General features: G+C 41.4%; 61 protein-coding genes and 1 pseudogene (2 of these 62 running past the window's edge). 22 read left to right on the forward strand and 40 right to left on the reverse strand.

Annotated elements, in window-relative coordinates:
- Positions 1 to 399 carry the beginning of a nickel pincer cofactor biosynthesis protein LarC gene (gene larC, locus L6E24_RS00965; protein WP_257742870.1) on the reverse strand. The gene continues 756 nt to the left of window position 1, outside the view, so 399 of the gene's 1155 nt are visible here — the first part of the coding sequence; the start codon lies at positions 397 to 399; the stop codon falls past the left edge of the window.
- 96 nt (positions 400 to 495) lie between these two features.
- Between larC and L6E24_RS00970 the strand changes: the two genes are divergently transcribed.
- The 3 genes from L6E24_RS00970 to L6E24_RS00980 all read left to right on the forward strand — a co-directional run bounded on the left by L6E24_RS00970 (position 496) and on the right by L6E24_RS00980 (position 5370).
- Positions 496 to 3036 carry a CDC48 family AAA ATPase gene (locus L6E24_RS00970; RefSeq protein ID WP_257742871.1) on the forward strand — a complete coding sequence of 847 codons (2541 nt, stop codon included), beginning with the start codon at positions 496 to 498 and terminating at the stop codon, positions 3034 to 3036.
- A 121-nt stretch (positions 3037 to 3157) separates the two neighbouring features.
- On the forward strand, positions 3158 to 4759 hold the full coding sequence (locus L6E24_RS00975; protein ID WP_257742872.1) for a class I adenylate-forming enzyme family protein: 1602 nt from the start codon (positions 3158 to 3160) through the stop codon (positions 4757 to 4759).
- The gene (locus L6E24_RS00980; protein WP_257742873.1) at positions 4759 to 5370 is read left to right on the forward strand and encodes an RAD55 family ATPase; all 612 of its coding nucleotides are present in this window, start codon (positions 4759 to 4761) and stop codon (positions 5368 to 5370) included. Before L6E24_RS00975 ends, L6E24_RS00980 begins: the two co-directional genes overlap by 1 nt.
- Before the next feature lie 95 nt (positions 5371 to 5465).
- Here L6E24_RS00980 and L6E24_RS00985 read toward each other — a convergent pair whose 3' ends face one another.
- Genes L6E24_RS00985 through aspS form a run of 3 tightly spaced genes read right to left on the reverse strand, consistent with a single transcriptional unit; the run spans position 5466 to position 8635 of the window.
- Entirely contained in the window at positions 5466 to 6440 is a 975-nt protein-coding gene (locus L6E24_RS00985) for an acyltransferase family protein (protein ID WP_257742874.1), read from the reverse strand.
- A 12-nt stretch (positions 6441 to 6452) separates the two neighbouring features.
- Positions 6453 to 7349 carry a methionine synthase gene (locus L6E24_RS00990; RefSeq protein WP_257742875.1) on the reverse strand — a complete coding sequence of 299 codons (897 nt, stop codon included), beginning with the start codon at positions 7347 to 7349 and terminating at the stop codon, positions 6453 to 6455.
- Positions 7346 to 8635: an aspartate--tRNA(Asn) ligase gene (aspS, locus tag L6E24_RS00995; RefSeq protein WP_257742876.1), complete on the reverse strand. Its 1290-nt coding sequence runs from the start codon at positions 8633 to 8635 to the stop codon at positions 7346 to 7348. The genes L6E24_RS00990 and aspS overlap by 4 nt, the downstream gene beginning before the upstream one ends.
- A 302-nt stretch (positions 8636 to 8937) precedes the next feature.
- Between aspS and L6E24_RS01000 the strand changes: the two genes are divergently transcribed.
- Together L6E24_RS01000 and L6E24_RS01005 are read left to right on the forward strand one after the other, a co-directional pair.
- Positions 8938 to 9405, forward strand: coding sequence for a universal stress protein (locus L6E24_RS01000; protein WP_257742877.1), 468 nt, complete (start codon positions 8938 to 8940; stop codon positions 9403 to 9405).
- A gap of 39 nt (positions 9406 to 9444) precedes the next feature.
- The gene (locus tag L6E24_RS01005) at positions 9445 to 10644 is read left to right on the forward strand and encodes a hypothetical protein (protein WP_257742878.1); all 1200 of its coding nucleotides are present in this window, start codon (positions 9445 to 9447) and stop codon (positions 10642 to 10644) included.
- Here L6E24_RS01005 and L6E24_RS01010 read toward each other — a convergent pair.
- From L6E24_RS01010 to cofD, 3 genes are all read right to left on the reverse strand, one after another.
- Positions 10609 to 11511: a 2-phospho-L-lactate transferase CofD family protein gene (locus L6E24_RS01010; protein WP_257742879.1), complete on the reverse strand. Its 903-nt coding sequence runs from the start codon at positions 11509 to 11511 to the stop codon at positions 10609 to 10611. The two genes, L6E24_RS01005 and L6E24_RS01010, sit on opposite strands and share 36 nt — an antisense overlap.
- Before the next feature lie 87 nt (positions 11512 to 11598).
- A complete protein-coding gene (locus L6E24_RS01015) occupies positions 11599 to 12627 on the reverse strand; it encodes a DUF7544 domain-containing protein (RefSeq protein ID WP_257742880.1) in 1029 nt (342 codons plus the stop codon).
- A gap of 41 nt (positions 12628 to 12668) precedes the next feature.
- The gene (gene cofD, locus L6E24_RS01020; protein ID WP_257742881.1) at positions 12669 to 13607 is read right to left on the reverse strand and encodes a 2-phospho-L-lactate transferase; all 939 of its coding nucleotides are present in this window, start codon (positions 13605 to 13607) and stop codon (positions 12669 to 12671) included.
- A 285-nt stretch (positions 13608 to 13892) separates the two neighbouring features.
- Between cofD and L6E24_RS01025 the strand changes: the two genes are divergently transcribed.
- The 4 genes from L6E24_RS01025 to L6E24_RS01040 all read left to right on the forward strand — a co-directional run bounded on the left by L6E24_RS01025 (position 13893) and on the right by L6E24_RS01040 (position 18214).
- Positions 13893 to 15098, forward strand: a complete 1206-nt coding sequence (locus tag L6E24_RS01025) for an HD domain-containing protein (RefSeq protein ID WP_257742882.1) — start codon at positions 13893 to 13895, stop codon at positions 15096 to 15098.
- 161 nt (positions 15099 to 15259) lie between these two features.
- The gene (locus L6E24_RS01030) at positions 15260 to 15805 is read left to right on the forward strand and encodes a UbiX family flavin prenyltransferase (protein ID WP_257742883.1); all 546 of its coding nucleotides are present in this window, start codon (positions 15260 to 15262) and stop codon (positions 15803 to 15805) included.
- A complete protein-coding gene (locus L6E24_RS01035; protein WP_257742884.1) occupies positions 15805 to 17046 on the forward strand; it encodes a UbiD family decarboxylase in 1242 nt (413 codons plus the stop codon). Before L6E24_RS01030 ends, L6E24_RS01035 begins: the two co-directional genes overlap by 1 nt.
- A gap of 4 nt (positions 17047 to 17050) precedes the next feature.
- Complete coding sequence (locus L6E24_RS01040) at positions 17051 to 18214, forward strand: aconitase X (RefSeq protein WP_257742885.1); 1164 nt, start codon at positions 17051 to 17053, stop codon at positions 18212 to 18214.
- 3 nt (positions 18215 to 18217) lie between these two features.
- Here L6E24_RS01040 and L6E24_RS01045 read toward each other — a convergent pair whose 3' ends face one another.
- Together L6E24_RS01045 and L6E24_RS01050 are read right to left on the reverse strand one after the other, a co-directional pair.
- Positions 18218 to 19132, reverse strand: a complete 915-nt coding sequence (locus tag L6E24_RS01045) for a DUF2156 domain-containing protein (RefSeq protein ID WP_257742886.1) — start codon at positions 19130 to 19132, stop codon at positions 18218 to 18220.
- Positions 19133 to 19137: 5 nt separating this feature from the next.
- Positions 19138 to 19563, reverse strand: coding sequence for a GNAT family N-acetyltransferase (locus L6E24_RS01050; RefSeq protein WP_257742887.1), 426 nt, complete (start codon positions 19561 to 19563; stop codon positions 19138 to 19140).
- Between the two features lie 111 nt (positions 19564 to 19674).
- Here L6E24_RS01050 and L6E24_RS01055 point away from each other — a divergent pair, with 111 nt between their 5' ends.
- From L6E24_RS01055 to L6E24_RS01070, 4 genes are all read left to right on the forward strand, one after another.
- The gene (locus tag L6E24_RS01055; RefSeq protein ID WP_257742888.1) at positions 19675 to 20145 is read left to right on the forward strand and encodes a DUF1890 domain-containing protein; all 471 of its coding nucleotides are present in this window, start codon (positions 19675 to 19677) and stop codon (positions 20143 to 20145) included.
- The gene (locus tag L6E24_RS01060) at positions 20133 to 20405 is read left to right on the forward strand and encodes a DUF1894 domain-containing protein (RefSeq protein ID WP_257742889.1); all 273 of its coding nucleotides are present in this window, start codon (positions 20133 to 20135) and stop codon (positions 20403 to 20405) included. Before L6E24_RS01055 ends, L6E24_RS01060 begins: the two co-directional genes overlap by 13 nt.
- 18 nt (positions 20406 to 20423) lie before the next feature.
- A complete protein-coding gene (locus L6E24_RS01065; RefSeq protein WP_257742890.1) occupies positions 20424 to 20984 on the forward strand; it encodes a manganese efflux pump MntP in 561 nt (186 codons plus the stop codon).
- A gap of 195 nt (positions 20985 to 21179) precedes the next feature.
- Positions 21180 to 22058 (forward strand): DNA-3-methyladenine glycosylase family protein, encoded by an 879-nt coding sequence (locus tag L6E24_RS01070; RefSeq protein ID WP_257742891.1) that lies wholly within the window; start codon positions 21180 to 21182, stop codon positions 22056 to 22058.
- Here L6E24_RS01070 and glmM read toward each other — a convergent pair.
- From glmM to xerA, 3 genes are all read right to left on the reverse strand, one after another.
- On the reverse strand, positions 22055 to 23407 hold the full coding sequence (gene glmM / locus L6E24_RS01075) for a phosphoglucosamine mutase (RefSeq protein ID WP_257742892.1): 1353 nt from the start codon (positions 23405 to 23407) through the stop codon (positions 22055 to 22057). The two genes, L6E24_RS01070 and glmM, sit on opposite strands and share 4 nt — an antisense overlap.
- 279 nt (positions 23408 to 23686) lie before the next feature.
- Positions 23687 to 24847: a DUF5806 family protein gene (locus tag L6E24_RS01080; protein WP_257742893.1), complete on the reverse strand. Its 1161-nt coding sequence runs from the start codon at positions 24845 to 24847 to the stop codon at positions 23687 to 23689.
- 549 nt (positions 24848 to 25396) lie between these two features.
- Entirely contained in the window at positions 25397 to 26305 is a 909-nt protein-coding gene (gene xerA / locus L6E24_RS01085; protein WP_257742894.1) for a site-specific tyrosine recombinase/integron integrase, read from the reverse strand.
- Positions 26306 to 28264: 1959 nt separating this feature from the next.
- Between xerA and mutS the strand changes: the two genes are divergently transcribed.
- Both mutS and mutL read left to right on the forward strand, forming a co-directional pair.
- Complete coding sequence (mutS, locus tag L6E24_RS01090) at positions 28265 to 30910, forward strand: DNA mismatch repair protein MutS (protein ID WP_257742895.1); 2646 nt, start codon at positions 28265 to 28267, stop codon at positions 30908 to 30910.
- Positions 30907 to 33027, forward strand: a complete 2121-nt coding sequence (gene mutL, locus L6E24_RS01095) for a DNA mismatch repair endonuclease MutL (RefSeq protein WP_257742896.1) — start codon at positions 30907 to 30909, stop codon at positions 33025 to 33027. Before mutS ends, mutL begins: the two co-directional genes overlap by 4 nt.
- 10 nt (positions 33028 to 33037) lie before the next feature.
- Here the strand turns inward: mutL and L6E24_RS01100 are convergent, their stop codons facing one another.
- From L6E24_RS01100 to L6E24_RS01215, 24 genes are all read right to left on the reverse strand, one after another.
- Positions 33038 to 33601 (reverse strand): HdeD family acid-resistance protein, encoded by a 564-nt coding sequence (locus L6E24_RS01100; protein ID WP_257742897.1) that lies wholly within the window; start codon positions 33599 to 33601, stop codon positions 33038 to 33040.
- A 182-nt stretch (positions 33602 to 33783) separates the two neighbouring features.
- Positions 33784 to 34371 carry a HemK2/MTQ2 family protein methyltransferase gene (locus tag L6E24_RS01105; RefSeq protein ID WP_257742898.1) on the reverse strand — a complete coding sequence of 196 codons (588 nt, stop codon included), beginning with the start codon at positions 34369 to 34371 and terminating at the stop codon, positions 33784 to 33786.
- Between the two features lie 146 nt (positions 34372 to 34517).
- Positions 34518 to 35291, reverse strand: coding sequence for a 16S rRNA (adenine(1518)-N(6)/adenine(1519)-N(6))-dimethyltransferase RsmA (gene rsmA / locus L6E24_RS01110; protein ID WP_257742899.1), 774 nt, complete (start codon positions 35289 to 35291; stop codon positions 34518 to 34520).
- Complete coding sequence (locus tag L6E24_RS01115) at positions 35288 to 35848, reverse strand: DUF655 domain-containing protein (protein ID WP_257742900.1); 561 nt, start codon at positions 35846 to 35848, stop codon at positions 35288 to 35290. Before L6E24_RS01115 ends, rsmA begins: the two co-directional genes overlap by 4 nt.
- A 24-nt stretch (positions 35849 to 35872) precedes the next feature.
- Positions 35873 to 36223, reverse strand: coding sequence for an RNA polymerase Rpb4 family protein (locus tag L6E24_RS01120; protein ID WP_257742901.1), 351 nt, complete (start codon positions 36221 to 36223; stop codon positions 35873 to 35875).
- Positions 36224 to 36247: 24 nt separating this feature from the next.
- Positions 36248 to 36541 (reverse strand): 50S ribosomal protein L21e, encoded by a 294-nt coding sequence (locus L6E24_RS01125; RefSeq protein ID WP_257742902.1) that lies wholly within the window; start codon positions 36539 to 36541, stop codon positions 36248 to 36250.
- Positions 36542 to 36573: 32 nt separating this feature from the next.
- A complete protein-coding gene (locus tag L6E24_RS01130; protein ID WP_257742903.1) occupies positions 36574 to 37821 on the reverse strand; it encodes a tRNA pseudouridine(54/55) synthase Pus10 in 1248 nt (415 codons plus the stop codon).
- On the reverse strand, positions 37821 to 38387 hold the full coding sequence (gene trmY, locus L6E24_RS01135) for a tRNA (pseudouridine(54)-N(1))-methyltransferase TrmY (protein WP_257742904.1): 567 nt from the start codon (positions 38385 to 38387) through the stop codon (positions 37821 to 37823). Before trmY ends, L6E24_RS01130 begins: the two co-directional genes overlap by 1 nt.
- Positions 38388 to 38391: 4 nt before the next feature.
- Positions 38392 to 39711, reverse strand: coding sequence for a signal recognition particle protein Srp54 (locus L6E24_RS01140; RefSeq protein ID WP_257742905.1), 1320 nt, complete (start codon positions 39709 to 39711; stop codon positions 38392 to 38394).
- A 6-nt stretch (positions 39712 to 39717) separates the two neighbouring features.
- Positions 39718 to 40869 (reverse strand): signal recognition particle-docking protein FtsY, encoded by a 1152-nt coding sequence (gene ftsY, locus L6E24_RS01145; protein WP_257742906.1) that lies wholly within the window; start codon positions 40867 to 40869, stop codon positions 39718 to 39720.
- Positions 40870 to 40875: 6 nt separating this feature from the next.
- Positions 40876 to 41322 carry a prefoldin subunit alpha gene (gene pfdA / locus L6E24_RS01150; protein WP_257742907.1) on the reverse strand — a complete coding sequence of 149 codons (447 nt, stop codon included), beginning with the start codon at positions 41320 to 41322 and terminating at the stop codon, positions 40876 to 40878.
- Entirely contained in the window at positions 41315 to 41506 is a 192-nt protein-coding gene (rpl18a, locus tag L6E24_RS01155; RefSeq protein WP_257742908.1) for a 50S ribosomal protein L18Ae, read from the reverse strand. The genes pfdA and rpl18a overlap by 8 nt, the downstream gene beginning before the upstream one ends.
- A 16-nt stretch (positions 41507 to 41522) precedes the next feature.
- Positions 41523 to 42179 carry a translation initiation factor IF-6 gene (locus L6E24_RS01160; protein ID WP_257742909.1) on the reverse strand — a complete coding sequence of 219 codons (657 nt, stop codon included), beginning with the start codon at positions 42177 to 42179 and terminating at the stop codon, positions 41523 to 41525.
- 2 nt (positions 42180 to 42181) lie between these two features.
- Positions 42182 to 42445, reverse strand: coding sequence for a 50S ribosomal protein L31e (locus L6E24_RS01165; protein ID WP_257742910.1), 264 nt, complete (start codon positions 42443 to 42445; stop codon positions 42182 to 42184).
- A gap of 5 nt (positions 42446 to 42450) precedes the next feature.
- A complete protein-coding gene (locus L6E24_RS01170) occupies positions 42451 to 42603 on the reverse strand; it encodes a 50S ribosomal protein L39e (protein WP_257742911.1) in 153 nt (50 codons plus the stop codon).
- Positions 42600 to 43211, reverse strand: coding sequence for a DUF7411 family protein (locus tag L6E24_RS01175; protein ID WP_257742912.1), 612 nt, complete (start codon positions 43209 to 43211; stop codon positions 42600 to 42602). The genes L6E24_RS01170 and L6E24_RS01175 overlap by 4 nt, the downstream gene beginning before the upstream one ends.
- Positions 43211 to 43549 (reverse strand): DNA-binding protein, encoded by a 339-nt coding sequence (locus L6E24_RS01180; protein ID WP_257742913.1) that lies wholly within the window; start codon positions 43547 to 43549, stop codon positions 43211 to 43213. Before L6E24_RS01180 ends, L6E24_RS01175 begins: the two co-directional genes overlap by 1 nt.
- A 13-nt stretch (positions 43550 to 43562) precedes the next feature.
- On the reverse strand, positions 43563 to 44012 hold the full coding sequence (locus tag L6E24_RS01185; protein WP_257742914.1) for a 30S ribosomal protein S19e: 450 nt from the start codon (positions 44010 to 44012) through the stop codon (positions 43563 to 43565).
- Positions 44013 to 44184: 172 nt separating this feature from the next.
- Positions 44185 to 44427, reverse strand: a complete 243-nt coding sequence (locus L6E24_RS01190) for a YhbY family RNA-binding protein (RefSeq protein WP_257742915.1) — start codon at positions 44425 to 44427, stop codon at positions 44185 to 44187.
- Positions 44424 to 44747 carry a ribonuclease P protein component 4 gene (locus L6E24_RS01195; RefSeq protein WP_257742916.1) on the reverse strand — a complete coding sequence of 108 codons (324 nt, stop codon included), beginning with the start codon at positions 44745 to 44747 and terminating at the stop codon, positions 44424 to 44426. The genes L6E24_RS01190 and L6E24_RS01195 overlap by 4 nt, the downstream gene beginning before the upstream one ends.
- A 77-nt stretch (positions 44748 to 44824) precedes the next feature.
- A complete protein-coding gene (purN, locus tag L6E24_RS01200) occupies positions 44825 to 45433 on the reverse strand; it encodes a phosphoribosylglycinamide formyltransferase (RefSeq protein WP_257742917.1) in 609 nt (202 codons plus the stop codon).
- Positions 45434 to 45471: 38 nt separating this feature from the next.
- On the reverse strand, positions 45472 to 46740 hold the full coding sequence (locus L6E24_RS01205) for a hemolysin family protein (RefSeq protein WP_257742918.1): 1269 nt from the start codon (positions 46738 to 46740) through the stop codon (positions 45472 to 45474).
- 101 nt (positions 46741 to 46841) lie between these two features.
- On the reverse strand, positions 46842 to 47639 hold the full coding sequence (locus L6E24_RS01210) for a sugar phosphate isomerase/epimerase family protein (RefSeq protein WP_257742919.1): 798 nt from the start codon (positions 47637 to 47639) through the stop codon (positions 46842 to 46844).
- 136 nt (positions 47640 to 47775) lie between these two features.
- Positions 47776 to 48276 carry a zinc ribbon domain-containing protein gene (locus L6E24_RS01215; protein ID WP_257742920.1) on the reverse strand — a complete coding sequence of 167 codons (501 nt, stop codon included), beginning with the start codon at positions 48274 to 48276 and terminating at the stop codon, positions 47776 to 47778.
- 166 nt (positions 48277 to 48442) lie between these two features.
- On the opposite strand from L6E24_RS01215, the gene xseA reads away from it, so the two are divergent.
- Together xseA and xseB are read left to right on the forward strand one after the other, a co-directional pair.
- Entirely contained in the window at positions 48443 to 49768 is a 1326-nt protein-coding gene (xseA, locus tag L6E24_RS01220) for an exodeoxyribonuclease VII large subunit (RefSeq protein ID WP_257742921.1), read from the forward strand.
- A pseudogene (xseB, locus tag L6E24_RS14690) lies at positions 49752 to 49865 on the forward strand (exodeoxyribonuclease VII small subunit); the annotation flags it as partial. The gene xseA and the pseudogene xseB, both read left to right, overlap by 17 nt.
- On the opposite strand, the gene L6E24_RS01230 reads toward xseB, so the two are convergent.
- Positions 49840 to 50352 carry a DUF371 domain-containing protein gene (locus L6E24_RS01230; RefSeq protein WP_308219133.1) on the reverse strand — a complete coding sequence of 171 codons (513 nt, stop codon included), beginning with the start codon at positions 50350 to 50352 and terminating at the stop codon, positions 49840 to 49842. The pseudogene xseB and the gene L6E24_RS01230 sit on opposite strands and share 26 nt — an antisense overlap.
- A 136-nt stretch (positions 50353 to 50488) precedes the next feature.
- On the opposite strand from L6E24_RS01230, the gene L6E24_RS01235 reads away from it, so the two are divergent.
- Positions 50489 to 51064, forward strand: coding sequence for an HVO_0476 family zinc finger protein (locus L6E24_RS01235; protein WP_257742923.1), 576 nt, complete (start codon positions 50489 to 50491; stop codon positions 51062 to 51064).
- 2 nt (positions 51065 to 51066) lie between these two features.
- Here the strand turns inward: L6E24_RS01235 and L6E24_RS01240 are convergent, their stop codons facing one another.
- Complete coding sequence (locus tag L6E24_RS01240; protein WP_257742924.1) at positions 51067 to 51744, reverse strand: hypothetical protein; 678 nt, start codon at positions 51742 to 51744, stop codon at positions 51067 to 51069.
- A gap of 149 nt (positions 51745 to 51893) precedes the next feature.
- On the opposite strand from L6E24_RS01240, the gene L6E24_RS01245 reads away from it, so the two are divergent.
- Both L6E24_RS01245 and L6E24_RS01250 read left to right on the forward strand, forming a co-directional pair.
- Positions 51894 to 52361 (forward strand): Hsp20/alpha crystallin family protein, encoded by a 468-nt coding sequence (locus L6E24_RS01245; protein ID WP_257742925.1) that lies wholly within the window; start codon positions 51894 to 51896, stop codon positions 52359 to 52361.
- Between the two features lie 157 nt (positions 52362 to 52518).
- Positions 52519 to 53304, forward strand: coding sequence for a CBS domain-containing ParB/RepB/Spo0J family partition protein (locus tag L6E24_RS01250; RefSeq protein ID WP_257742926.1), 786 nt, complete (start codon positions 52519 to 52521; stop codon positions 53302 to 53304).
- A gap of 79 nt (positions 53305 to 53383) precedes the next feature.
- Here L6E24_RS01250 and L6E24_RS01255 read toward each other — a convergent pair whose 3' ends face one another.
- Positions 53384 to 54562, reverse strand: coding sequence for a nucleotidyltransferase family protein (locus L6E24_RS01255; RefSeq protein ID WP_257742927.1), 1179 nt, complete (start codon positions 54560 to 54562; stop codon positions 53384 to 53386).
- A 292-nt stretch (positions 54563 to 54854) separates the two neighbouring features.
- On the opposite strand from L6E24_RS01255, the gene L6E24_RS01260 reads away from it, so the two are divergent.
- Both L6E24_RS01260 and L6E24_RS01265 read left to right on the forward strand, forming a co-directional pair.
- Positions 54855 to 55334 (forward strand): YkgJ family cysteine cluster protein, encoded by a 480-nt coding sequence (locus tag L6E24_RS01260; protein ID WP_257742928.1) that lies wholly within the window; start codon positions 54855 to 54857, stop codon positions 55332 to 55334.
- Entirely contained in the window at positions 55327 to 55593 is a 267-nt protein-coding gene (locus L6E24_RS01265; protein ID WP_257742929.1) for a hypothetical protein, read from the forward strand. The genes L6E24_RS01260 and L6E24_RS01265 overlap by 8 nt, the downstream gene beginning before the upstream one ends.
- Before the next feature lie 4 nt (positions 55594 to 55597).
- Here the strand turns inward: L6E24_RS01265 and L6E24_RS01270 are convergent, their stop codons facing one another.
- Positions 55598 to 56953, reverse strand: the 3' portion of a protein-coding gene (locus L6E24_RS01270) for a cobyric acid synthase (RefSeq protein WP_257742930.1). It continues 117 nt past the right edge of the window; the window shows 1356 of its 1473 coding nt (coding positions 118-1473); its start codon lies off the right edge, out of view; its stop codon occupies positions 55598 to 55600.

A 56953-nucleotide genomic window follows, 5' to 3' on the forward strand; every position in this document is an offset into this window, starting at 1 on the left:
TACAAATCCTGTTCCTGCCTTTACCGGCATTATAAAGACCTTATCGGGGTTAACTGAAAAGAATGCGGTGCATGCGCCAATAACATCTGCAATGGCATCATCCGCGCCTACTTCATGAAAATGAGGACAGTGACCGTGTATCGTCTCTTCAGCGTCTGCAATTCTTCCAAAAACGGACAATGCCATCTCTATCACATTTTTGGGCGCTGATGCGGTTTTAACGATCGAATAGACTTCTTCAGGCGTTCTGGAGATCTTCTCTGCATGGGTATTGATATATAAAGCTGATATTCCACACTTATTCACCCGTTTAAGAGACGGTTTCGCCACAACAGACTCCATTGCGGCCATAACATCCCTTTCATCTGCACCAAGATCAAGCAGAGAGGATATTATCATATCTCCTGCGGCACCATGGAATGGATCAAATACAATAGTGAGCATATATGAGAAGTACTTATATCCATTAGCATATATTTGTCTTAAGGTGTCATCATGATAAATCTCAGAACTGATAGTGCTTATCCTGAAGATCAGGGAAGCGGAAGGGCAAGACTTGATCCTGAAACGATGCTTCAGCTTCGTATCTCCCCCGGAGATCTTGTCTTTCTTGAAGGAAAAAGAAAGACTGTTGCAAAAGTCTGGAGGATGATGGTCAATGACTGGAATCAGGAAAAAATTAAGATCGATAATTTTACCAGGATGAACGCCGGAATCAGCATTGGTGACCGGGTTTCAGTAACGCCTATAAAAGAAGTTATACCTGCTAAAAGAGTTGTTCTGGCCCCGCCTGAGGATCTCCCCCGGCAGCTGCCGATAAATTACAACAGTGCAATGTCAAGGCTCATTGATTATCCGGTACTGCTCGATGACAGTGTACCGGTTCTCGCCGGGATGCCGTTTGTTCAGCCTCAGCCAGTAGCATTCAAGGTTATTTATCTTGAGCCTGAAAATGCAGTGATTATTTCCAGAGATACAGAAATAGAATTTTCAGATAAGCCCGCAGCAGGTTTTGAAGGTCTGAAGCTGATCTCTTATGAGGATATCGGCGGGCTGAAAACTGAACTTCAGAATGTCAGGGAAACCATTGAACTTCCAATGCGGCATCCGGAATTATTCAGTAAACTTGGAATCGATCCCCCAAAGGGTGTTTTACTGTACGGCCCGCCGGGAACAGGAAAGACCCTGATTGCTAAAGCAGTGGCAAATGAGAGCGGCGCACATTTTATCTCAATAGCAGGGCCTGAAATAATCTCAAAATACTACGGTGAGAGCGAGCAGAGGTTAAGGGAAATCTTTGACGAGGCTGAAGAGAATGCTCCTTCGATCATATTTATAGATGAACTGGACTCCATCGCGCCCAAAAGGGAGGATGTAACCGGTGAAGTTGAGAGAAGGGTTGTTGCTCAGCTTCTGACTATGATGGACGGTCTTGACGAAAGAGGGCAGGTCGTTGTAATTGGTGCTACAAACCGGCTTGATGCCATTGATCAGGCACTCAGAAGGCCGGGCCGCTTTGACCGTGAGATTGAGATTGGAGTGCCGGGAGAAGAGGATCGTATGGAGATCCTACGCATCCATACCCGTGGTATGCCAATTGAAGGGGAAAACAGAATTATAGCCAAGAAAAAAGAGTTAAAGGCCACAGAATCCAGTGACAGAGGAGAACTTGAAGAAGAACTCCGGATGATAAAGGATGAAATAGGCAGAACAAGGGAGATGCTCTTAAAAGAGCTTGCAGGTAAGACAACCGGTTTTGTCGGTGCTGATCTTGCATCACTTGGCCGAGAGGCAGCAATGAGAGCACTCAGAAGATATCTCCCGCATATTGATCTGGAGTCTGATGAGATATCTCCGGAAATTCTTGAATCCATTGAGATATTAATAAAGGACTTCAGGCTGGCTTTAAGGGAGATCAGTCCCAGTGCAATGCGTGAAGTATTCCTTGAAGTTTCCCATATCAACTGGCGGGATGTCGGCGGCCTTGATTCTGAGAAAGAAGAGGTTCGCGAGACTGTTGAATATCCACTCACCAAAAGGGACAGTTTTGAAGAACTCGGTATTGAACCACCAAAAGGTGTTCTGCTCTATGGCCCTCCGGGAACAGGAAAAACCCTGATTGCAAAGGCAGTGGCAAATGAGAGCGGGGCAAATTTCATTCCTGTCAGAGGGCCGCAGCTGCTTTCCAAATGGGTTGGTGAGAGTGAAAAGGCTGTCAGGGAAGTATTCAGAAAAGCACGTCAGGTAGCACCGGCAATAATATTTTTTGATGAGCTTGATGCCCTTGCACCTGCAAGGGGGCGTGGATCGGAGTCCCACGTCATTGAAAGCGTGTTAAATCAGATTCTGACTGAATTTGACGGTCTTGAAGACCTTACCGGTGTTTCAGTGCTTGCCGCAACCAACAGGCCCGACATCATTGACCAGGCGCTCCTGCGTGCCGGAAGGTTTGATCGGCTGGTCTATATCGGAGAGCCGGATGAGAAGTCACGTGAAAAGATACTGCATATTCATTCCAGATTTTTGCCGATAGAGAATTCTGTCATAGAGAATATTCTTGAGATTACCAAAGATTTTGATGAAGTAATGTTTGAGGAGATCTTTGTTGATATCCGTAAGAAGCGTGATATAATGCCCAACAGGATTATCACTGTGGATGAAATGAAAAAGGCGTGTGAGTCATGCAGTAAAAAGGCTGAAAAGAGACTTCCCTCAGGCAAAAGAAGAAAGATTATAATTGAACTTCTGAGCAAGAATGCACTCAGGCTTGATGATCCGGCGAGGGATGCTCTGATTGTTAAGATAGCAGGGAAAACAGAAGGCTATGTCGGTTCAGATCTTGAACTGCTCTGCCGGGAATCTGCAATGTTTGCTATGAGAGACGGAAGAAATATTGTTGGTGAGAGTGATTTTAAAAAGGCGCTTGCCAAAGTGCATCCTATGATGAATGAAAATCTAAGGGAGCAGTACAAAAATATGAAGAGCCATTTTAAAGGCGGGCGGCCTAAAGACATTCAGCCTGTAGAATATCAGTGATTATCAAAATATATCCGTTTGCTGCCTAATATAGGTAGATTCCGGATAAAAAAGCCTGATTTTCATCTCCTTTTTTTCTTCTTCCCAAGTTAATATTTAAACAGTCTTTTAAAAATCAGAGATGAATATATATGCAGAAGATAAACCGGAATTTACCGGAGGACTACAATTGCCAAACTGCACAACTTTTATTGACAATAATGCCAGGCTTACTGAAAAACAGGCGTTATATTTCCCTGCAAAGGATTACGGTTATACATACAGGGAACTTTTTGATAAGGTAAATACCTGGTCTGGTATTTTAACAGAACTGGGTGTCTCAAAAGGGGACAGAGTAGGTATATATCTCCCTTCAAATCCTGAATATGTAATATTATATTTTGCAGTATGGCGGATCGGTGCGGTTGCAGTGCCGATGAATATTGTCTTAAAGCCTGCTGAAATCAGATATCTTCTGGAAGATTCCGGTGCAAAACTCCTTGTAACCAATTCTTCAGGCGAGCAGAATGCAAAAAAAGGGGCAATGTCCTGCCCTGATATATTGCCTGTCAGTTACATCTCCATAGACAGTGAAGAATGGAAAATTTCTGAAGAAAAATCGGGGAAATTTTTCAGACCGGCTGACTGCCGCATGGATGATCTCTGCCAGCTCCAGTACACTTCCGGAACAACAGGGAGGCAGAAGGGTGCAATGCTCACACATGGCAACTGGATTGCTGCACTGGATACTGAAAGGGAGGTTTTGGGTCTTACAGGTGATGATGTATTTCTCGGCATATACCCTATGGCTCACGTAGGGGTTTCATGGGGTATATCGGCACTGAAGGCCGGCGCTACCTGGATAATAATTGAAAGGTTTGATCCTGATGAATACATTGGCCTTGCAGAGAGGTTCAGTGCAACTGTCATCGCCGGAATGCCACCCGTGATTCATTCACTTCTTAAGATGCCGGATGGTACTGAAAAGAAGTTATCATCTGCAAAGGAGATGATAAGCGGCGGAGGGCCGCTTCATCCGGGTGTGTGGAAAGAGTTTCATTCAAGATTTGGCATACCAATAGTCAATGCCTATGGCCTCTCAGAGACCATTGTGGTCGGTACAGGCACGGCAATAATTCCCGGAGACTATGAATCAGCAGACCGTTACAGAAGCGTTGGAAGACCTGTCGGATATTCGGAGGTAAAGATAGTATCTCCCAAAGATCCAACAGCTGAACTTCCGGCAGACGAGATCGGTGAAATTGCCCTCAGAGGCCCTGGTGTTGCAAAAGGCTACTGGAATATGGAAGAGGAGACAAAGGCTGTTTTTATCAGTGACGGGTGGTTTTTAACCGGAGATATGGGCTTTATTGATCCCGACGGCAGGGTTTCGATAACTGACAGGAAGAAGGATATGATTGTAATGTCAGGCTGGAAGATATATCCGACTGAGATCGAAAAAGCTATGATTGAACACCCCGATATTGATGATATCGCATTATTTGGCTGTCCTGATGTTCATCGAGGTGAAATTCCTGTTGCTGCAATTGTTCCGGCAAAGGGCATAGTTCCGGATGTAAAAGCACTTGAGGATTTTGCAAAGTCAAGGCTTGCGGGCTACAAAGTGCCGAGGCGCTATATAATTATGAAAGAACTTCCAAGAGTGAATGGGTGGAAACTCTTAAGAAAAGAACTTAGGGTGCAGTACTGCAATGACTGTGACAAAAAAGAGAGGAATGAATAATGCCTGATAAAGGAAGTATGGTTAATATCGGTGTGGGCAAGAGGTCCACCGGAATTTCCGGTCTTGACTTCCAGCTTGGGGGCGGAATTATGAAGGGCAAATCAATTCTTCTCTGTGCAGGCCCTCTCTCAGGTGCTGAATTGATTGCAGAGCAGTTTTTCCGCTCTTCTGAGGATGTTGAAAGTTCTTATATTATGATTGACGGCCCAGTCTCTGAAGGTATGACTGATGCGTCTGAGATGTCATCTGAAGAGATTTCAGAAGCTATGACCGGTGAGAGAATAGTTATTGATTCCATCTCATCTGTGATTGTTAAATCCGGAATTGACAGTGCACTTTCCATCATGAAAAGAGCGTCTGTTGTGAATGAGACTAACGATGTGAATACGCTTTATATTATGTACAATGATCTTCACAGCGCCTATGATGAGATGAGGCTGATAAGAAATTCCGATATTATCATCTCACTCAACGAATTTATGCACGGAAATGAAATTGAGAGAAATCTGACCATAAATAAAATTCCGGGAGCAGATGTGCCGGGAAGGGTATTTCCTTATAATATAATGGAAAACGGAATCGAGCTTTCAACCACAGCGAGGGTTGTATAAACTAAATATAGCCGGATCCTGAAAATTCCGGTGCTAAACTATCATCCGGATTATCTTTTCAGATAATTTCTTCCGGAAAAATATTTTCTGCATGGCTATTTCATTGAAAGCGCTTTTTTCTCAATTAAATGCCATGAAGCGTATGCCATCGGGATTACAGCTGCAAATGTAAGACCTATCAGCTGGCCGACTGCTATCGCCGGAATAAAGTGCAGTATTGTCTGCTGAATTGGATAAGAGTAGATGTACATTCCATATGACGGGTCGCCTTTTACCCCGAATTTATGCAGAATTCCTATCGGAAGGTATGCAATACAGAGAACAAAATATGGTATTGCAATAAGTGCAAATACAAACATAAACGGCGTTTTGAAAAAAACAATCACTGGAATAAAGAGAAGTGCTGAAAGCCACAGTTTATACTCTATCTTCTCCCGGTTGACATACAGATACGAACCAATCAGGAAATAAGCTGCAAATCTGATCTTATTGAGTGCGGGATTGTCATACCATACAGCCCAGAGAAGAACAGTTGAGAATATTATCGGAAGAAGTGTTCTTTTCCGCCATAATATGCCCATAATCCCAAAAGCTGCCACAAAAACATATAGCATAAATTCAAATGGTATTGTCCATAATGGAGCATTCACATATGTCACAGGATTCTCAGTGAATATTCCGATTGCCCACCCATTGATATAAAACGGCATAGCCATCCATGTCTGCGGGTCTGCAAGTCTGAGAAAATATTCCCTTAATGTATATGATGTGTTAACCGGACCGATGACAAACATTATGAAAAGGATGGATGTTAACATTCCGGGGAAGAGTCTGAGTGCCCTTTTTTTAAAGTAAGTCCGTGGTTCAGGCTTCTTCTCCCAGCTTTTTGTGATGAGATAACCACTTATTACAAGGAGTGTCGCAAGTCCGAACTGCCCGACAAGAAGATGCCAGTCAAAGAGATGAACATTGGCATAGCCAAGCGAGAGGGCAAAGCAGTGTGAAAAAATAATTGAACCCGCGGCTAAAAACCTCAGCAGGTCAAAATTATTGCTGAATTTTTCATTCATATTTTAAAAAAATTATAATTCTTTCCTGGCCATGTCAGCGGCAGAGACCATATTATTAAGTTTTGCAAATGCAGTCTCTCTTGTATGCATCCTGAGGCCACAGTCCGGATCAATCAATATTTTTGCAGGGTCAAAGAGATCAGTTGCCTTTAAGATTCTCGAATAGATCTCTTCAACAGTATCAATTTTATCTGATGATGAATCAACAACCCCAAAACCGATCATTTTATTTTTAAGATCCTTTCCGGAGATATACTCAAGATTTTCCGGATTGCATGCAAATTCAAAATCGAGGATGTCAACCGGCATTTTGATTATATCATCAAATACATTTCCTATATTTCCACAGATGTGCAGGCATGTCGGCACCCGTACAATACCTGTAATCGCACTTATTGCCTCATGTGCGGCTGCCATATCAGCAGCACCCGTTGAAAGTATCGGTTCATCGATCTGAAGAATTTTAATACCGATATCTTCAAGGTTTTTTGCCTCATGACCAAGTGCCTGCGCAAGGTCAAGAACAAGTTCATTCCTGTTCCGGTACACAGGCGTATCAATCTTTAGTGCATGTGCAATCGTTGAAGGGCCTGCAAACATCGCCTTGACCCTCTCATGCTTTGATACTGCATATTTTGTATCGTGAACCGTTATCGGTTTTGCCGGAGCCCTGACATTGCCGGTGACATTATTTCCCTTAATTCCGGGAAGGAGCGAGATGATCTGAGAGATCATATCACCCCTCACCTGTCCGGATGAGATGATATCAATGCCGGCTTTTATCTGGTCATGTACAGCAGTCTCAAGCGCAGGCTGAAAGGGGTCAAAGATTGATTTCAGTCCTTTTCCCTGTACAGCCGGATAGCTGCCGACTACAGTTGTCGGCAGAAGCTTCTGCATTAGTGTCATGGAGTAAGCCTATGTCTGTCCCTTGGGAATAAAACTGCTTCTCTGATATTTGGCAGGTCAAGCATTGTCATAATGAGGCGCTCCATTCCAAGCCCCCATCCTGAGTGCGGCGGCATACCGTATTTAAATGGTTTTAAGTAGAATTCAAAGCTCTCAGGAGAGAGTCCCTTGTTTATAATCTGTTCTACGAGCAGGTCGTGCTGGTGGATACGCTGTGCGCCGCTTGAAAGCTCCATTCTGGGGTGCATCATATCAAATGCCTTGCAGATTTCCGGATTGTCTTCATAAGGCATTGCATAGTATGGCTTAATCTCTGTCGGCCAGTCTGTGATAAAGTAGTGCTGGCCCATCTCCTCACCAATTGCACGCTCAGCAGCTGTTGAGAGGTCATCGCCATATCCTATGTCCTCATCAATGGATACAGCGGCAATATCAATTGCCTGTGCATATGTGATCTTTGGGAATGGCGACTTGGGAACGGTGAAGTCAACATCAAAGAGTTCAAGTTCATCACTGCATAATTTCTCAACATTTGTATATGCTGCAACAACTGCTCTTTCAAGGAGATCCATTACACCATTGTGATCTGTAAATGATACTTCCACATCAATTGATGTCGCTTCGTTGAGATGTCTTGTTGTGTTGTGCTCTTCTGCCCTGAATATCGGTCCGATCTCAAATACCTTCTCAAATCCGGCAGACATCATCATCTGTTTGTAAAGCTGCGGACTCTGGTTTAAGAATGCCTCCTTCTCAAAGTATGCAAGTGGGAACAGCTCAGTGCCGCCCTCGGTTGCTGCGGCAACAATCTTTGGTGAATGGATGTTTATAAATCCCTCACTGAAGAAGAGGTCATAGAGCGCGTGTGTCACAGCACTTCTAATCTTAAAGATCGCACCGACCTTTGGTCTTCTTGCATCAAGATAACGGTTGTCAATCCTGGTATCCACTTCTGCAAGAACCTTTTCTGAGACATCAAGCGGGAGTGGTGTCTCTGCCCGGCTGATCAGCTCCATCGTCTCCGGAATTATCTCTCTTCCGCCGGGCGCTTTCTCTGTTGCCTTGACAATTCCTGAAATTCTTACAACAGATTCTCTTGATATGTTTCTGGCGCACTCTGTTACTGCTTCAGGTGCTTTCTTTTTTACTACAGTTGCCTGTAAAAATCCTGTTCTGTCCCTTAGAATATAGAAGGAAAGTCCTCCGAGGTCTCGTACTTCATGAACCCATCCGATGACTTCTGCTCTTTCTGTATCCTTTGTAACGTCCTTTAACTGTGTTCGCATAAAATATCTGAATTATATTTGTTGCAGGTTTTATTTTGTTTTTCACTATCTGTCCGGAAAAAATGTCAGTATTTCCTCTCTTCTGAAATGAATTTCATAAAAAGCGCCCTCTGTGAATTATGGCATCCGAAGATCCACCTTAAAAAAGATAGATTTTATCATTTAAGAGAATTATACCTTCAGAATAACCAAAAATTCAGTATGAATGGTATATCAGTGCCATGATGAATTGGTTATATATATCCGGAATTAATACTTTGTGAGATTCCGCGCCGGAATTTACACAGGAGCTGAAAATATTTATGTTTAAAAAAATTATTGTCGCACTTGATGGTTCAGTGGATTCAAAAAGAGCACTGGCTGTAGCCATACAGGAAGTAAAACTCAGAAATGCAGAACTTCATCCGGTTTTTGTAATTCAGTATGTGATGGGTGGCGGTGTTCCTTTTGATCCTGTATCAGCACTGCCTGACGGAAGTTCTGAAATTATGAATGAGGTTATGGAAAATGAAGCTGAAAGAGTTCTGAGTGATGCCTCTGAAGACTGTGTGGATGCCGGAGTTAATGTCATTACCCATACACAGTTTGGTGATCCAAGGGATGCAATTTTAGATCTTGCAGATGAGATCTCAGCAGATATGATTATCCTTGGATCATCGGGCAAGACAGGACTTGAACGAATGATTATGGGCAGTGTCAGCTCTGCGGTCATTCAGCACAGCAAAATCACAACCATGATAGTAAAAGGCAAAAAAGAAGATATTTTATAGATGAATCAGATCATAAGATGTCTCCGGTTCATATCAACCATGAAATATAATATTCTTCCCGGAATTCTGATTATTTTAATCATCATTCCTGGTGTTATGGCAGATGACGGAATTGATGTATGGGGTTATACAGTTCCTGAACTCAGTGCAGGACCTGGAGATGAGGTGTATGCACACTATACAATTGAATATAATTTTGATTCCGATGCCGAATCAATTGAATTTTATACCGATCTTCTGGAACCAAAATGGAGATTTGCCATTGTAATTGACGGTGTAAGGCATGATCTACCTGTACGGCACAGTCGTTATGAGACTATAACCGGTTTTGAACTATACTACCCAAAGACCTACAATAATTATGTTGAAGCTGAATTAAACGGTACTGTGCCTGAGGTTTTAACTTCGGGAGAACATGATGTCATGACAGTCTCATATTATGATGGCGGCGGAAACCTTGATGATGAAGAGATCATCAGAATAAATTTTGTAAATCCTTCTGATGTGTCATCCGGAATTTCCGGTGCAGAATATGAACTTTCAGTGCTGAAGGCAGCTATTGACGCTGACAGAATTTCCGGAGTGAATACAACTCCTGCATATGAAAGATATATCAATGCTCTCTCTGCTGTTGAGGCTGCAAAGGTTTCTGATGCAGGCGTGGCATCTCAGCTGATTTCATCAGCCGAAGCAGATATTGCCGATGCTTATGCACTCCTTGAAAAGTACGGTGCGCTCTCGTGCATTTACAGAACTGAGGAGAAGACTGAGTCACTTGATGAAATAATTTCGTCATTGTCAGACGGTGGTTCTGAATCACAGGATAAGATCTGGATGGTCAGGTCATATAATGAGAATGCCAAAACCCTGATCATTCTTGCTCAGGACAAGTATAATTCCGGGCTGTACGGGGAGGCAGAAAATTATGCCCTTCAGGCTGAAGCAAAGGCAGATGAAGCATACAGTTATGCAGGATATTCATCTTCCGGAACAGATGATCCGGCACGGGCCGGGGAAACAGGCGAACCGACTCAGAAGGTTAGAGATTTCACACCCGGAATTTCAACCGGGATTGGCGGGATTTCCGGCAATCTCTCTGAATCAGAAGATATTGATGACCTTATTCATTCTGAGGTCAGTATTGAGAGTTTCCTTCAGATATCCGGAAAACTGTTTGATCTCTTAAAGGGTATGGGGGATTTCCTATCTCAGATTTCTTCCTATGCCTCTTCCAATTGACATTATATCCCAGGCAAGGGACTCATTTTTTCCTTTAGTGCCGGTATTGGCGTGAATTTTCATTGTGCCTGAAATTTCTGTCTCCTCTTTTATATCCTGAATAATTATATCGGAAAATCTCCGGCAGAGAGCCACTGTTCTGTCATACATGACCGCCTCTCTGCATTCCGGATATTTGTCAGGCATACGCGGCAGAAGAGAGATGACTTTTGCCGATTTAAGTGCAGTTACCATTCCCCTGCATGCCAGAACCGGAAGAACTGATGTGGCATAATCCCCCGGACCAATGATTACAAATTCTGAAGATATGATGGCATTTATGGCCTTTTGTGCTGCATATGGTATTCCGGCAGACAGGATCATAACTGATTCAGCAGAGAGTGGTTTTAATTCTCCGGTGTTTACCAAATCCCTGTATTCTGCCGGAGAATATGATACCTCTCCAACCTTTACTGCTGCTGATATTCTTCTCTCTGTTGCCGGAATTATTGTGGCCGTTATGCCTAAATCAGAGCAGAACTCTCTTGTGATCTCTGTTATCTTCAGCCCCGAACGTATCATCTCCGCCCTTGCAATCTGAAGTCCTCTCTCGCGATCACCTGTTTCATAATATTCCGGGTGGTTCATCCGTTCAAGAAATTTATCTGTAGAGTAGGTATCACCTGCAATTCCGGCCCACGTATTTGTGTTTAAAATTCCGGAGAAGAGGAAGAGGAGGTTATCAATATTATGGGATACAATTCCGCCACTCATCGTAAAGGAGTCAGATGTATCTGAGATTACTGTTATTTCATCGTCATTGAGAAAAGATCGCAGACCTGATATGAGTCTTAAGGAATATTTTCCACCGGAAATTATTGTTATCATCTGGGTGGAGATAGTTGTTCTGTAATTTTAAAAAAAGTATGCAGATTATTTCTCTTCCGGATAATCTGTAATGTCATTGTTTTCAGTTCAATTATCATCTAAATTATCTTCAGTAACAGATTCTGTTACTGCATCCGGTCTGTCCGGCCCCTCTTCGTCATAAACGTCTGTCATTGAGTATTCAGGTGCCATTGCGCCAAGAACATCCAGTGAGTACATCCTGATATATGTCACAAACGGGACACTGATAATCAGAATAACCGGAATGAGTATGATAACATAGGCAATCAGGAGGATTATTGAAACCGGAGAAAGTATTGTGCCTGCTGATAATCCGGCTGTGGCAATGAATGCCAGAAGGAATGGCACTCCTATGATGATTGCGGCAATCACTGCAATTATCACCATAATTATCACGATGACAATCGAGAGGATAAATTTCATGATTATGTAGATGATAATCTGAAGCCAGCCTCTGCCCATCACATTCCAGCATTTCTTCCATCCTTCAATTACTCCGCAGTCATCTGCTGTCATAATCGGGACCACAAAGTCAATGGTAAGCATGAAAAGGATAGCTATGGGTATTGCAATGATTATTACTGCAAGCATCATAGTGAAGAAGATCATGATATTCATTGCACCGCCGGCTGTTCCCATTACTCCGGCTATTAATGCTATCATTGCCACAGCAACCAACAGAATCAGAAGGAAACTTACCGCAAGTTCAAATCCAAATAGTCTTGCACCTTTTCCAACCCTTTCACTGAAATAATGCCTTATTCTGAATTCTTTTGTTCTTAAGCAGTCCACAAAGATGAACTGAAATACTGCCGAGAGATAGCCGAATATCAGGGCAAGGATGATGACTGCAAAGACTATCAGCAGTATCAGCGTCATGTCCGGAAATCCGTTCATGCCCGGCATTGCAGTATTCAGTCCGCCCATCTCTGAAGGGCCTCCTGTGAACTGGAAGGGGTTTATTGCCGTAATTCCGCCTGCGAACAGGGAGATTAATGCCAGTCTGAGCCATATGCCCAGGTTAAAAGGCCATAATATCGCCTTGGTCTTGTCAAGAGCGGAATCTATCTTTGAGAATGCGAAATATTCAGTCATAGATGGTAAAAAATGGATCAGCCTTCATATAAATTGATGGGTCACTTTCTTTCCCTGATGATTTCAATAAGTGAACCGGCAAGTTCTCTGCTGATCTCTTTATTTAACATAAGTGTGTCAAACCTGACTGATCTCTCAACCGGAATTTCATCCCTGATGTCCTGAACAAATATATCTGTAAATTCACTGTACAGGCTGAATGTGGCAGCTGAATCCGGAGCCATACCCCATGCCTCCATCAGTTCCTTTGCAGGGCCGCTTATCGGAGTGTCACCTATGAACGGGCTGACTGCGATTACAAATTTATCCTGCAGGGCCTCTTTTATTCCGGCACATTCAAGTATTGGTGATATGCTTGTTACAGGATTTGAAGGGCCGAGGATGACTGCGTCTGCATTTCTGATAGCGTCCAGTGCTTCTGTGGTTGCTTTAGCCTTTGAGTAATCTCTCACAACCTCATCAATTTTAACCCTCCCCTTATGCCTCACCCAGAACTCCTGAAAATGGATCAGTCCTTCTTCAGTTCGTATATAGGTGGTGACCTCTGAATCTGTCATAGGGAGAACTTCCGCTTTAACACCAAGCTTTTCACACAAAAGTTCTGTGGACTGTGTAAGAGATTCTCCTTCTCTGAGCATCCTGCCCCTTGCAATATTTACCGCACGATCGCGATCCCCAAGTGTCAGGTAGATGTTCTCACCAAGATCCCTCAGATAATCATTGGTAATTGTTGTATCACCCCTAATACCCCACCATAAGTCAGTGTTTAAAATTCCGGCAAAGAGGTACATGACTGTGTCAATATCCGGTGACAGGTGGCTTCCGTAGATCCACATATCCTCAGCTGTGTTTACAATAACTGAGATATTTTCATCATCAAGATGACTTCTAAAACCCCTGATAAGCTTTGGAGTGCCTGTGCCTCCGGATAAGAAACAGATCTTCATCGGATTATGACTGTCATCATTGCTTTTATTCATTAAAATGATTGTTTGTAGTCTGTACTATCTTTAAATTGTTATATGATGCCTGAAGGTATGCTGACATCCGGAGAAATTACTGTCGGCCCTGAATATTATAAACCGTATGAGTGAAGAATCCAGAATAAGATTTTCAGACATATAAATTGTTAAATTAAAATGAGGTATGGAATTAATATGCTGCTGAATCAGGAAATATTCTGTAAATTTTTAAAGAAATATTTTTTTGCTGTTACCTCATGCTTTATAAACCTCGATAATTTATATTTAAACTGAATCTGAAATATGAAATTTATAAAAGATCCTGTTCATGGCTATGTTGAAGTTCCTGACGAAATTCTCCCTTTTCTGGATTCATCCGCCGTTCAGAGACTGAGATCTGTAAAGCAGCTTGGTTTTTCACACCTTGTTTATCCGGGTGCAAACCACACCCGTTTTGAACATTCACTCGGCACTATGCACCTTGCCGGTGTTATGGCAAAGAACCTCATGCTCTCTGCACATGACATAACTATTGTCTCTCTTGCCGGACTTCTGCATGATATCGGCCACGGCCCCTTTTCCCATGTTACAGAATCACTTATGGAGAAGTACGTCGGAAGGCAGCACCATGAGATAGAATCATATCTGAAGAAGGGTGATCTTGCAGTCCTCTTTGAAAATTCAGGCATATCTCCGGATGAGTTATACTCAATAATCGGCGGGGATCATAATTACGCCGGAATTATCCATGGTGAACTTGATGTTGACCGGATGGACTACCTCTTAAGGGATGCGCATTATTCCGGAGTGCCGTACGGGACAGTTGATGCCCAGCGGCTGATTCACAGTACAATTCTCTCACCAAAAGGACTTGTTCTGAAGAAGAGCGGAATCAATGCCGCAGAGTCCCTTCTCATTGCAAGAACACTCATGAGACCGTCTGTATATTATCATCATGTAAGCAGGATTGCTGAAGCTATGGTAAAGGCAGCAGCAGAGGCTCACCTTCTGGATATTGGCACATCTGAGGCCGGGAGACTATTATCCTTAAACGATCCTGCATTTATGATGGAAGTCTCAACTTCAGAGTCAGACTTTGCAAGAGATCTTATGGAAAGACTCGCAGTCAGGCGACTGTATAAAAGATCAATCTATGCAGGAATGGATCAGGTGAGATATTCTTCAGTTAACAAAATGATAGATCTCGGTGATGAATCCGGTATAAAAAAAGCGATATGTGAAGCCTGCGGGCTTGATGAAGATAAGATACTGGTTGATATTCCGTCAAGGCCCTCATTTATGAATATTGATGTCAATGTAGGTGAAGGTGCGGCATTAACGTCACTTGAAGACTTATCCCCACTTGTAAATACTTTAAATGAGACCAGAAAAAGTCAGTGGAGAATAGGAATATACACCCCACAGGAATACAGGGAGACTGTTGAAGAGGCTGCTTATAATGTTCTTGATATCCGAAAACCCACCCGGCAGGACAAACTCAATATCTGACGAAAAATATCCCGGCGGTCCGGAGATAACATGAGTTCTGAATATGACAAATTATCAGTCAGGCATATCTCCGCACGCTAATAATATCTTTCATTAAATCCATACATTTTAATAATATTTTAGATCGATATAATAACCCATCCGGACTAAAAGGAGAAATTATGAAGAAATATGTTGTTGCTGTCACAGGTGCAAGCGGAATAACTTATGCAAGACGGCTTCTTGAGGTGCTCACACCTCTGGCAGAAGTGCATATTATTATCTCAGATATGGCAAAGAAGATCGCAGATTATGAGGAAGTTGATCTTTCTGGATTTGACGGCATATATGTTGCAGAAGAGGATATGTTTGCAGATATCGCAAGCGGTTCTTTCAGGTACGACGCAATGGTCGTCATACCATGCAGCATGAAGACACTTGCAGCAATCAATTCAGGTTTTAGTGACAATCTTATTACAAGGGCAGCAGATGTCTGCTTAAAGGAAGGCAGGAAGTGCATCCTTATGCCAAGGGAGATGCCCCTTTCCGGAATACATCTCAGAAATATGGCTGAACTTGACAGTGCAGGAGCAACAATAATGGTCATCAGTCCGGGTTTTTACCTTAAGCCAAAGACGATTGATGACCTTATTGACATGGTTGTTGCAAGAGTGCTGGATCACCTTGGTGTAAAACACAGTATTTCAGATAGATGGAGTGGTAACTAATGCGTAATTTCATAGAGAAGATGAGGGAAAACAACCTTGTTATGGATATTGAAGAGGATGTCTCCTCCGTGTATGAGGCTCCGAAGATTGCAGCCGGCACAGATAAACTTGTATTTTTCCACAAACTTGACGGCAGCCACAGAGGAGTAATGAATGTTACTGCATCACGGGAAGCAATAGCACTGGCACTTGATTATGATGAGGATGAACTTGTAAAAAATCTTTCAGGAGCAGAATATTCCGGAGATATTGATATAAAGGGAAAGCTCAGCATGCACCACCCGAATTTATTCTCGATTCCGGTAATGAAATATTTTCCTCTTGATGCAGGGCGTTATCTCACATCGGCAGTTGTATTTTCAGAATATGGCGGTGTCAGGAATGCATCCATTCACAGAATGCTTGTCCTTGATGAAAACCACCTTGCAGCAAGACTTGTTGAAGGCAGGCATACTCATACACTTCTTAAAAAGGCTCTTGAAAACGGCGAAAGACTGCCGGTTGCAATAACAATTGGTACACATCCGGCAGTCACATTTGCATCCTGCACCAGGGTTCCGGAGAATAAGGAACTTAATTTCGCAGCGGAACTGATGGGCGGCAGTCTTGATGTATATGAGTGCCCCAACGGAGTGTCTGTGCCTGATGCCGAGATTGTCCTTGAGGGATTTATCGGCGGAGATATGGCCGATGAAGGGCCGTTTGTTGACATTACAGGAACATATGACCCTGTAAGGTCTGCGCCTGTAATTGAGATCACAGGCATGCACGTTAAAAATGATCCCGTATATCATGGTATTCTTCCGGCAGGAAACGAGCATAAACTACTGATGGGAATGCCCTATGAACCTAAAATCTACAGGATGGTTGCAGGAGTTACAACTGTCAGGGATGTGCTGCTCACAACCGGAGGATGCGGTTATCTGCATGGTATTGTGAAGATACGCAAGAATACTGAAGGTGACGGTAAAAATGCAGTTATGGCGGCATTTGCTGCACATACCTCCCTTAAGCATGTTGTAATCGTTGATGAGGATATTGACATCCGGAATATGGAGGATGTTGAATATGCAATTGCAACCCGCGTCAGGGGAGACCGTGATCTGATGGTAATCTCCGGGGTCAGAGGTTCTTCACTTGATCCGTCAAGGATTGGCGATGGTCTCAATGTAAAGATTGGAATAGATGCCACAATGGAGATGGGCAGGAAAAACGAATATATAAGGGCAGAGTGGGACTGAAAAAATGTATCTTGACAGTGAAGATGAGAAAGTTCTCGCCGGAGAGTATGGTGAGACAAGACAGAAGATGATGGAGATACTTGTGGCTTTGGGCAAGGTATTCAATGCAGACAATTTAATACCGATATCAAGTGCGCAGGTGGCTGGTGCATCATATAAGACGATAGGAAAATGGGGTCTTGAATGGCTCAGCCATCTTGATGCACGGGTGGTTGTTCCTTCTGTTTTAAACCCAATCGGCATGCCCAGGGAAGGCTGGCAGGATATTGATATACCACGTCAGTTTGCAGACAATCAGAATAAAGTTATCAATGCCTACAAGAGGCTTGGAATCAGGATGGAGTGTACATGCACACCATATTATCTGAATAATACAAATTACGGTGATCATCTGGCATGGTCCGAGTCATCTGCCGTATCCTATGCAAATTCCGTCATCGGTGCAAGGACAAACAGGGAAGGCGGCCCTTCCGCGCTTGCGGCGGCAATGGTTGGCAAAACTCCTAATTACGGCCTCCATATCTTTAAAAACAGGATGCCTGAGATTTCAGTTGAGATTGAAGGCGGGGACAATATCCATGCACAACACTATGGGGCTATCGGCTATCTGGCCGGCAATAAAGTCGGCAAAAAAATTCCCCTCTTTACAAATATCCGTCCATTGAGGGATCAGTTAAAGGCACTTGGTGCTGCAATGGCAGCAAGTGGTGCTGTTGCCCTGTACCATGTAAAGGGTATTACTCCTGAGACAAAACTGCCGACATTTGTGAAAGATCCATCTGAGAAAATTATCATTGAACAGAGTGAGATTGAGGCTCTGTTTAATGACGAAGAGGTTGATGCAGTTGCCGTCGGCTGCCCGCACTGTTCACCCGGTGAACTGATGAATCTCTCTAAACTTCTGGATGGCAAGTCTGTTAAAAAGCCGTTTTATGTCTTTGTTGCAGAAGGTGTCATGAATTCAAACCGGAAATATGTCTCAAAGATTGAGAAGAGCGGTGCAAAGGTTATAAGGGACACCTGCATCGTTGTCTCTCCGGCTATGGATAAGTTTGAGAGAATAATGGTTGATTCCGGAAAGGCATTTGCATATGTTCCGAATATGTGCGGCGCGACTGCGAAAATAGGATCTGTTGAAGAGTGTGTTGCAGAGGCACTCCGGAAATAATTTTTATAAATCTATAACTTTTTTCAGACCGTCTGCTTTTACATAATATACCTCTGCAAAGCCGCATGGGTGATAACGCATCTTTGCATCCCTAAGTCCGGAGAGGCCGAGGTCAGATTCCCGGTTGATAAACTCATATCTCTCTGACAGCATTTTTGCAGTTTCGTTGTTGATGCCTTTGTAATTTCCCTGGCAGTCCGGCAGTCCTTTTTCAAAATGAACAATGGCTGTATCATGATTCAGTTCTTCAAATATGGATATGGCAGATATATTGTCATTAACTCTGATAATAAGGCCGGAAAGTCCGAGTTTTACAAAATTTTTCACCGAAGAAACGGCCGCTTCCATCTCGTAGCCAAAAACTTTTGTTTTGCTGCACTCCTTCCATTCGCACCATCTGACAAGGAAATCCTCTACTTCGTAGAGGTTCTCCTCTGTTATGCTCTCAATTGTGTATCTGCATTTATTTCTGAATTTATTGAGATGCTTTCTGATTGTAAGATATTTCTTTCCGGGAAGATCTTTTAGATCCGATGTCTTGTATATGTAGTCAAAAAAATCCCTGTCAGTGTTGATTGTTACATCCGGAAATATTCTTGAGAATTTTTCCTTTGTTTTAGTGTCAAAGATCTGGTACGCATATTCTCCGCCGATTTCAGCGGCCAGATTTACGGTTTTCAAAAACAGGTCAGTATCTTCGGGGCCGAATGGCCCGCGTACTGAGTGTTCACCTTCAATTGTGCTTGTGATGATTAACGAATCTTCTGTAATCAGATATCTGTAAGCAGCGTAATCATTCCAGCAGAACATATTTGTAAAGGAATTATCACTGTGAACAGGAGGGTAATTTTTCTGGTGTTTTTTAATTATTTCAATGTCATTTAGAGTTATAGGTTTAAAGTCTTCAAATTTCAGCATAAAATTCACCATCTGGTGTATATCATAGGAGTATGTCCGTTCATTATTTCAAACCCTTCCATCCGGTAAAAATCTTCTGTATCAGGTTCTGCGATAAGGCCAATCCATGAGAGGCCTCTTTTAACTGATTCATCGACAAGACTTTTCAGAACCGTTTTGCCAAGGCCCTTTCCTCTGTAATCTTTTAAAATTACAAGGTCCTGAATATATCCGTCTGAAACTCCGTCTGATATGACCCTGCCCATGCCCACAGCCTTATTTTGTCTGACAGAATATGCAACTGCAAACAGGAAACTTCCGGATATTAGGGGCAAAATTCCCATTTTATCCCACTCTTCCTTCCACCAGTTTCCCTGCCTGTATAATTCTATTATTTCAGAAGTATTCCATTCTTCTACAAACCGTATTTCGATCTTTTCATCATCAGGCATTTAAGTTAATTATTTCTGTAGGATTTGATATTAATCTGGCTGTTCTCCGATAAATATTTGCAATGATATTTGTAATATAATGAATATCTATGTACATAATCCGGTGTAACAATGATTGAAATAAAAGATCATCAAAAAGCATTGCTGGTGCTTGGGTGTCCGCAGGTACCCACACAGACCGCTGCCGCAATGTATCTTGCGTATAAACTGAAAAATACCGGGATTATACCTGTAATTGCAGCAAATCCTGCTGCAAGAATGCTGATGAAATATGCAGATCCTGAAAAGCACTATATTGATGAACTGCATGATCTGGACAGAATGATCGGTGATCTTGTTGAAAGGAGGCAGAATTTCTCTTTATGCTTTGTATTCGTCCATAATGATTCAGGTCTGTCTTATGCTGCTTCTATGAATATAATACTTAATGGAGGGATAGTAATTCCTGTAATATTCGGAAAGGAGATTGAATCACTTAAGGAAGGGATTAATTTTGACTGTTCTGTCATATCCGGAAGAGCAGAACATAACCCAAAACCGCTGATAAATGCAATGGAGAGTGGAATTAAATGGGATGTTTAGAGAAACTTCCATATGAAGTAATACAGAGAAATTCCAGTTTTAAGGAAGCGCGTGAATATGTCGAAAAGAACATAAAGGAATATTATGAAGTTCCTCCGGGTTACAAAATATTTGATGTTTATATCATAGGAGTACCCCCAATTAAGGTTGGTATTGACGGAGATAGTGTGATCTTCCCATATACAAAACCCTGTCACGGGACATTTCTTGTGAGGGTGAAAGAAGCTCACGATGAGATAAAGAGACTCAGGAAAAAATAATATTTTTAGCTTTTTTTGATGAATTTTATTGCCGTTCTACTTATTGCAATCGGGCTTGCAATGGATGCCTTTGCTGTTTCCATCTCTGCCGGAGTAAAGGTTCCAAAGGGATCAAAAATCAGGACAGCTCTTATTATGGCCCTGGTTTTTGGACTATTCCAGGCTTTAATGCCGGTTATCGGGTGGACATTAGGGACAGGTTTTGCAGATTATGTGGATGCCTGGGATCACTGGATTGCTTTTATTTTGCTGTCAGCGATTGGTCTGAAGATGATATATGAGGGCCTCTCAGAATCAGAGGGGGATGAAGAGAGAAATGTCACAAATGGTGTAATAATCTTAATATTGGGCATTGCCACAAGTATTGATGCCCTTGCAGTAGGATTTACATTTGCATTCCTGAATGAACCCATCCTGATTCCGGTACTGATAATTGGTATTGTAACCTTTCTCTTTTCATTTGCCGGTGTGATTTTTGGTGAAAAATTCCGTGATCTTATCGGAAGAAAAGCAGAAATTCTCGGTGGGCTTGTCCTTATAGGGATAGGGGTGAAGATACTTGCTGAGAGTTTAATCTGAGATCTGTGTGAATCTGATCAAAAAGCTGATGAAACTGAATTTATAGAGCATGAATTTGTATTATGAATAAAATCCGGTATTTTTTAATCATGCTTGTAACTATCCCCCTAGTAATTTCTGAAGTAATTGTGTAATGTGGTCTATTTCAGAGGTTATAATATTATAATTATGACTGACAACCAATAATGTATATAAATGACTGATATCTGTACGATTGATCTCAACACTAAAACACCTTTCAGTCTGGATATTACATTATCCTGCGGGCAGGCACCAAGGTGGGAATATTCTGAAGGCTGGTGGATTGGAGTTGTGCTTGAAGATGTAATTAAAATCAGGCAGACAGATAATACCCTTGAATTTACAGGTTGTGATGGGGAATTTATCCGTGATTATTTCTGCCTCGATTATGATCTGAATGAATTTTATAAAAAGTTCAGTGATGATTATCTGCTGAAAGATGCCTTTGAAAAGCTGAGAGGTTTAAGAATTGTCAGACAGGACCCATGGGAATGTCTCTTGTTTCAGATGACTGTTAATAAAATCCGGACAAAAGGGGATTATGACCGGATAACAAGAATAGCAAAAGGAGTCGGGAAAGAATTAATTTTTGAGGGCAGGAAATATTATTCGGTTCCGGGGGCAGAGATTATCTCAGAATCAGGTTTAAGAACCCTAAAAACCTGCAACATTGGTTATTATGCCACAAATATTTTTAATACGGCAGAAAAAGTCATTGAGGAGAGAGACTGGGCAGAAAAAGTATCTGTTATGGATTATGAGAATGCAGTTGCTTATCTTTCAGGATTTAAAGGGGTAAAAAGAAGTGTTGCAGAATGGGTTTTATTACTCTCACTAAAGCGATATGATATCTTTCCGGTGGACACACATATAAGGGATTTCTTCGTTAAGAACTACATGAAAGATTATCATTTCAGCAAAACAGGAAGTAATGCTATTGATTCTACAGTCAGAGATGTAGCAGATAAAAAATTTGGCAGTTATGCCGGATATGCAATGGAATATCTCTTCAATATGAATAATGAGTTTATTGAGGATTTTATTAAATCCTAATTCTCAGTGGCTTTAATAATTTCATCATAAAATTTTTCTGACTCTTCTTTGGTCCTTCCTTCAACGAAGAGTCTCATGAATGGTTCAGTGCCGGAAGGTCTGAGAAGTGCCCATGAATTGTCTCTGTTTACTCTGACACCATCGGTCAGATCGAGACTGTCATCCTTAAAAGCCTGCTGAATTTTTTCAGTGATAACATCCGGCTCTTCAGTATAAACCTTCCCGCGCTTCATATATTTTGGTGGCAGTTCAGATCTCAGCTCAGATAGTTTTTTGCCGGAAGTCGATATGAGGTATGCCATGGATGCGGCAGTCATGCCTCCGTCACGGCAGTGCTGATGTCCCGGAAAGATCAGCCCTCCGTTTCCTTCGCCGCCAAAGAGAACATTTTCACCTGACTGTGACAGTTCAAGCATCTTTCTTGCAACATAGATGCTGCCGACTTTGGTGTATATCACTGTGCAGTTCTCTTCTGAGGCAATTTTTTCTACGATCTTTGATGTGCTCACCGGAGTTACAACCACTCCCGGCCCTTTATCTTTACAGATGAGCATCTGCATTAATGCGAACTCCTCGTTCTCCTCTACGTATTCACCTCTGTCATCGACAAATACGGCCCGGTCTGCATCTCCGTCATGTGCAACCCCAAATGATGCTCCGGTTGCGACAGTAAGTTCAGACAATCCCATCAGCCCTTCAGGAGATGGTTCGGGCAGTCTGCCGGGAAATGTTCCGTCTGTTTTTCCGTTTATTGTATGGACTCTGCATCCCATCTTTGAGAGGATCTGCGGTGTTGTTTTACATGCCGGACCTGATCCGGGATCTACTGCCACTATTAATTCTGTATCTGTCTTTGGGAAATATCCGGCGACTGCATCTATATATTCTGCCAGCATCTCCTCTGAGTGCCTCTCTTCGCCGGTCTCTCTCCAGTCTTTGATATCGAAATCCTCTGAAAAAAGTATCTCTTCAAGTGCTATGGTGTTGTCATCGCCCATCTCTGTCCCGTCGGTGTCAATCAGTTTTACACCGTTGTATTCCGGAGGATTGTGTGAGGCAGTCACAACTGCTCCACCGTCAAAATACTTTCTAACCAGATACTGTAGTGCAGGTGTAGGAAGAACGCCTAAGTCAACCACATCGCATCCGCCTGAAAGAATTCCGGCCTTGAGTGCGTTTATGAGTGCCGGCCCGGAGGTTCTTGTGTCCATGCCCACAGCAAGTGTCCCAGGTCTCATTTTGCTCAGTGAAAGACCTATGTTCATTGCAAGCTGCGGGTTCATTGCTTCGCCGACAACTGCCCTTACACCGTTTGTACCAAAAAGCTGTTTCTTTTTAATTTCTGCCATAAAATTCCCCTGAATTACTCCGTTAATAATTGGATTGGTGAAAGTTATAGCTTTCACATTAATATTCTGTGCGGATATTTTCATCCGGCAGGTCATTTAGATCATACGTATAGCATCCGGCGGTTTATGGATTTTAGTGTGGTTCAGTTTTACTGTTGAAGGTCGGAATTGTAGCCGAGGAGATCAGTTTCCCGGAATTATTTATATCCGGACAGGTGAATGCTGAAAAAGTGTTTTTTGGGATTGTCTTTTATTGCCGGGTTTTGGATTTATGAGATTTTACTCATCTCTAATGCCTGAATCTTCTGTCAGTTCTTCAATATCTGAGTAACACTCTTCAGGGATCTTCCCTCCCGGAATATCTTCATATTCAAAGTCATCCTCAGGTTCATCACTGACTGTTTTTGGTGCTCTTATCATTGATGATGCTTCAGCAACACTTCTCATTACATCCGTAATTTTATCTTCGATATCAATTTCATCATCGAGATCTACTGAAGTGCCTTCGATTTCAAGAAGGAATCTTGCAACTTCACTTGATTCAAATAATATGTCATCCAGTTCATCGGCAGTAAAGAAGCCACATAATGCCCCATAAAAGAATGTAGCTCCGGATTTTTTTACCTTCTTTTTAAATGAACTTCTTGCCTGGTTTACTGCCTGAGGTGAATAGGTATCTGTCATGAATGGGATGAGTTCAGGCAGGTTTTCACCGATAAATGTCATCTCTGCTCCTCCTCTTGTAGAGAAGTCTGCACATAGACGGGCTATGGCCCATTCTCTTGCTGTAATGTAGGTGTGCTTTCTTAAAAACTGATTTACTCTCCTGTATGTTGATCCGTCAACCTTCTTGAATTTTTTATATTTGTTGATTCTCTCTTTTTCTTCAGGAGTCAGCTTGTCTGTAATTTCCGTCTGATAATCGGATTTTTCCTGATCAATGTCATCGTTGGCTGTTTCTGATTCTTCCGGATTATCCGGTGATAGTGGTTTATCTATTACATTTTTATCTTCTAATCTTTCGTCTTCCGGTTTATCAGTGACATCTGCATTATCTGATCCTTCATCCTGTTCTGAATTATCAGCCATATCCGGATTATTGGGTATTTCTTTTTTATCAGATCTTTCCGTTTTATCCTGTCTTTCTGAACCGTCTGCTGACTCACACATTTCTTTTTCATCAGATCTGCCTGTATCTTCTGACATCCCTGTGAATTCTGCTCCATTGGATATTTTTATATCTTTGAGATCCGGCAATTCTTCCGGCATTGCAGATTTATTATAATCAGTTCTCTCTTTAGATGTGACTTCAGTATGGACTTTGTTTCTCTCAGAGTCAATGACAGAATATATATCATCATCTGGTTTATTGTCTTGTGCTTCTTCAGGATTCATATTTTCATCAGGATTTTTTATTTTACCATTCTCTTTTTTAGCCATTTAAGATCAGAATTCATCATCATTCTCTTCTTGTCATTTAACATAATTTAATGCTTTAAATCAGAGGAATTTAATTAAGATTTTTAATCATGAGTTTTGATTTCATTTTTCACCTGAATTCTGCTGGTTTTATCCGGTAACATTCTGTACAATAATTTAAAACCATCTCTCCCCTCCGATGACTCATAAACCATTTTTTTCTAACCCACCATATATTTTAGATCTATTAACTCAGGATCAGCGAACTGAGCCACCATATATAGCATCATATGGTTTATCAGATATGTGGACAATATTGTTTACGGCGATTTTATTTAATATTGTCGCTATTATTTTCTCTATCTGAAAATCTGACTATATTACGTGTATTTTGTAAGTACACAATAGTATTGCCTGCATCAGTACCCAATAATATTACAGAATTTCCCGAATACTGATAAATTATGACACCTGTTATACAATGGGAGTAGTTGCCTGCCCAAATAAAAATTATATTGGTGAAAATATAAGTAAATATCAGGGATTGGCCTAAAAAGGTCAATAAACACTTTATTTATCTGAAAGTGGAAAGAATTTCCTGTACACATCCCTTCTCTCATCAACATCAGTATGCAGATATACTTCGGTTGTTTTTATAGATGAATGCCCCAGATTTTCCTGTACAACCCTCAGATTTTTTGATCTTCTGTACAGTTCACTCGCATAACTGTGCCTGATCTTATGTGGAGTTATTCCCTTTGGAGCATATCTGTTGAAGATGTACTGCACTGTTCTTGGAGAGATGTGCTTTCCCATCTGCCCGACAAATACCGGCCCGGAGATCTTTTTGGATGTGAAACTGTCAATCTGTTTAAGGGTTTCGTCATCGACAAAAACAGTGCGTATTTTGCCCCCTTTCCCTTTAACTTTTATTGTATGGTCCTCAAAATCAATGTCATCAATATCTATGGAACATAGTTCAGATACGCGGACTCCGGTAGAATATATTGTTCTGATGATCAGTCTGTCCCTTTCACCCGGAATTGCATCAAGAAGCCTGATTACCTGATTATGCTTTAAATATTTCAGTTCCTGCTCCTTTATTTTGGGCCTGTCAACTCCGATCATGGGGTTTGCCTCAATAATTCCCTGTTTAAAGCAGTACCTGTAAAATGAGCTTAAGGAGGAAATTATTCTGTGAAGTGTGGCTGGTTTGTACTCTCTTAGTGACATCATGTATGCCAGAAAATCATTTATCATAATTGAAGTTGTATCAACGTCAGTATCCAGCCTGGCTTTTTTTGTGTCATTCCAGTACACCGGAAGTTTCTCTTCTCCCTCATTTCTCATTATCCAGAGATAGTATCCAAACTTTTTGACAGAACCTTCATAGCTCTTTATTGTTCTCTGTGAGTAATTCCGCATCCTGAGGTGGTGCAAAAAGCGTTTTAACCACTCTGAAAAATAATCTCCCTGCATGCTTTATTCTTTGAAATTACTGATTTAATAACTTTTTCGTAGAATACCTATTCTGCGCAAAAACTTTAAGCCATATATGGGGGTATTTCCTGAAAGAATTATCGGCGAACTTTTGGTGTATTGCCGGAAGAATTTTGGGATGGACAGGATTTATCTGTATGTTGATTTTAATTGAGGTACTGAAAAAATATCAGCTGATTTTTCAGTGATATTGTTTTTTTTGGTCCTCATCCGGGACTTTTTTAGTGATTGTCTGTGAAATCCAAATTAAGGGCAATATATTGTCATCAATGTCAAATTGGATGTCTGATATAGATATGTGTCAGAAAGTGCAACACAACGAACGTATGAGGATGTTTATTTGGAGAACAATTTTTAAATTCGGAATTTTCAATATGATTGTAATAATTTCCAGGCAACAGTTTTTATTTTTCCCAGGAGGATTACTGATACATTCTCCGGATTTTCTCCCCTTCAATATCCACAGATTTCTGTCTTTTGAATGGCAGGAAAATTCCGCTATGTGAGACATATTTTTCACACTCAGATGTCTGAAATCCGGAAATCATATTGGAGTAACAATTAGTAACATCGATATTTTTTCAGTCAAAATAATATTTATCTGCAAATTTCAGAAGATATTTCACCCCAATACTGCTGTAACCATCATATAATCAGCCACGGGTTGCCCCACTACCTGCTTCCTTATCTGTCTATTCTGAATGTTAATTGTCGGATCTGGGGATTATATAGACATAAAATATGCAGCAATGATCCGGCAGACGGACGCAGTTACATTATGTTACTAGAATATTTAATTCGTCAAAATAGTGTGTATCTGTAAATTTCAGGGCATATCTAACCCCAATACTCACCCCAATACTGTTGTAGCCATGCAGATGAGCAATCGCAGATAGATTGAACCCCGACCTGATTTTCCTGATCTGTCAATTCTGAATGCTAATTGTCAGATCAGAGGTTTTTATGGTCATAAAATATGCAGCAATAATCCGGCAGACAAACAGAGTTACATTATGTAACTCAGATATTAATTTCATCAGAATAGTGCATATCTGTAAATTACAGGGCATATCTAACTCCAATACTCAATCAAATAATGTTGTAATCATGTAGATGATCAATCACAGATAGATTGCCATTTTCCAGCCCCCCAATCTCTCAATCCGGAATGTCAATTGTCAGATCTGGGGTTTTTATCGACATAAAATATGCAGCAATAATCTGGCAGATAAATTAGGTTACATTATGTAACCAAGACATTTACTTCGTCAAAATAGGCGTATCTGCAAATATCAAGGCATATCCCACTCCAATACTCGCCGTAATAATCAACTCAATTACTGCGGTGTAAAATAGATTTTTGAACAAGTGTCAAACTTGAGATAGATTGCTATTCTGCTGCCTATTGGTATGTCAATCCGAATGTTTGTCAGATCAGTTATGATTTTTCAGAAATTGCTGTCCGGCCGGCAGGTTCCATCTTAACAACGCCGTAAGATTCATATTTCCGGAAAGATATTTGAGTCTGCATCTGCCACCTCCCAAATCAGAATCTGAAAAAAAATCAGAATTCAGAATTCCGGCATATCAGGCAGATGGTTTGCACCACGAAATTATGTCAGTATCAAACTGCGGGCCAGTATTTGTAAGATTGTACATATCCTCCCTTTTTCCGGAATTATGCTGAATATTCAATGGATTTTTACATCTGAACGAACAGCCCTCCCTCCACCCACACCCCATAAACCATATGATGCTATATGACAGATGTTCGGCTGGGAAATCAGATCTCAGGACACCAGATTTAAAGAAATGTCACATAATCTGCACTCTTCAAAATCCTGATAGCAAAATACGGTTTATCAGCCTCCTTTGACCTCACAAAATATGTCATTCTCAAAACACTCATTAGCCTATAATAAAGATCTTTATGGTAGGATGAGTAAGGGCCCAACACCTGCGATGAAGCAGTTTTACGACTTAAAAGACAAATATCCCGGAACAATCCTCTTTTTCCAGATGGGGGACTTCTATGAGACATTTGGAGAGGATGCTGAGGTTGTTGCCAGTGAGCTGGACATAACCCTGACATCCCGCGGCAGAGATATAAACGGTGAAAAGATGGCTCTTGCCGGAGTTCCGATCCATGCAGGAGAGACATACATCTCAAGGATGGTACAGAAGGGTTACCGTGTTGCTGTCTGTGACCAGATTGAAGATCCAAAAAAGGCAAAGGGCATAGTAAAAAGAGATGTTGTAAGAGTCATCACACCCGGAACTGTAATCGACTCATCAATGATTGGAACTTCGGGATCATGCTACCTGATGTCACTTGACTACAACTCCAAAAAAAATGAATTTGGCATGGCATTTCTTGATGTCTCAACCGGAGAATTTTTTATATCAGAATGCAGGGAGAGCAATGGCTATACATCACTTAATTCTGAGATTGTGCGTTATAGCCCGTCTGAATGTATAGTCTCCCAAAAAGTTCCGGAATCAGCAATAAAAGAGCTTGAAAATAAAAATATTCTCATAACTCCGTACAACACAAGGGCATTTGATTATGAAACTGCCAGGGATTTCCTTCAGGATTACTTCAGTGTATCATCACTTGAAGGATTTGGCTGCATGGGCATGGATCTTGCCATCGGATCTGCCGGAGCATGCCTTTCATACGCCTGCTATACCCAGAAAAAAGACCTTGGACATATAAGAAAACTGTCTGTCAGAATTCCGGAGAACAGCATGGTTCTCGATGCAATCACGCTTAGAAATCTCGAAATTCTGGAGAACATAAGAAACCGTGGGAAGGACACATCCCTCTTTGGCGTATTAAATGATACAAAAACCTCAATGGGAATAAGAATCCTGAAGAAATTCCTGACAGCCCCGCTGATAAACAAAGAAGATATCGGGAAGAGACATGACGCAGTTGAATACTTCCTGAACAACTCCGCCACAAGATATAAACTGCGGGGACATTTACACAAATTCCCGGACATTGAAAGAATTGCCGGAAGGATCTCATACGGCAATGCAGGCCCGCGTGATCTCGTCACACTCAAAAATGCACTGCTTAAAATTCCGGAGATAAAATATCTTATAAATCCGGCATCCGAAAGACTTCCAGCACTAATACGGGAGTCTGTTTCCGGTGCAGAGGCACTCACTGACGTAACAGAACTCATTGAATCTGCAATTAATGATGAACCGCCTGTCCTTGCAAGAACAGGAGGCGTAATCCGGGATGGTTACAGCAGTGAACTTGATGAACTCAGGGATATTGCATATTCAGGCAAAAACTGGATTGCAGAATTTCAGCAGGGTGAAAGGGAGAGAACCGGAATCAAATCCTTAAAGGTAGGATTTAATAAAGTATCCGGATACTATATCGAAGTCACAAAGTCGAATCTCAGCCTTGTCCCACCCGAATACCTGAGAAAACAGACAATGTCAAACGGTGAGAGATATACCCTTCCGGTTTTGCAGGAGAAGGAATCTCTCATATCAAATGCAGAGGAGAAACTGCTTGCACTTGAACTTGAATTATTCAACAGCTTAATCTTATCACTTGCAGAAGTTGTCCCGGCAATACAGAAGACATCCGGACATATCGGTCTTCTGGATGTATATGCAGCATTTAGCAATGTATCAGATCTATACAACTATAAACGTCCGGTGATTGAAAATTCCGGCAGGCTCATCATATCAGACGGCCGCCACCCTGTTGTTGAGAGAAACATGGATAACAGTTTTGTGCCGAATGATTCCGGACTTGAAAGTGAGAGCGAACAGATCTTAATCATCACCGGAGCAAACATGGCAGGAAAATCCACCTACATGCGCCAGGTTGCCCTGATAACAGTAATGGCACAGGCAGGATGCTTTGTCCCCGCAGCCAGTGCTGTGATAGGAATTGTGGACCGGATATTTACCCGCGTTGGTGCATTTGATGATCTCTCAAGCGGCCAGAGTACATTTATGGTTGAGATGCTTGAACTCGCCAATATTCTTAATAACATCACCGACAAAAGTCTTGTAATTCTTGATGAGATCGGCAGGGGGACAAGCACACTTGACGGCTACTCCATTGCAAAGGCAGTGCTTGAATTCCTTCACGGCAGATCAAAGAGCGGACCGAGGACACTATTTGCAACGCATTTCCATGAGATGGTCGGGATGGAAGGTGAACTTAAGAGAGTGAGCAATTATCATTTCGCTGTAAACGAGACCGGAAGGGATGTAGTATTCCTCAGAAAACTTATTCCGGGTGCGACAGACAGGAGCTATGGTATCCATGTTGCAAAGCTTGCCGGAATCCCAAAGAAAGTGCTTGACAGGTCATCTGAAATCCTGAAATTGGAACAGGAGAGAGAATACTCAGTTCCCGGAAGAATACAGCCGAGATACACCCAGATGCTGCTTATAGATCAGGGAGATTGTGCATCTGTTCATGATTGTGGGAATGGTGGAAAACTTGCAGAGAGGATAAGGGAGATAGATACTGATTCACTCACTCCAAGGGAAGCACTTGCACTGATATATACTCTAAAAGAAGAAGCCGGAGATGAGATGAATTGAATACTGATATACAAAAAAAGATCCATCTCCTTGATGATGACACAATAAATAAAATTGCAGCCGGGGAGGTTGTCGAGAGGCCTGCATCTGTTGTAAAGGAACTTGTGGAGAATTCAATTGACTCCGGCGCAAAGACGATCAAAATTGATATAGGCTCAGACTCACGTGAAATATTCAGAATCCGGGTCTCTGATGACGGCTGCGGCATGGACAGGGATTCAGCCCTTCTCTCGGTAAGAAGACATGCAACAAGCAAACTATCATCCGCAGGCGATCTGATAACAATCGGAACTATGGGCTTTCGCGGTGAAGCACTTGCAAGCATTGCATCAGTATCCCGGTTTACACTAATAACCAAAGAAAATTCCAGAGATTCCCTTAAGGGCACAAAGATTGTAATTGAAGGTGGGAAAGACAATGAGACCAGTGAAACCGGCGCACCTGCCGGGACATCAGTTCTTGTTGAAAATCTCTTCTTCAACACCCCTGCAAGGAAGAAATTCCTTAAATCAAGGCAGACAGAGTTCTCCCATATATTAAAAGCAGTAGAGCAGATTGCTCTGGCAAACCCTTCTGTCTCAATACTTCTGACCCATAACGGCAAGGATAAGTTGTTCTCCGGCACATCGGCTGATTTTAAAGAGAAGATCGGTCACATATACGGCAGTGAGGCAGTTAAAGATCTCATTAAGATTGAAAAGACCTTCCCCTTCATGAAGGTTGCAGGGTTTTGTGAAAAACCCTCTGAGAATTCATCAACCCAGCAGTCAGTACATATATCAGTCAACAACCGTCCGATCTATTCTGTTCCTCTTTCAAGGGCTGTCAAGGAAGGTTATGGTACACTTCTGCCAAAGAACAGATACCCAATAGCATACTTAAGCCTCATAATTGACAGAAATATAGTTGATGTAAATGTCCACCCGACAAAGAAGGAAGTCAGATTTTCAAGAGAGACTGAGATAAGGCGTGCATTAAGGGATTCGGTTTCACAGGCCCTTAAAGGAGAATCCCTGGTCTATAAGAAAGGTCTGTCAGTATTCTCCTTTGGGAAGAGATCAAAGCCGGAAATCGTATATAATGAAGAAGAGCCTGACTATAAACCATCTGCTAAACCTTCTGTTCTGAGCTGTGAAAAATCTGAAGATTTACCATCCTGTACAGAAGAAGAATCGCATGCTACATATATCAGGGAAACATCCGGACAAGGGAGAAGGGAACCTGATCTCTTTTCATCATATATAAAAGAAGAGCCGGAATCAGTATATGTTAAAGAGAGATCCGCTGTAAGCAGCAGAGATTTTGGTATTTTTTCATCATATATAACAGAAGAACCAAAGTCCGCAACAGTCAGCGAAGCATATGATGATATAATAAGCAGCAGAGATTCCGGTCAGAAAAAATCCCAGTTTTCCGGGTTTAGCATAACAAATCCTGATAACGAAGAGCGCTACCACCCGAAATTTTCGGCAACAGACAGGCAGCTCAGGCTTACAGAAAATTTCTCATACAAAAATACCGGCGAATTCAGATTTCCGGATATGAAAATTGCCGGACAGTTTGATTCTTCATATATTGTCGCATTCATGTCAGGCAGTGAAGGAGAAGAGCTTGTCCTGATTGATCAGCATGCTGCCCATGAGAGAATAATCTATGACCAGATTCAGGCAAATAAAATGTCAGGAAAGATCTCCCAGGAACTGTTAGTGCCTGTTGTACTGAACTTAAGAGCCTCAGAATCGGAAATATTAAAATCCGGATTGACAGAACTTGAAGAGGAAGGATTTAATATTGATGAATTCGGTAAAGACAGTTTTGCAATACGATCTGTTCCCCTTGTTCTTGGCAAGAGGATAGGTACTGAGATAATAAAAGATATCATCTCTGATATAATGGACGATGGCAGCAGCACCTTTGAAGAGAAAAAGGAGAAGATTGCTTCAACAGTCTCCTGTAAGGCGGCAATTAAAGCCGGAACTGAACTATCCTTTGAGCAGATGCAGAAACTTGTGAAGCAGCTGTCTGCAACAGAAAATCCATACACCTGCCCTCACGGAAGACCGGCAGTGATTACAGTATCTTCAAAAAAGCTTTCTAAAATGTTTCTCAGAACCTGAAAAAAGGATTTTATCCCTTAATTTTTGCCTGGATTACGAATCCGGTAATGAGACTTACAATACCCATTGCAACAGCAAAGATACCAAGCACCTGAACAATAACTGCTGTGCCTGCCATTGGGAATACCATCATCATAATTCCAAGCATCACTGCAATAATTCCTGAAATTACAAGCAATACTCTGTACCAGCCATTTTCACGCTCAGCAGTAAGCCCAATCCAGAGATCTCCAAATCCGGTAATGAACGCCCACAGGGCAATCAGAACTGCTATAGTCACCCACAGAACTGCAAGGTTCATAATTGCAAGAATACCGATGATAATACCAATAATTCCAAGAATAATCAGCAGTATTCTGGACGTGCTTTTGTCCTGCCCGGCAAAACCTTTAATTAAGGTTGAAATACTGTAGATGATAATCAGTGCACCAATAAAGAATGCAATAAGATCAACAATCAAAGGTGCCCACAGAATCGCTGCTGCACCGAAAATTATTGATATAAGTCCCTGAAACAGGAAAATCCACCATGAAAGTGGTGTAAAATCTGCTTCAATAATTTCTACTTCAGCCATTTAAATCCTCTAGGATTAATTATTTCTTATAATTATTTATTGTTTTGTTATTTTTGCAGATCATTTTTGCTTAATTTGCTATTTTAGGCAGGATCATAACTGTTCCGGCAATAATGTTAATCATTTATCTATGTTCTCTGACATTGTTGCACCAAAATCATTTATACTTCAGATTCATTGTATTAGGGATTACCACAGACATCATGTACAATCCTTAAAATATAGAGAGTCTCGTCTTCACAGATCTCACTTAAAATAACATATGACAGCAGTTTTTTCCCGGAAAAAATATTTCTCACTTCTTCAGTGCCTGTAAGTGATGATACCAGAAGAAGACACCTGCCGTTTTTATTCATAATTTCAGGCAGGACTTCTGCAAATTTTTCTATAGTCTCCCTGCCGGAAATTCCTCCGTCAAGTGCATATTCAAGCCAGTCGTCAATTTTTTCCTCTTCCTCTGTTGGCAGATATGGCGGATTAAAGATGACAAGATCAAATTCAGAAGAGATTCCGGCTGAAAGATCAGTCCTGATAATCTCAGGCCCTAACGCTGCTGCTGATCTGCATGCATGAGGATTAATATCAGTACCTGTTACAGATTTAGCGATCTTATATGCTTCCCCCGCGATCTTTCCGCTTCCGGTTCCGATTTCAATCACCCTGTCATCATATTTTATCTCTGCCATTACTGCTTTTAACAGAAGATATGTATCAGCTTCCGGCTGGTAAACCTGTTCATGATATTTTGGTGTAATTTCTTTATCTTTCATACAATCACTATCCTGAATGAAGCATTTGAGACCGCCGGCTCAAAAATCCGGAGAAAAATATTTGGTTTTGGATCATATGAGATCATATGAGATCTCTATATCCGGAAAAATAGATCAATACCATCGTTTGATCTGATAAAACAGAATTATCCTGAAGCAGTATTTGATAGGTCTGCAAACTCTTTAAGGGTTAATTCCTGAGGTCTTTTTCTGAGTATATCTTCAGAAACACCGGACAGTATTCTCTCTGACTCTTCTCTGCCAATATTGTTCTCAGAGATATTTACAGCCTTCCGAATTGTTTTTCTCCGGTGCGAAAAGAGTTCACGGACTATAACTGCATAGAGTTCTATGTTGTTTATCGGGTAGGTAAGTTCATCTTTTAATGTAAGTCTTACGACATATGATTTTACCTTTGGTTTTGGGGAGAAGGATGATGGCAACAGTTCAAGCAGAGGCATTACCTTTGCATATGTCTGTACCATTATTGATAATCTTCCGCATTCAGAAGTGCCCGGAAGGGCCATCATCTTCATTGCAAATTCTTTCTGATACATCAGCACAGCTTCTTCAAAGCCCATTCCTATCAGCCTGAAAGTTATCTTTGATGAAGCTGAGTAAGGCAGGTTTGCAACGACAAGATCAAAGTCAGGGATCTCACATCGTATGGCATCACCATGAACAATGGTTAGATCTCCGGATTTAACCTCCCTAAAAAAACTTTTTTCAAGATAAGATACTAATTTGCCGTCAAGTTCAACAGCAATTACCTTTGCCCCACGACTAAGAAGAGCTTCTGTCAGTATTCCCTTACCAGGACCTATCTCAAGAACTGTCCTTCCGGATACATCTGCATATCCGGAAATCTTTTCTACAGCCCCGGCATCAACAAGGAAATGCTGATCATGCGGTGCTCTCATTTTGATGTGAAGAGATGATATTTGATATTCGGATCCTGCATCTCTTCGATAATTCTCTTAATTATCATCTGCTCCGGATGCGGAATTGATTTAATTCTCTCACTTATATCAGCGAAACTGTCAAAGAGCTTTTTCTCTCTCTCGTCAAGAATTTCCCATAATATTTTCTTTCCGATTCCGGGAAGCAGGTGAAGCATATGCTGTTTGGATGTGATCGGGACAGCTTTATTGAAGAAATCCACATAACTGGATTCTTTTTCCATTACAATACTCTTAATTGCATAAGGGACTTCAAGTTTTGCAGTCTGGGTCAGATCATTATAACCAATTCTCTTCTTTACCCTCTCAATTTTATCCCGCTGTTTCTCACCAATATATACAATATCACCTGTTGTGACATCAGTGTTTTTTGGTACAAGCTCAAGCAGTTTAAACTGTTCAGTGCCCATAGCCTGAACAAGAGGTTCCTTTTTGTACTGAGGCCGTCTTACGTCACCATGCCCCATCGGGAGTACATCAATAACTACAGCATAAAGTTCTTTTTTATCAGATCTCATAAAAGATTACCTTCCGGAAAAAAATCAGAAGTGGACCTTTACAAGGTCCAGAATCTCATCCAGCTCTTCACCTGTGAGGTTGAAGCGCTCTTTGGCGTAGATTGCCCTTAATTCATCTCTTGACTGAGGCATGATGCCCGCAATCCTGAATGCAATTTCAGGTTTCATCTTTTCAAATTCAAGAAGCTTCTCTACGAGTTCTCTTGAACTGCCTGCACTTGTTTTTGAGAGATGATTGGCATGCTCAATGCTTCTCCTAAGCTCATATGACATCTCTTTTCCAGCCTCAAGGCGTACTGCCTCAACCTTCAGTAATTCCTCACGTAATTCCTGAAGAGTAATTTTTTCTTCATTGATAATGCCTTTAACTTTCATGCCAATCCCTGTTATAAAAAAAGATTATTGTTTCTGAGGTCTTAGATGTTGTGGTCTTGAAATCACAGTCTTGAGTGAATTTCCGTCCCTTACTTCCAAAACCCATGCGCGTCCCTGTTTACCAATAACTTTACCGGTTCTTCCGTGGAATCTTCTGTGAGGCATTCCTGTCTGCACACTTGGATCTACAACAATGTGTACTCTCTGTCCGTCCTCAAATTCCTGAATAAGTCTTGTTACAGGGCCAATACCGCGCTGTCTGAGTTCTTTTTTGTACTTATAGCGTGTCTTTTTCCTCTGACCATTGTGATGTGCCATTTTTACTCTCCGTATTTTTAATAATATAAGATTTAGTCGAACTTCCTTGATTCAGGTACTACGCCTTCGACCATGATTACATCAAGGGCGGTAACTCTGGCATCTGCACCGATATTTAATGAAAAATTCGGCTCAGTTCTGCCTTCATCACCTGATATGAGTTCTTTAATGTAAAGTCCTGCATCTCCGAGAACCTCAATTCTGAATTTGCCATCCTCTACACCAATGCACTCAATATCTATGACCTTTCGTTTTCTCACTAGATCTGCCCTGCGGTGTGAAACCCTGTCCGGGGTGCGCTGGTCTATTATCGTCCCTTTTAGACTTTTCAGAGCAGATCCAACATCGTCCGGTGAGAAATCGCCGTCAACTTCAACCAGAATGCTGTATTTTTTATGAGCTTTTCCGGATTTAAGGGTTTCCACCTCATGCCGATCGCTTACATGATCAAACACAGCTTCCACCCTTTTTTCTGCATAGTTATCTATAGCAGACTCCATATCTTCAAAGGAGATATCCCTGAGTCGGGGTTTTACGATCTCAATTACAAAAGGCCTTCCTGTTCCGATCATAACAGCGTCGATATCTTCCCTTCCGGCACCATGCAGTATAGCATCTTCCGCTTCAAAGAGTTCAATAAGAGGCCTTCCGATCAGTTCCTCTACGGAATCCTGATACATCCTGCCTGTAAAATTACATCTCTCACAGCCTTTTCCACGGCATTCACGGCAGTGCCATCTTGTCTGCGGAATACCCCTTATATTTTTGCGGTATCTTCCGTAGATGTAAACCGGATTTACTTCCACATCCACAGTACCATCGGCGATATTACAGACTACAACAAGATCAGGTCTTTTGAAATTGACCTCACAACCAAGTTGTGAAGTGACCCTTTTACCCGTCTCACGGTTGAATTCCGCTTTTACAGGTTCGGGGGACTTTAAAGAGAGATCACTCCAGACCATCTCTTCACTCTCTGAGATCAGAGGTGGAATTTTGCACCCTAACAGAAGGGTTTTAAATTCCAGATCCTTTAGTGAATCTTTTACTTTCTCTGCCCAGGTATCAACAGTATCAAAGAGATTTCCGCATATCCAGCAGGTCTCCTCTTCAGGGCTGAAGGGTCTGTCCTCTTCAATGCAGGAATATATCCTTAATGCTCTTCCTCTTTCATCATTTCCAAGTCCATGTGTTCTCTTCCCGAAAAATCTTCCGAGGCAGTGATCACATATCGGACCATAATTAAGAATTTCCTTAATCTGCTCTGATAACTCCGACATTACTCTCTCCTGTCTGATTCGTTCAGAATCGTTATTATGGTGTGATCCGCGTGGAGCACTTTTGGTCCGGCTGAGATTTTTGGCAGATCCTTTATGAGCAGTTCCTCTTCCTCTGTGAAGTTCATATGGTCTGACAGAATATAATTGTCAGGCATAGGGGAAATATCCCTTATATCTGTCCCGTTTTCGTCCAGAACTGCAAACTCATACTCTTCAAGAAGCTCTTTTAATCCACCGTTTCTGACATAAAATCCCTTTGTTGATTCGGTGAATTTATTTCCGCAGGGGATATTGAGTGCCTTTTTTATCAGTGATCCTGCACTTCTCTCGTCAGGATTCAGATGTCTGACATCTTCTCCGCTGATCATTATAGTCTTTGGAGGGTTTGGCTCTCCAAGCAGGACGAGAAAGCACTCAACGTCTCTTCTGAGATCGTGTGAGAGAAAAAAACATGAGTTCACAGATCTGCACAGGACATCAAGTCTGCCTGCACCACCGGGAAGATCATTTAATGCAAATTCTCCGGCAGTCGGTGCTTTGTGCCCTATTACAAGAAACCGCTTCATAATATTACATACCGCCAAATTTCTTCATCATGCGCTGCATGTTGAATTTTCCGCCGGCACCGCGAAATCCCTTGATTGCGCGCTGCATGGTTTTGTAGTATTTTAATAATTCCCTGACTTCCTCAGGATTTGCACCGGCACCAAGAGATATTCTCTGGACTCTTGAACCGCTTATGACAGAAGGATTTTCCAGTTCTTCGTTCGTCATGGAATCCATAATTATCTTATAGCGCTCCATTTTGACACTGGTGGTATCGAAGACATCCTCCGGAATTTTTGCCCCTCCCATCGGGAGCATTGACATAACCTGTTTTAAAGGGCCCATCTTCTTAAGGGATTCAAGCTGTTTGTACATATCCCTCAATGTAAATTTGCCCTTCATCATAGCATTGACATCAAATTCCTCATCTGCCATGACCTCTTCTGCCTTTTCGAGGAGTGATTTTAAGTCACCCATTCCAAGCAGCCTTGAAATAAAGCTGTCAGGGTCAAAGCGTTCAAGATCTTCAATAGTCTCTCCGCTTCCGGTGAAGACAATACCTGATCCGGTCTCTGCAACGGCAGAAAGAGCACCACCACCCTTTGCTGTTCCGTCCATCTTTGTGATGATAACGCCATCTATGCTTATGGCTTCATGAAATCTTGCAGCCTGCTCTTTTGCCTGCTGTCCAAGCGCGGCATCTATTACCAGCCACCTGTGTGTGGCTTTTGTAAGGACATTGAGATCAATAATCTCGGTGATGAGATCGTCCTCAAGTGCATGCCGCCCCTGTGTATCAATAATCAGAACCTCTGCATTCTTTAATTCACGAATACCATTTTCAACAATTTTAACGGCATCAGTAACACCCGGTTCACCGTAACAGGGAACATTAACTTTTGAACAGAGATTTCTCAGCTGATCGTAAGCTCCGGGCCTGAAGACATCAGCACAGATTACACCTACTCTGAGACCTTTCCTCTGGAAATATCGTGCAAGTTTTCCGGTTGTGGTTGTCTTACCGCTCCCCTGAAGACCAGCCATCAGAATGGTCTGCGGGCCAAGAGTCACTGTGACTTCATCGCCCATAAGGTTTACAAGCTCCTGATATACAATTCTCAGGACGTGCTCACGCACACTCATCCCCTTAGGTGGTTCTTCTTCAAGTGAACGCGCCTTTACAGCCTTTGAAAGGTTCATTACAAGTTTGACGTTTACATCCGCCTGCAGCAGCACTCTCTGAAGATCTTTTACAAGCTCCTCTACTGCTGCCCTGTCAATGACTGTCTTTCCGGCAAGCTTCTTTACTGCATCTTTCAGACCTGTACCCAGACGATCAAGCATTGTTATTTATTCTCCCAAAAGATCATTTACTACAGTTTCCGGCTCAAAAGGAGTTATATCACCATAGGACTGCCCTGTTCCAAGGAACATTATGGGTTTTCCTATAGTATGTGCAATTGAAATCGCAGCACCGCCTTTTACATCCATATCAGCCTTTGTCAGAACCACAACATCTGTACCTACGGAATTATTAAATTCTTCAGCCCTGATCACTGCGTCATTTCCGGCTACTGCTTCATCCACATATGCGATGATATCCGGAGATATGACTCTCTTAATCTTATCAAGCTGTTTCATCAGGTTTGTCTTGTTGTGGAATCGTCCTGCCGTATCGCCAAGTACAACATCAATGTTATGTGCCTTTGCATATGACACTGCATCAAATAGAACAGCAGACGGATCTGCACCTTCCTGATGATTGATTACCTTAACACCGACTCTATCAGCGTGGGTCTTCATCTGCTCATTGGCACCTGCCCTGAAAGTATCTCCTGAGCCGATTACAACCGAATATCCATTATCCTTCAGATAATAGGCAACCTTTGCAATTGAGGTTGTTTTTCCTGCCCCGTTTACTCCCGTAAACAGGATTTTTACCGGCTTTTCATGTGAGTTGATATAACTTTTCAGTGAAAATCCTTCACCAAGAACGTTTAGAAGAGCATTTTTCAGGGCATCAAGAACAAAATCCTCTGCTGAGGTTTTTATCTTTCTCTTCTGACCGACAAGATTCTCCCGCATATCTTCGATTATTGCTTCTGTTGCATCAAATGCAACATCGTTTTCAAGGAGAATCAGTTCAAGCTCTTCCAGAGGTTCTTTTATATCCTTTTCAGAGAGCAGAATCTCTCTCTCGGTTACAAGAACCTTTAATTTCTGTGCAAAACCGGTCTTTACAGGACGCTGCTTTTCAGCCGGAATGTTTTCCGGTTCAGATACAGGTGAGGATGAAGAATCGTTTTTTAAAACCGGAATCCTTTCAGAATCAGATATTAATTTATTCTTACCTTCAGAAGAAGATGTTATTTTTTCCGGCTGAGAAACAGATCTCATTTCTCCTGCCGGTTTATTTACATCGTCTCTCTCTATGGCCTCATCTATATTTGAACCAAATTTTCTGGTAACGCCTTTGAGTTTTTCCTTAAGCGATTTAAACATGGATGATCAGAAGTCTGCGTTTTCAGCCTGAAGCTGTTTATATGAAGCTTCCATCTTTTTGGCTATATCGCCGGCCTGCCTGTTGAGCTGCTCTAATGCTGCGGATAGTTTCTTCTCCAGGACCTCAAGTTCCTTTACACGATCATTAAGATAAGTGCAGGAGTCCTGGCAGTTCTTCTCTACAATAACATCTGATCCAATGTTTAAGAGCACCTTTTCAGGTTCTTCAATTTTTACCCTGACTGAAGCGCCTCCGCCAATCTGGAGGAGGACTGTGCTGTCAGGAGACTCTGAAAATGAATTCAGGGTCTCAATTGCAGAAACTGATTCAAGCCTGCGTGATTCAAGAATCTGTAGCTGTGAAGAATATGCTTCAGCCTCTTTGCTGATTTCATTCAGATACTGTTTCAGCATCTGTACTTCACGAGGATCAACAGCATCCAATTTACTCACCGTTAATCAGTCTGATACCATTAATTTTGATATAACTTCTCTTTAAGCGGTGTTTGCTGCCAATAATGTTGTAAATTTTTTCTGTAGCCCGGGCCTCATTATATGCTGAGATCTCCTTTGTAAAAGGCTGCCAGTCATTACCGTTTTTATAGGTACCATTAACCTCAAAGTTCTGTATTTCCATTGGTTTTCAACTCCTTTTAATAACCGAAAACTTCATCAATTCTACTAAGCTCAAATCCACTTGTGGACATTCCAACGAGAAAACCGGTTGTATTGGCAACAAGGCCTGTGCCTACAAGACCGTTGCCCATATTTATAGTGCCTGTTCCAACAGGAAGATCAGTAATCTCCTCAATCTCCCGGATTTCATGTTTTGTGAGACCCGGATTGAGTAACAGACCTTTGTTGGTTGCAACACCGGCCATTCCGACTGTCGGAATGTTTCCTATTGTTGACATCAGTACGGGCACATCAAGAAAAGCTGAGATCTTCTCTGCGACTCTGTCTGTTATTCCCGGATGTACAATAGCCAGTTTATCATTTGCAAGAATTACATTCCCCGCAGCGTTCATAGATGCTCCAAGGAACATGACATTGCCATGCTCTTTGAGAATCGCTGTTTCACTGGAAGTTGCAAGGCTGCTTACAATAAATCCGTTGCTGTTTCCTGCAAGTAGTGAGCCTATGATCGAACTTCCCTGAATTGTGGTGTTGATCACTTCAACACCAAGTCTTTTTTCTACTACACTAATATACTCTTCCGGGGCATCCAGCGGAACAACCGCTAAATCCTCAAATACACGAGTATATACTCCAATATTTTCATCGCCTGCGAAGTCGACCGTTTCAATCATATTCACTCTTCAGCAAGTTCAGCCTGAACCTGACCGTCCTCAAATTTCATTGCACGAATACGAATTTTCCTTGGAGGTTTTTCGCATCCGCGTTCCCAGATCTTTTCATTGATACTGGAGTCAATTTTGATGTCCTCGCTCTTCATGTGCTTTGTAAGGTATGCGCGGATAACCTTCATTGCTCTTGGACTGCGCTTCCAGCGTGGTGCCCTTTTTACTTCACGAAGGGGTATGATGTATATCTGCTCTTTGAGAATATCTGCCATATTATTCACACCCTAAGAGTGCTGCGTCTCCAGCTGCGCCTTTTTGGGTGCGTAACCACATTGCGCTTTGTTTTAATCATAACCCATGCAGGCACACGGCGATTCTGCTCACATGCTTTTGCCAATCTTATTTTTCTGGCTTTTGTAACTTTACTCATTTATTTTCACCACTTTTTTTCTGAGATTTCATTCCGGTGACAAGGGACTGCTCGTGGTGGTCTGGAAATATTTTGTCTGGATTATGACCTTTTGCAGTGAATGCTGGCCTGATTTCGTTTTCATAGTCGCCATTCATAATCTGACCTGTTTCACCATATGCCACGGTGAGATAACGTTCTGTCAGATAATTGACTTCGCGTCTTGTAAAACCAAGCAGAGGTCGCACGAGGGCGCTTTTGTACTTAGATTCAATCCTCTGGATTTCTGAGTAATTAAGCATAGGTACACGATCATTCAGGCGTGTACCATCCCCTATAACATCATATTCATCTGTAAGTGAATAGACGGCTTTCCTGTGCACAAGGTTGATGGCATTATTCGGACATCCGTCCTTTACCATCATCTCCACAACAATATCGAGCAATCCTTCTTCAAATACTCTTTTTCTGAGTGGAAGGCCAAGAGCATCAGCTGCGGCTTTTACACCGGAAATGTCATGATTTTCATCAAAGACAAAGGTGTTTAACTCAGCTTCGTAATCTCTTGACAGCATTAATGCTGCAAGGGAACTGTCCTTACCTCCACTAAAGAGTATTCCGGCTTTCATTATCTTCTTGTGATGTTGAAATCTTTTTTCTGTGGAACAAGCTGACTTAAGAGCTGTTTTAACTGCGCGTCAGATATCCTTGACTTAACTCTTCCACTCTGAGCAAGCATTACCAGCTGCTGCTCAACAGCTCTTGCAAATTCCGGTTTTGTCATCCTGATGGTATTTAAACGTTCACGAGCTTCAGGTTCAAGGATTTGTGTCAGAATAGTCCGGATTTGAGCTTCAGCTTCATTTCTCCTTTCCATCTCAGCTTCAGCAGCGCCTGGTCCCATCTGCTGTTGCCTCATCTCTTCCATTCTTCGCCTTCTAAGTTCTGCAAGTTCGTCGTCACCCATCTAAAACTCCTCCTTAGTACTTTGCCATTGCCGGTACTGATTCAGTTACTGACTCCATTGCATCTTTTGCAGCTTTGTCCATAAATGATCTTCCGGCAGGGGATACTTTTCTTCCTTCTGGAGTGTTGATGATAAATCCTGCTGCTTCAAGCTGCTGGAGTATCTTTCTGATTACAGATCCTGAACCTTTCCTGAAACTGGAAGGTTTTGATCCGCGGTTCTTTTTTCCTCCATAAACGGATCTGAGTCTCTGCACTCCTACTGGTCCGTCCATGTAAATACGGCGCATAACTGATGCTGCACGGATATACCACCATTCTGAATCTTTGGGAGGCATTTCCTTGTGTACGCCTGTCTTCGCAAATTTTGACCATTCCGGAGCCTCAATCGAATCGAGCGCTTTAAGCTCGCCAGCCACCTTTTCGATTAAGACATCCGGTGGGATATCATATACTGTTGTCATTTTCTAACCACTCTCGAATGCTAAAATTAGCAGTCTCTATATATTGGTCAGATATGTTATTATATATTTCTGGATCACCGGGCTGCAATGAACAGAAAAATATTAATTTTCTTAAAAATTTTCCCTAAAAAATAGCTTGTCAGTATTTATCTGAAAAAGTTCTGTTCAGTTATTATTTTTTTCTCTTCTGAAGAACCATGGTTCTCCCTCTTGTCTGAAGAAGTGTGGACCCTGTTTTGTCAGCGATTTCTTCAGGATTTACATCTGTGCTTCTCAGCCATTTGATCTTTATCTTTCCGGAATCTTTGATCTGCCTTTTGATTTCATCAATTGTGCTCTCGCCAATTCCGTTTTTTCCGATCCATACTGTTACTTTTAGCTCATTTAGCTCTCTGTTTAGTTCTCTTCTGCTCATTTGTCATCTCCTTTGGTTATGGGAATTCTCCGGATGTATCCGCACTGACTGCATCTGTATATCACTTTTCCCCTGTGAATTCTGACTGACATATTTTCACCAAAAACTGCATATGAATGGCAGTTCCTGCAAAACCTTCGTTTATATTCCACAGGTATTCGGATCCTTTGCCGCATTGCAATTTTTCTGGCAATATCTACATACCTGTTGCTAAGTTCAGGATTATAAACGAATTCCTCTTCAGCATTTTTAAAAAGAATATCTATTCTTTCCTCTGCAATTTTTTTAAATGCCGTTTTACTGGATTTTCTTGCGGCCATATTTACAAATCAGGGTAATATATTTGTGTTCTGAAATATTTATATAAAAATGGATTTGAATCCTGAATTTCCAATAATTATTCCTTTATTATTACTCTTCTCTTACTTATTGAAATTTTGTCTTCACAAAAAAGTTTTACTGCTTCCGGAAGTGCCGCATGTTCCTCTTTCAGTATTCTATCTGCAAGTGCCATCTCGTCATCATTGTCAAGAACAGGAACAGAATGCTGTAAAATAATTGCGCCGGAATCCATCCCCTCATCAACAAAATGAACTGTGCACCCGGAAATCCTGACACCATATTCTATAGCCTGCTTCTGCGCGTTCAGACCTTTAAATGAAGGCAGAAGGGCCGGGTGGATATTGATCATCCTGCCGGAGAAACATGCAGCCGTATCCGGGTCTAAAAGGCGCATATAACCTGCCAGCACATAGAGATCTGCATTGATCTCCTTCATGACTCTCAGCAGTTCTGCATTATAATCATCCCTTGAACCAAATGATTTGAAATCAATGGCAAAAACCGGAATATTATTTTCCCCGGCCCTTTTGATTGCATAGGCATCAGGTTTGTCTGTTATGAGGGCAACAATTTCTGCATTTATTGTGCCGTCATTTACCCTGTCAATGACAGCCTGGAAGTTAGAACCTCTTCCTGAAGCGAGAAAGGCTATCTTTTTCATCATAATATATTGGTCCTTAAAAAGATATTTTTATTCATATTTTATGCTGTTTTGTTGTCCTTCATTGTCAGTCTGATGTCAACAATTTTTCTCCCCCTCATCTTCATAACCTTCAGCCTTATTCCGGTATCGTCAATCTCCATTAACTCACCCCTTTTTGGAATATAACCCAGCCTGTCAATTAATAGGCCACCCATTGTTTCATAGGATTCATCCATTGGGAGATTAATATTTAATTTTTCATTTACACGATCGACCCAGGCTCCGGCATCCACGATAAAGACATTTTCATCTATCTTTTTTATATCCGGCTCTTCAACATCAAATTCATCAAGAATTTCACCTACAAGCTCTTCAAGAATATCTTCAATTGTTATAATCCCTGCATATGTACCATATTCATCAACAACAATTGCAAGATGGGTCTTCTGTTTCTGAATTTCATTCAGCAGTTCATCGATCTTTTTGCTTTCCGGAACAAAGATTGGGTCATAGATAAGCCCTGTGATTCCGCTTTCTGTATTTTTATTATATACTGCTGCAAAAACATCCTTTACATTCAGTGTTCCGGTTATATTGTCCATCTGGTCATGATATACAGGAATTCTTGAAAATCCCGTCTTGTTGAAGAGAGTCATTGCTTCCTCAAGGGAGTTTTCATCACTGATCATCACAACATCTCCCCTTGAGGTCATAATTTCCCGTGCAATGGTATCAGTAAACCTGAACACGCGATACAGCATCTCATGCTCCTCTTCTTCTATAGTGCCGCTCTCCTCACCTACATCTATCCACTGCTTAATCTCTTCTTCTGTCACTGCCGGACTTCCCAGTTCTCCTTTTATTCTGAATAGTTTCTTAAATCCGTCATAAAGCCATAGTATCGGCGTGAGTATATATGAGAGAAAAAGAATTCCTTTTGCAGAAAACAGGGCAAATTTTTCCGGTTTCCTTGCGGCATAGGTTTTAGGGCCGATTTCACCAAATATCAGCATGAGTACTGTTACAATACCCGTAGCTATTCCAACCCCCATACTGCCAAACTGTTCTATTGCAATTGCGGTGGCTATTGATGCAGCACCGATATTGACGAGGTTGTTGCCGATTAAAATTGTTATCAGAAGATGATCTGTATTCTTCTTTAATTTCTCAAGTGCCTTTGCTCCGTTTTTGTTTCCTTCTATGAGCTGCCTTACCTTTGCATGATTCAATGATATAAGGGCAACTTCAGAGCCTGAAAAAAAAGCAGATAATATTAGGCATAAGATGAAAAGTGCGATTGCAACATTTACTTCGATCAATTCAACCACGCCGCATCTGCGGCAAAAATAAATTCTATATTCATGTACTGTTTATCCGGTTCTTTTTTAGTCCTGAAGGATTATATTTTTTTTGTTAACTGTCATTTTTCTCATCTGAAAAATGATGATACATATTTAATTTCACTGCTGATAATTTCTGTTTTTTCTTCTATGGATAATTTATCCGGGAAGTTTAAATCCTCAATTTCAAGAGTGATATGGCCATCATAGCCAAGATCTGATATTTTTTTCAGGAAATCTGATATTTTTGCATCACCGCTTGCCGGAAGATGCCTCCTTGAATTTTCAATCGTGCTCAGATGAATATTTACAATTCTGTCAAAATTAAGATCTATAAATCTGTCAAGTAATCTCTCTCCTGATGCAAGCGCATGCGCTGTGTCAAGGGTGAAGTAAAGCCATTCCTCCTCTTTAAGAAGTCTATGAATCATTTCAGGATGATGAAACAGTGAGTTGACTTTATACTCCATATTTTCAATGCAGACTTTTACTTTAAGATTCCGGCTTTCTTCTCTCACTATACCGATATAATTCTGAAACTTTTCATAATCCCTTCTGCCTGCCGGTCTTTTGGCAGTCCTTCTTCCGGGATGGATGGTAATAATTTCCGCTCCGCAGATTTCTGCGGTTTTTAATGCCAGAACTGATGATTTTATTGACGCTTCCACAATGAATGGATTTACTGAACATGGATTTAGATCCAGCACAGGCGCGTGTATTGTAAAGGGGAGAAGAACAGGAAAATTTCCGGCAATCCGGCGGAGTTTATCTGTGTCCATTCCGTTAAGCCAGAAATCCGGTGTTTCAAGCCAGAATTCAATGGATGTGCAGCCCGCATCTCTGGCAGATTCAAATATCTCCTCTGCTCTGAATTCATGAAAAAACATACTGGATACAGAATATTTTGGCATAATTACGGGTAATTTGTAATATTATATTATTATTTTGTTTGCAGCTCCAAAGGATTATCCGGTTACGGCAGATCTCCGGCACGGAAGAATAATCTCTTTGGCTTCTTTAATCTCATATGCGGGTTAGTTCATATGGTATCTCTGTAAACTGCATCATTGCATATATGCTCAGTACCATGAGAATTACCATCACAATTAAGGGGATGATTACCATAAAAATGAGATCTGCCGTCTTTGCCGGTTTATACTCATAAAGACCTGAATTTATCCCATTAGCTTTTTTCCATGCGTCATACATTCCATAAATCCATACGATTAAGCCCGGAATCAGGAATATAAAAAAACCAAATGTTGTTCCAAAAAATATCAGAAGACCTTTTAAGAGAGAATCGCCGTTATAAACCTGCCCAAGTCCGGGAAATAGTCCGGAGAGGACAACCGATATTGCCGGAACTTTAAGCTGAATGCCGTATTTTTCAGAGAATAACAGGATCTCCTTTTCCTGCTGAATATTATTGCTGTGCTGATTGAAATCCGGATTATCTTTATCGTTATAATTGTTCTCCTCTCCGGAAAACTTCTCTTCTTTAACGCTGGATTTCTGGCCGGGCATATAAGTAAATCAGATTTTTACCGCCGATCTGATATAAATTCCGGTGAAATATTTTTGGCGGAAATTTCATCATTCTGAAGAGATCAAAAATAAAATAATACCTTTTAGTAAAAAAAATCCAACAGATTCAGAGATTTTATCTGTGAATCCGGGTAAATCTTAGCTAATGAATAACCGGAATAATAACAGGCAGATTTCGGATTATTGGCAGGATGATGATCGAAAGAGAAGCAGGGACAGTTACTCAGAAAACAATGTCATAAGGGATGAGAATGACAGTGATGAAGATAAAGTAAAAAAGGTCTCCGAGATATCAACCCTGATAAAAAAACTGCTTGACAATGAGCAGTTATGCAGCATCTGGATGGAAGGTGAAATTACAAATTTAAGAGCACATGCGTCAGGCCACCTCTACTATTCTCTCATTGAAGTCAGGAATAACAGGACATACACAATAAACTGTGTTATGTGGAGGTCTGCGGCCTCAGAATTGCCATTTCAACCGGAAAATGGCGTTCTTGTCCGTGTATTCGGTTCTGTTGACGTATATGAACCTCATGGTAAGTACCAGTTTGTATCAAAAATTATGCAGACCTCAGGAACAGGAGATAAGCACCGTCTTGTCCTGAGATGGAAAGAGGAACTGTCAAAAGAGGGCCTCTTTTCAGAGCAGAGGAAAAAAACTCTGCCACGCTTCCCATTAAAAGTCGGTCTTGTGACCTCATCGGGCGGCGCGGCGAGGAGAGATATTGAGAATGTAATACGGAGACGTTTTCCGGTTGAAATCGTCCTGTTCCACGCAGCAGTTCAGGGCGAAAATGCCCATAATGAAATTGCCAGGGCACTTTCATCTATTGATGATCTGGTTGATGTAATTATAGTCGGAAGGGGTGGAGGAAGTTTTGAAGATCTCTTTTCCTTTAACCATCCCGATGTTGTGCGTGCAATAGGACGGTGCGAAACTCCGGTTGTGAGTGCAATAGGGCATGAAATCGATTATACCCTCGCTGATTTTGCTGCCGATCTCCGCGCACCAACACCATCTGCGGCAGCAGAACTTGTTGTGCCTGATATGGCTGAACTGAGAAAAGAACTTGGATATTTCAGATCTCTGCTTAAAAACAGCCTGTTTTCACGCCTTGAAAGGGAAAGTGAAAAACTTGAGAATATAAAGTTTAATTTTCACCCGGAAAGACTTGAAAGAAGATTAAATTTTGAGAATGAAAGGACTGATGAATTATCAGTGCGCCTGAACCGCAGGATTGAATCTGCACTGAAGAACAGGAATATTCTTCTTGAGTCACTGAACTCAAGGCTGCTCTCATCAAACCCAAAAAATCCTATGAAAAACGGATTCTGTCTGATAGAATCCGGCGGAATATTATATTCCTCAGTACATGACCTTTCTCCCGGAGAAATGGTTAAAATTAATTTTAAAGATGGTTCTGCGGATGCAAAAATTGAGGTGATATACAATGAAAAAAAGTTATGAAGAATTACTGGCCGAACTGAAAGATATTATTGAAAAGATTGAATCCGGAGAGGCATCTCTTGAGGAGAGTATCACCCTTTATGAGAAAGGCACTGATATTCTTCGCCAGTGTGAAATAATCCTTCAGGAAGCAGAAATGAAGGTGACTGAGCTTCAGGGTTAAATGATACTTTCATATCAACAGTCATCTCCACACCTTCTTTTAAACGGGTGATTATCTCCTCCGGAATTTTGCAGGCAACTGTATCCGAACAGACTCCTATTGTTCTTGGGCATACAAATGTGCTCCTCCGCCATACAAGGTCAGTAGGATGGCTGAGGGTGAACGCTGCTGAGCCATCCGAAATTATGACATGTGTCAGATCTCCGACTGTTAATGTTGTCTCCAGCCTTGCCCCGTCACTGCATAATACCTCCCTGAAATCATCAGAGAGATCTGCCGCACCTTTGTCGGCCAAAACTCCTATTATACAGGTTCCATTTGTTGAAAGGTTCTCTTCGCGCGTAATTTCAAATGTGGATTTATGCCCGGCCCGGACATTTGGATGGCCATAGCATACAACTCTCTCTTCTGCCCTGATCATTACCATTTATCCAGTATTATTAGATCTGTTCACATGATACCCTTTCTGATACTGCAAATTCCTGTCTCATCAGATCAAAAAAAATATTGTTATCTACTGAAAGGATATATCTGCTGTCCGGTTTATTAATATTGCAATGAATGAAGAATTTTTTTGTCCTGCCTGCAACTGCGAATGTGAACATGAGATCCTGAAAGAGTCAGGAGATCTTCTTGTAAAGTGCAGCACATGTGGAAATATCCATCATGTTAAAAGACCCGCAGAGCCGGAACTGCTGAAAGTAAAGGCGATAATCAGTTCAGAAGGAAATTCGGAGACCGGGATTATTGAACTTTTTGAAGATGAAATTATTCAGAAAGGGGACCTTCTGGTTGCAGAGATCGGTGACGATGCGGCAGGGGTTGAGGTCACAGATATAGAAATGGGAGAAAAAAGGCGACATAAAGCAAAAGCCTCCGATATTTCGACTCTGTGGACGAGAAAGATTGACAGGGTTGTAGTCAAGGTTTCATTTCACGATGCCAGAAAAACTATTCCGCTTTATGCAGAAGTTGAGGGTGAAGATGATTTTATCATCGGAGATTATTACAATACTAATGGTCACCGCTACAAAGTCACACATATAAAATTAAGAAACGGTTCAATGATGAGAAAAGAAGGATGGAAAGCGTATGCACGTAAAATAAAGAGGGTTTATGGAGTTAAACCCTGAATCTATCTTATTTCTGTAACAGTTACGCCAACTACTGAATAGCCATACTGAAGAACTATTCCGTCATCTGTTTTTTCTGTGATTACTGATGGCCTCTCAAGGGTCATTGTTGAATTTTCTGCTTCTTCATCCGGAGTGTAACCAAATGCAAGCGGCACAACCATTCCTACCTGTGCGGATGAGAAATTGCCACCTATCATATTGTACTCCTCTGCGGTCATGTTCCTGGTTAATGTGGAAGCAAAGTCAAGATCAATCTTTTTCACGCCACCTGAACTCATTCCCTCCACTCCGGTACTGACAGCATCCATTTCAAGATCAAAGACTGCATACTGTGCAATGCCGTCAGGATATACATAGGCATCTACCGGAAAGAGTTTCTGATCTGCCAGTGCCCCTGCCTGTATTACAAGAGGTTCTGATAATGCTACAGGAAATCCTTTTTCATAATAGCTCTGGACAATGTTTCTGTCAGAAGAGATGATTGGTATTCCTTCCTGGTAATTCAGCGTATAATCGACTATTACAAAATCTCCCTTCTCAACTTTCTTAAATACCGAAAAGAAAGAAAATGTGAGTGAAAAACCTACAACACATGAAATCAGAATGAATACAATAAATACTCTGGACAGAGTCTTCTGCCAGTCTGTATCATTCTTTTTCCCCTTTTTTTGTGACATCTTAAATTATATTTGAATTTAAAGGATAAAAAGTTGTATAATAATGCCCTGCCTTTACTCATCAGATAGCATTAATATCACAAACAGATTATAATGGTTTAATTTCAGAAAAAATTTCTGAAAGAAAAAAATGTTTGGAGATGTAAATTATGATCAGAAGAAGATTTTATCCATTTCATTCCCTGTGGAATGAAATTGATTCAATGATGGCAGAGATGGAGACAAGGCTGGGAGAATCCGTAGTGCCCGCAAATATATTCAGCAACCAGATAATGCCGGCAATAAAGGGCGAATGCCGTGTCGATGTAATGGATCATCAGGATGAAGCTGTGGTAGTTGCTGACCTTCCGGGTGCAGAGAAAGAAGACGTAAAAATCCGGCTGATTAACCCTTCTACCCTTGAGATATCCTGCAACCGCGAGAAAACAACCGAAGAAGGAGAGAAGGATTCAGATTACTATGTGCGTGAGCGTGTTTATGGCAGTATGAAGAGGATTGTCTCACTTCCTTATGATGTTGAAGATAAGAACACCAGTGCAACATTTAAGAATGGCGTACTGGAAGTTCATTTTAAAAAATCAGAGCATGAAACCGGCGGGATTATCCCAATTGAATAATTCCGTAGTAATAATTCAGTATAGTAACGGTTAATCACAAATGTTTTCTCTGATTAACTGTCTTTGCTTTTTTAATGTGTATTTTGTATATCATTGCCGGAAAAATAATCTGTACTACCGAATCCTTGAAGTCTTTTTATAACTACTTAATCTGGTAATGGAAAGAAAAAAAGTCCACGACTATATGACATACGATGTTGTAACAATTACCGGCGATGGTACAGTTAAGGACGTTATTGAAGCTATAAGGGAGACCGGGCATGATGGTTTTCCGGTCACAAAAAATAAAAAAGTAGTTGGATATATCTCTGCAAGGGATCTGCTCTTTGCCCAACCATCGACTCCGGTTGAGCGGATAATGTCAAAACACCTTATTGTGGCAGATCCTGACATGGGTATAAACGATGCCGCAAGAGTAATTTTCAGGTCGGGGATACAGAAGCTTCCTGTTGTAGATGAAAATGGTAATCTGCTTGGAATTATTTCAAATACTGACGTTATAAGATCTCAGATTGAGCATGTATCACCTGAAAAAGTCTATAAATTTATTGAAACATTGAAGATGCTTCATGATATTAACCCAGTACTTGAAAGGGATGCTGTTCCGGTTAAAAACCTTTTACCGACCCAGTCCAAGATCTATCAGGATGAACTGGAAGGAAGGATCTATGAAATAAAAAAGGGCCTTGCAGAACCGATAATTGTTGTAAGGAGGCCGGGAAAACTGATTCTTGTTGATGGTCACCACCGTGCTGTTGCAGCAAACAGACTTGGAATTGTAAATCTTGATGCCTATGTAATTGATATTCAGGAGGACGTTGAGTTAGGACTTGAGAAAACAGCAAGAGAGATGAATCTTGAAACACTCGATGATGTCAAGGTTCTGGATTATGCGAGGCATCCTCTTGTTGCAATAACCCACAGGCTTGTCAGGCATGGCTGATTGTCTGCAAATAGTCTGAAAATATTTTTAAAATTCTGTTTCAGAGGTTATAGATCAGCAGTCTGAAAGCCGGAAAAAATTAAGAGCCTGTATGAGATGTTTCAAACTCTTCATTCAGGAGATATTCTTTTACAGTTTCATCCTCCTCAGTTGTAACTTCAGGCCAGATCCTCGTTCCGGAATGGACAACAGTTCTGTTTTTAAGAACTGTTCTTGGTCCGATTACAGTATTGTTCTCGATATTTACTGAAACGCCAATATTGGCATCATTGTCAATTATACTGCCGCTTATTGTTGAATTATTGCCAATGTCCACGTGATTGTATATCGAAGATGAAAATATCTTTGAGTCATGTCCAATTATGCAGTGCTCTCCTATGCTTGTATAAGGGCCGATAATTACATTTTCCTCAATATCTGTCCCCGAACCAATTGAAACCGGACCTATTATTCTTGAATTTTCACCAATGGTTACTGCATCGCCAAGCAGAACCGGACCAAGGACCTTTGCACCTTTGACCGTGACATTTCCATTGATGTTTGTGTAATTCATCTCCTGAAGTTTCCATCTCTCCGCTTCACGAAGTGAACTTGGACTGCCGACATCTGTCCAGTTTCCACGCGCAAGGCCCCCTTTGATCACAATTCCCTTGTCCATTAAAAGCGGGAAGAGATCTTTTGCAAAATCAAATTTTGTATTTTCCGGAATAAAATCAAAAATTGACGGGTTACATACATATATTCCTGTACTTGCCAGATTTGAAAAAATTTCACCGGGTGACGGTTTTTCATGGAAACGCTTAATGTGATAGTTTACGTCAATCTCAGCAATACCATAATCACAGGGGTTGTCTATGCTTACAAGGGCAATGGATACTGCACTCTCACCCCTTATATGGTCTCTGTAAAAGGAGAGAAGATCGATATCAGTTATATGATCGCCGCCGACAATCAGAAAAGGGGAATCGCTCAGGTATTTCTCAGCATTTTTTACACTTCCCGCAGTGCCGAGTTTTACATCTTCCCTGACATATGTTATGCTTACTCCGAATAATGATCCATCTCCCAGTGCATTCTGAATGTCATCCCCTTTATACCCGATTGTAATAATTATATCATTGAATCCGAGATTGGAGAGGTGTGCAACAAGATGCTGTATGGATGGTTTATTCACTATCGGAATGCAGGGTTTTGGTCTTTCAAAGGTGAGGGGGCGTAATCTTGTCCCTTCACCCCCGCACATTATACAGACTTTCATATTATCACTTTCCGGTTTAATTTCATATGATATAATTGGTGAAGATCAGTCTTTTTAAACAGTCATCAATGAACTAACGGTTTGCAGATGATTGAATGAAAAATTATTTTATCTTTATGAGTTACCCCATGTGCCGGCATTTTGGGCCTGCACGCAGATGATTGAATAAAACAGAGAAATGCTTCATGAGGGCTGCGGCACAGAAATTTCAGATATTGATCTTTAATTGACTGCCTCAGGGTAAATTCCGGAGAGAATCTTTTTAAATCAGAGTCTGACATAATCAATAATTATGACTGAATTTTACTGTGATCTCTGCGGCAGATGCTGCATGGGTATGGGTAAATATGTGAAAATTACCGGTGTGATGGGACCTGGCAATTATGCCGTGGTGCATAAAATCTCAGGAGAGAACCTTTTTGCCCGCCTTGAAAAGGATTTCAGGGATGACTATGATCCATTTACTGACAGCCATGAGGGCTGGTGCCCGTTTTTAAGCGGGCCGGATGAAAAAGGGCAGCACCACTGTACCATATATTCTGCAAGGCCATCATTCTGTAAGGATTTCATCTGCTGCCAGGGCAGAATATATGACAGCGCCGGTAAGAGCGCCGGCAGAATCCGGGGTGAAAATACTCTGCTCTCTGATGATGCAGAGCTGAAGGAGATCTGGAAAAGTATTGAAAATTCTGATCTTTCCGGAGATGTACTGAAGGCAAAAATAACTGAAACTCTGACAGAGGCAGGCTACAGGACAGATTTTTATGACTGATGGCGGCTACCGTAATCTCAGTGTAGCTTCAGGTCTTGTTGAATGCCTTCCTGAAAAGAAGGAGACTACTGAAAGATGCCGCTTCTGTGTTCATTCAAGAAAGTTTATGGTTAAAGGTGTCTGGTATGACTCACCTGCAAGAACATACTGTATGGCATGCAGGACAACAGAAATGCCGGATTATAAAAATGCAGATGCTGTACTGTGCGATGACCTTAAAAAAGAAGGTTTCAGAAGTTTTCTGAATGTGATAAGCTGAGGATTTATCTACCGGATTTTTGGCTGTTCACTGCAATTTTTCTTATCAATTCAAGATCAGCATTTTTCTCAAAATGACTTGCAAGGTCACTGAAACTTTTTTCAAGGGAAAAATGTGATTCATCAATACCTGAAAATGTGATGCCTCTCTTTTCATGCAGATATTTAAGGAGTGATTGTGAAAAGTCCATATTTGAGAAAAGCCCGTGCATATATGTACCGATCACAAGGCCGTCATCAGTTACTGCTCCTTCATCCTCAAAGGCACTTTGGATGCCATCCGATAATGTCACACCCATATGAATTTCATACCCTGTAACGTCTCCGGCAGAGGAGAGGATTGGGCCAACAGGATTTGATCTTCTTGACACCTGCACCGTTGTCTTTCTGTAGCCCTCAAATCTTGTTCTGGTGTTGAGGATACCTATGCCTTCATGTATTTCATCAGAATCTGATTCTACTGACATATCTGTTATGGTTTTCCCAAGCATCTGGTACCCTCCGCAGATTCCGATAATTGGTATTTTTTTATCTCTGGCCTCCCTTAATTTCTCAAAAAAACCATTCTCCCTCAGATATTTCAGATCTTCTGTTGTGTTTTTTGTGCCCGGAATAATGATCAGATCATAATCTTTGGGTATCTCCTCAGGATGGACATATTCAACAGCAGAATAATTCTCAAGTATCTCAAAGTCACTGAAGTTTGAGATTCTTGGAAGCCTGATTATGGCAGTTTTTATGGGTTTATCCTTTGCAGTTTTATCCTGAATTGAGAGCGAATCCTCACTTGGAATATTTATATCTGTATATGGGATGACTCCAAGTACCGGTTTTCCTGTGCGCTTCTCAATTTCACGCACACCTTCGGTGAACAGTTCCGGGTCACCTCTGAATTTATTGATGATAAATCCTGCAACATTGTGCACAACATCAGCCGGAAGAAGATTGTATGTTCCGATAATCTGTGCAAAAATACCACCCCTTTCAATGTCACCCACGATAATTATTGGTATCTGAAGCTTTTTTGCAAGCTGAATATTTGCTATATCGCGCTTATAAAGATTGATCTCTGCTGCGCCTCCTGCCCCCTCAACTATAACAGTGCCGTATTTTTCTTCAAGTGAATAAAAAGAGTCTAACGAAATTTTCAGTAGTTCTTCAAATTCCATGTAATAATCACCGATATAAACATCCCTGAACGGCTTTCCCAGAAGAACAATCTGAGATGTCTTATCACCTTTTGGTTTTAGTAAAACCGGATTCATCTCTTTTTGGGGACTTATTCCCGCAGCAAATGCCTGCATAGCCTGTGCAATTCCAATTTCATCCCCTTCAGTTGTGATATATGAATTAAGACTCAT

Source organism: Methanoplanus endosymbiosus (assembly GCF_024662215.1).
GTDB lineage: Archaea > Halobacteriota > Methanomicrobia > Methanomicrobiales > Methanomicrobiaceae > Methanoplanus > Methanoplanus endosymbiosus.

Bases quoted from the DNA above. Each gene is read 5' to 3' on its own strand.
- L6E24_RS00970 (WP_257742871.1), top strand. From the start codon at position 496: ATGATAAATCTCAGAACTGATAGTGCTTATCCTGAAGATCAGGGAAGC.
- L6E24_RS00975 (WP_257742872.1), top strand. From the start codon at position 3,158: ATGAATATATATGCAGAAGATAAACCGGAATTTACCGGAGGACTACAA.
- L6E24_RS00980 (WP_257742873.1), top strand. From the start codon at position 4,759: ATGCCTGATAAAGGAAGTATGGTTAATATCGGTGTGGGCAAGAGGTCC.
- L6E24_RS00985 (WP_257742874.1), bottom strand. From the start codon at position 6,440: ATGAATGAAAAATTCAGCAATAATTTTGACCTGCTGAGGTTTTTAGCC.
- L6E24_RS00990 (WP_257742875.1), bottom strand. From the start codon at position 7,349: ATGACACTAATGCAGAAGCTTCTGCCGACAACTGTAGTCGGCAGCTAT.
- aspS (WP_257742876.1), bottom strand. From the start codon at position 8,635: ATGCGAACACAGTTAAAGGACGTTACAAAGGATACAGAAAGAGCAGAA.
- L6E24_RS01000 (WP_257742877.1), top strand. From the start codon at position 8,938: ATGTTTAAAAAAATTATTGTCGCACTTGATGGTTCAGTGGATTCAAAA.
- L6E24_RS01005 (WP_257742878.1), top strand. From the start codon at position 9,445: ATGAAATATAATATTCTTCCCGGAATTCTGATTATTTTAATCATCATT.
- L6E24_RS01010 (WP_257742879.1), bottom strand. From the start codon at position 11,511: ATGATAACAATAATTTCCGGTGGAAAATATTCCTTAAGACTCATATCA.
- L6E24_RS01015 (WP_257742880.1), bottom strand. From the start codon at position 12,627: ATGACTGAATATTTCGCATTCTCAAAGATAGATTCCGCTCTTGACAAG.
- cofD (WP_257742881.1), bottom strand. From the start codon at position 13,607: ATGAATAAAAGCAATGATGACAGTCATAATCCGATGAAGATCTGTTTC.
- L6E24_RS01025 (WP_257742882.1), top strand. From the start codon at position 13,893: ATGAAATTTATAAAAGATCCTGTTCATGGCTATGTTGAAGTTCCTGAC.
- L6E24_RS01030 (WP_257742883.1), top strand. From the start codon at position 15,260: ATGAAGAAATATGTTGTTGCTGTCACAGGTGCAAGCGGAATAACTTAT.
- L6E24_RS01035 (WP_257742884.1), top strand. From the start codon at position 15,805: ATGCGTAATTTCATAGAGAAGATGAGGGAAAACAACCTTGTTATGGAT.
- L6E24_RS01040 (WP_257742885.1), top strand. From the start codon at position 17,051: ATGTATCTTGACAGTGAAGATGAGAAAGTTCTCGCCGGAGAGTATGGT.
- L6E24_RS01045 (WP_257742886.1), bottom strand. From the start codon at position 19,132: ATGCTGAAATTTGAAGACTTTAAACCTATAACTCTAAATGACATTGAA.
- L6E24_RS01050 (WP_257742887.1), bottom strand. From the start codon at position 19,563: ATGCCTGATGATGAAAAGATCGAAATACGGTTTGTAGAAGAATGGAAT.
- L6E24_RS01055 (WP_257742888.1), top strand. From the start codon at position 19,675: ATGATTGAAATAAAAGATCATCAAAAAGCATTGCTGGTGCTTGGGTGT.
- L6E24_RS01060 (WP_257742889.1), top strand. From the start codon at position 20,133: ATGGGATGTTTAGAGAAACTTCCATATGAAGTAATACAGAGAAATTCC.
- L6E24_RS01065 (WP_257742890.1), top strand. From the start codon at position 20,424: ATGAATTTTATTGCCGTTCTACTTATTGCAATCGGGCTTGCAATGGAT.
- L6E24_RS01070 (WP_257742891.1), top strand. From the start codon at position 21,180: ATGACTGATATCTGTACGATTGATCTCAACACTAAAACACCTTTCAGT.
- glmM (WP_257742892.1), bottom strand. From the start codon at position 23,407: ATGGCAGAAATTAAAAAGAAACAGCTTTTTGGTACAAACGGTGTAAGG.
- L6E24_RS01080 (WP_257742893.1), bottom strand. From the start codon at position 24,847: ATGGCTAAAAAAGAGAATGGTAAAATAAAAAATCCTGATGAAAATATG.
- xerA (WP_257742894.1), bottom strand. From the start codon at position 26,305: ATGCAGGGAGATTATTTTTCAGAGTGGTTAAAACGCTTTTTGCACCAC.
- mutS (WP_257742895.1), top strand. From the start codon at position 28,265: ATGAGTAAGGGCCCAACACCTGCGATGAAGCAGTTTTACGACTTAAAA.
- L6E24_RS01100 (WP_257742897.1), bottom strand. From the start codon at position 33,601: ATGGCTGAAGTAGAAATTATTGAAGCAGATTTTACACCACTTTCATGG.
- L6E24_RS01105 (WP_257742898.1), bottom strand. From the start codon at position 34,371: ATGAAAGATAAAGAAATTACACCAAAATATCATGAACAGGTTTACCAG.
- rsmA (WP_257742899.1), bottom strand. From the start codon at position 35,291: ATGAGAGCACCGCATGATCAGCATTTCCTTGTTGATGCCGGGGCTGTA.
- L6E24_RS01115 (WP_257742900.1), bottom strand. From the start codon at position 35,848: ATGAGATCTGATAAAAAAGAACTTTATGCTGTAGTTATTGATGTACTC.
- L6E24_RS01120 (WP_257742901.1), bottom strand. From the start codon at position 36,223: ATGAAAGTTAAAGGCATTATCAATGAAGAAAAAATTACTCTTCAGGAA.
- L6E24_RS01125 (WP_257742902.1), bottom strand. From the start codon at position 36,541: ATGGCACATCACAATGGTCAGAGGAAAAAGACACGCTATAAGTACAAA.
- L6E24_RS01130 (WP_257742903.1), bottom strand. From the start codon at position 37,821: ATGTCGGAGTTATCAGAGCAGATTAAGGAAATTCTTAATTATGGTCCG.
- trmY (WP_257742904.1), bottom strand. From the start codon at position 38,387: ATGAAGCGGTTTCTTGTAATAGGGCACAAAGCACCGACTGCCGGAGAA.
- L6E24_RS01140 (WP_257742905.1), bottom strand. From the start codon at position 39,711: ATGCTTGATCGTCTGGGTACAGGTCTGAAAGATGCAGTAAAGAAGCTT.
- ftsY (WP_257742906.1), bottom strand. From the start codon at position 40,869: ATGTTTAAATCGCTTAAGGAAAAACTCAAAGGCGTTACCAGAAAATTT.
- rpl18a (WP_257742908.1), bottom strand. From the start codon at position 41,506: ATGGAAATACAGAACTTTGAGGTTAATGGTACCTATAAAAACGGTAAT.
- L6E24_RS01160 (WP_257742909.1), bottom strand. From the start codon at position 42,179: ATGATTGAAACGGTCGACTTCGCAGGCGATGAAAATATTGGAGTATAT.
- L6E24_RS01165 (WP_257742910.1), bottom strand. From the start codon at position 42,445: ATGGCAGATATTCTCAAAGAGCAGATATACATCATACCCCTTCGTGAA.
- L6E24_RS01170 (WP_257742911.1), bottom strand. From the start codon at position 42,603: ATGAGTAAAGTTACAAAAGCCAGAAAAATAAGATTGGCAAAAGCATGT.
- L6E24_RS01175 (WP_257742912.1), bottom strand. From the start codon at position 43,211: ATGAAAGCCGGAATACTCTTTAGTGGAGGTAAGGACAGTTCCCTTGCA.
- L6E24_RS01180 (WP_257742913.1), bottom strand. From the start codon at position 43,549: ATGGGTGACGACGAACTTGCAGAACTTAGAAGGCGAAGAATGGAAGAG.
- L6E24_RS01185 (WP_257742914.1), bottom strand. From the start codon at position 44,012: ATGACAACAGTATATGATATCCCACCGGATGTCTTAATCGAAAAGGTG.
- L6E24_RS01190 (WP_257742915.1), bottom strand. From the start codon at position 44,427: ATGAGCAGAAGAGAACTAAACAGAGAGCTAAATGAGCTAAAAGTAACA.
- L6E24_RS01195 (WP_257742916.1), bottom strand. From the start codon at position 44,747: ATGGCCGCAAGAAAATCCAGTAAAACGGCATTTAAAAAAATTGCAGAG.
- purN (WP_257742917.1), bottom strand. From the start codon at position 45,433: ATGATGAAAAAGATAGCCTTTCTCGCTTCAGGAAGAGGTTCTAACTTC.
- L6E24_RS01210 (WP_257742919.1), bottom strand. From the start codon at position 47,639: ATGTTTTTTCATGAATTCAGAGCAGAGGAGATATTTGAATCTGCCAGA.
- L6E24_RS01215 (WP_257742920.1), bottom strand. From the start codon at position 48,276: ATGCCCGGCCAGAAATCCAGCGTTAAAGAAGAGAAGTTTTCCGGAGAG.
- xseA (WP_257742921.1), top strand. From the start codon at position 48,443: ATGAATAACCGGAATAATAACAGGCAGATTTCGGATTATTGGCAGGAT.
- L6E24_RS01230 (WP_308219133.1), bottom strand. From the start codon at position 50,352: ATGATCAGGGCAGAAGAGAGAGTTGTATGCTATGGCCATCCAAATGTC.
- L6E24_RS01235 (WP_257742923.1), top strand. From the start codon at position 50,489: ATGAATGAAGAATTTTTTTGTCCTGCCTGCAACTGCGAATGTGAACAT.
- L6E24_RS01240 (WP_257742924.1), bottom strand. From the start codon at position 51,744: ATGTCACAAAAAAAGGGGAAAAAGAATGATACAGACTGGCAGAAGACT.
- L6E24_RS01245 (WP_257742925.1), top strand. From the start codon at position 51,894: ATGATCAGAAGAAGATTTTATCCATTTCATTCCCTGTGGAATGAAATT.
- L6E24_RS01250 (WP_257742926.1), top strand. From the start codon at position 52,519: ATGGAAAGAAAAAAAGTCCACGACTATATGACATACGATGTTGTAACA.
- L6E24_RS01255 (WP_257742927.1), bottom strand. From the start codon at position 54,562: ATGAAAGTCTGTATAATGTGCGGGGGTGAAGGGACAAGATTACGCCCC.
- L6E24_RS01260 (WP_257742928.1), top strand. From the start codon at position 54,855: ATGACTGAATTTTACTGTGATCTCTGCGGCAGATGCTGCATGGGTATG.
- L6E24_RS01265 (WP_257742929.1), top strand. From the start codon at position 55,327: ATGACTGATGGCGGCTACCGTAATCTCAGTGTAGCTTCAGGTCTTGTT.